General features: G+C 70.1%; 54 protein-coding genes and 1 pseudogene (1 of these 55 only partly in view). 36 read left to right on the top strand and 19 right to left on the bottom strand.

Features of this window, described 5'->3' with window-relative positions; translation table 11 throughout:
• Positions 1-1,976 carry the 3' portion of an excinuclease ABC subunit UvrB gene (uvrB, locus tag FG385_RS26910; RefSeq protein ID WP_200834666.1) on the top strand. It extends 184 nt beyond the left edge of the window, so only the last 1,976 of its 2,160 coding nucleotides appear in the window; its start codon lies off the left edge, out of view; its stop codon occupies positions 1,974-1,976.
• A gap of 137 nt (positions 1,977-2,113) precedes the next feature.
• Here uvrB and FG385_RS26905 read toward each other — a convergent pair whose 3' ends face one another.
• Both FG385_RS26905 and FG385_RS26900 read right to left on the bottom strand, forming a co-directional pair.
• Positions 2,114-2,374 carry a hypothetical protein gene (locus FG385_RS26905; RefSeq protein WP_139099586.1) on the bottom strand — a complete coding sequence of 87 codons (261 nt, stop codon included), beginning with the start codon at positions 2,372-2,374 and terminating at the stop codon, positions 2,114-2,116.
• 223 nt (positions 2,375-2,597) lie between these two features.
• Positions 2,598-3,857 (bottom strand): PucR family transcriptional regulator, encoded by a 1,260-nt coding sequence (locus FG385_RS26900; RefSeq protein ID WP_235022812.1) that lies wholly within the window; start codon positions 3,855-3,857, stop codon positions 2,598-2,600.
• Between the two features lie 60 nt (positions 3,858-3,917).
• On the opposite strand from FG385_RS26900, the gene FG385_RS26895 reads away from it, so the two are divergent.
• A complete protein-coding gene (locus FG385_RS26895; RefSeq protein WP_139099585.1) occupies positions 3,918-4,445 on the top strand; it encodes a DUF402 domain-containing protein in 528 nt (175 codons plus the stop codon).
• Between the two features lie 20 nt (positions 4,446-4,465).
• On the opposite strand, the gene coaE is transcribed toward FG385_RS26895, so the two are convergent.
• Positions 4,466-5,650, bottom strand: coding sequence for a dephospho-CoA kinase (gene coaE / locus FG385_RS26890; protein ID WP_139099584.1), 1,185 nt, complete (start codon positions 5,648-5,650; stop codon positions 4,466-4,468).
• A gap of 124 nt (positions 5,651-5,774) precedes the next feature.
• Here coaE and FG385_RS26885 point away from each other — a divergent pair, with 124 nt between their 5' ends.
• Entirely contained in the window at positions 5,775-5,984 is a 210-nt protein-coding gene (locus FG385_RS26885) for a hypothetical protein (RefSeq protein ID WP_139099583.1), read from the top strand.
• A 40-nt stretch (positions 5,985-6,024) separates the two neighbouring features.
• Here FG385_RS26885 and FG385_RS26880 read toward each other — a convergent pair whose 3' ends face one another.
• From FG385_RS26880 to FG385_RS26865, 4 genes are all read right to left on the bottom strand, one after another.
• Positions 6,025-7,149, bottom strand: a complete 1,125-nt coding sequence (locus tag FG385_RS26880; protein ID WP_139099582.1) for a S1 family peptidase — start codon at positions 7,147-7,149, stop codon at positions 6,025-6,027.
• A gap of 154 nt (positions 7,150-7,303) precedes the next feature.
• Positions 7,304-8,485: an LCP family protein gene (locus FG385_RS26875; RefSeq protein ID WP_407645549.1), complete on the bottom strand. Its 1,182-nt coding sequence runs from the start codon at positions 8,483-8,485 to the stop codon at positions 7,304-7,306.
• Positions 8,486-8,582: 97 nt separating this feature from the next.
• Positions 8,583-9,452, bottom strand: coding sequence for an SMP-30/gluconolactonase/LRE family protein (locus tag FG385_RS26870; RefSeq protein ID WP_200834665.1), 870 nt, complete (start codon positions 9,450-9,452; stop codon positions 8,583-8,585).
• Positions 9,452-10,177: a FadR/GntR family transcriptional regulator gene (locus tag FG385_RS26865; RefSeq protein ID WP_235022811.1), complete on the bottom strand. Its 726-nt coding sequence runs from the start codon at positions 10,175-10,177 to the stop codon at positions 9,452-9,454. The genes FG385_RS26870 and FG385_RS26865 overlap by 1 nt, the downstream gene beginning before the upstream one ends.
• 178 nt (positions 10,178-10,355) lie before the next feature.
• Between FG385_RS26865 and FG385_RS26860 the strand changes: the two genes are divergently transcribed.
• From FG385_RS26860 to FG385_RS26825, 8 genes are all read left to right on the top strand, one after another.
• Complete coding sequence (locus FG385_RS26860; protein ID WP_139099579.1) at positions 10,356-11,453, top strand: sugar ABC transporter substrate-binding protein; 1,098 nt, start codon at positions 10,356-10,358, stop codon at positions 11,451-11,453.
• A gap of 11 nt (positions 11,454-11,464) precedes the next feature.
• Entirely contained in the window at positions 11,465-12,493 is a 1,029-nt protein-coding gene (locus tag FG385_RS26855; protein ID WP_139099578.1) for an ABC transporter permease, read from the top strand.
• On the top strand, positions 12,490-13,260 hold the full coding sequence (locus FG385_RS26850) for an ATP-binding cassette domain-containing protein (protein WP_139099577.1): 771 nt from the start codon (positions 12,490-12,492) through the stop codon (positions 13,258-13,260). The genes FG385_RS26855 and FG385_RS26850 overlap by 4 nt, the downstream gene beginning before the upstream one ends.
• 114 nt (positions 13,261-13,374) lie before the next feature.
• Entirely contained in the window at positions 13,375-14,538 is a 1,164-nt protein-coding gene (locus FG385_RS26845; protein WP_139099576.1) for an aldose epimerase family protein, read from the top strand.
• Between the two features lie 55 nt (positions 14,539-14,593).
• The gene (locus tag FG385_RS26840) at positions 14,594-15,136 is read left to right on the top strand and encodes a GNAT family N-acetyltransferase (protein ID WP_200834664.1); all 543 of its coding nucleotides are present in this window, start codon (positions 14,594-14,596) and stop codon (positions 15,134-15,136) included.
• A gap of 337 nt (positions 15,137-15,473) precedes the next feature.
• Complete coding sequence (locus tag FG385_RS26835) at positions 15,474-16,691, top strand: HNH endonuclease signature motif containing protein (protein ID WP_139099575.1); 1,218 nt, start codon at positions 15,474-15,476, stop codon at positions 16,689-16,691.
• Positions 16,688-17,047, top strand: coding sequence for a hypothetical protein (locus FG385_RS26830; protein ID WP_139099574.1), 360 nt, complete (start codon positions 16,688-16,690; stop codon positions 17,045-17,047). Before FG385_RS26835 ends, FG385_RS26830 begins: the two co-directional genes overlap by 4 nt.
• A complete protein-coding gene (locus FG385_RS26825) occupies positions 17,002-17,622 on the top strand; it encodes a pyridoxamine 5'-phosphate oxidase family protein (RefSeq protein WP_139099573.1) in 621 nt (206 codons plus the stop codon). The genes FG385_RS26830 and FG385_RS26825 overlap by 46 nt, the downstream gene beginning before the upstream one ends.
• A gap of 56 nt (positions 17,623-17,678) precedes the next feature.
• On the opposite strand, the gene ctaD is transcribed toward FG385_RS26825, so the two are convergent.
• Positions 17,679-19,442: an aa3-type cytochrome oxidase subunit I gene (ctaD, locus tag FG385_RS26820; RefSeq protein WP_139099572.1), complete on the bottom strand. Its 1,764-nt coding sequence runs from the start codon at positions 19,440-19,442 to the stop codon at positions 17,679-17,681.
• 178 nt (positions 19,443-19,620) lie between these two features.
• On the opposite strand from ctaD, the gene FG385_RS26815 reads away from it, so the two are divergent.
• Positions 19,621-20,016, top strand: a complete 396-nt coding sequence (locus tag FG385_RS26815; RefSeq protein ID WP_139099571.1) for an ATP-binding protein — start codon at positions 19,621-19,623, stop codon at positions 20,014-20,016.
• Between the two features lie 119 nt (positions 20,017-20,135).
• Positions 20,136-20,537 (top strand): anti-sigma factor antagonist, encoded by a 402-nt coding sequence (locus FG385_RS26810; protein WP_235022810.1) that lies wholly within the window; start codon positions 20,136-20,138, stop codon positions 20,535-20,537.
• Positions 20,538-20,737: 200 nt separating this feature from the next.
• Here FG385_RS26810 and FG385_RS26805 read toward each other — a convergent pair.
• Positions 20,738-21,014, bottom strand: a pseudogene (locus FG385_RS26805) (glycosyltransferase family 1 protein); the annotation flags it as partial.
• A gap of 120 nt (positions 21,015-21,134) precedes the next feature.
• Here FG385_RS26805 and FG385_RS26800 point away from each other — a divergent pair.
• Entirely contained in the window at positions 21,135-21,866 is a 732-nt protein-coding gene (locus tag FG385_RS26800) for a SigB/SigF/SigG family RNA polymerase sigma factor (RefSeq protein ID WP_235022809.1), read from the top strand.
• Between the two features lie 35 nt (positions 21,867-21,901).
• Here FG385_RS26800 and FG385_RS26795 read toward each other — a convergent pair whose 3' ends face one another.
• The 3 genes from FG385_RS26795 to FG385_RS26785 all read right to left on the bottom strand — a co-directional run bounded on the left by FG385_RS26795 (position 21,902) and on the right by FG385_RS26785 (position 23,406).
• On the bottom strand, positions 21,902-22,390 hold the full coding sequence (locus FG385_RS26795) for a PaaI family thioesterase (RefSeq protein WP_139099569.1): 489 nt from the start codon (positions 22,388-22,390) through the stop codon (positions 21,902-21,904).
• A gap of 50 nt (positions 22,391-22,440) precedes the next feature.
• Positions 22,441-22,905 carry a MarR family winged helix-turn-helix transcriptional regulator gene (locus FG385_RS26790; protein ID WP_139099568.1) on the bottom strand — a complete coding sequence of 155 codons (465 nt, stop codon included), beginning with the start codon at positions 22,903-22,905 and terminating at the stop codon, positions 22,441-22,443.
• Positions 22,906-22,992: 87 nt separating this feature from the next.
• Positions 22,993-23,406: an MFS transporter gene (locus tag FG385_RS26785; RefSeq protein WP_139099567.1), complete on the bottom strand. Its 414-nt coding sequence runs from the start codon at positions 23,404-23,406 to the stop codon at positions 22,993-22,995.
• Between the two features lie 83 nt (positions 23,407-23,489).
• Between FG385_RS26785 and FG385_RS26780 the strand changes: the two genes are divergently transcribed.
• Positions 23,490-23,687 (top strand): hypothetical protein, encoded by a 198-nt coding sequence (locus tag FG385_RS26780; protein WP_139099566.1) that lies wholly within the window; start codon positions 23,490-23,492, stop codon positions 23,685-23,687.
• Here FG385_RS26780 and FG385_RS26775 read toward each other — a convergent pair.
• Positions 23,684-24,715 carry an LLM class flavin-dependent oxidoreductase gene (locus FG385_RS26775; RefSeq protein WP_139099565.1) on the bottom strand — a complete coding sequence of 344 codons (1,032 nt, stop codon included), beginning with the start codon at positions 24,713-24,715 and terminating at the stop codon, positions 23,684-23,686. The genes FG385_RS26780 and FG385_RS26775 overlap by 4 nt on opposite strands.
• Positions 24,716-25,126: 411 nt before the next feature.
• On the opposite strand from FG385_RS26775, the gene FG385_RS26770 reads away from it, so the two are divergent.
• A complete protein-coding gene (locus FG385_RS26770) occupies positions 25,127-25,330 on the top strand; it encodes a hypothetical protein (protein ID WP_139099564.1) in 204 nt (67 codons plus the stop codon).
• A 9-nt stretch (positions 25,331-25,339) separates the two neighbouring features.
• Here the strand turns inward: FG385_RS26770 and FG385_RS26765 are convergent, their stop codons facing one another.
• From FG385_RS26765 to FG385_RS26755, 3 genes are read right to left on the bottom strand one after another with little or no spacing between them, the layout of a single operon-like run.
• Positions 25,340-26,704, bottom strand: a complete 1,365-nt coding sequence (locus FG385_RS26765) for an MFS transporter (protein WP_139099563.1) — start codon at positions 26,702-26,704, stop codon at positions 25,340-25,342.
• 32 nt (positions 26,705-26,736) lie between these two features.
• The gene (tcuA, locus tag FG385_RS26760; protein ID WP_139099562.1) at positions 26,737-28,185 is read right to left on the bottom strand and encodes an FAD-dependent tricarballylate dehydrogenase TcuA; all 1,449 of its coding nucleotides are present in this window, start codon (positions 28,183-28,185) and stop codon (positions 26,737-26,739) included.
• An 11-nt stretch (positions 28,186-28,196) separates the two neighbouring features.
• Complete coding sequence (locus FG385_RS26755; RefSeq protein ID WP_139099561.1) at positions 28,197-29,225, bottom strand: PrpF domain-containing protein; 1,029 nt, start codon at positions 29,223-29,225, stop codon at positions 28,197-28,199.
• 81 nt (positions 29,226-29,306) lie between these two features.
• On the opposite strand from FG385_RS26755, the gene FG385_RS26750 reads away from it, so the two are divergent.
• The 4 genes from FG385_RS26750 to katG all read left to right on the top strand — a co-directional run bounded on the left by FG385_RS26750 (position 29,307) and on the right by katG (position 33,461).
• Positions 29,307-30,257 (top strand): LysR family transcriptional regulator, encoded by a 951-nt coding sequence (locus FG385_RS26750; protein WP_139099560.1) that lies wholly within the window; start codon positions 29,307-29,309, stop codon positions 30,255-30,257.
• A gap of 185 nt (positions 30,258-30,442) precedes the next feature.
• Positions 30,443-30,715, top strand: a complete 273-nt coding sequence (locus tag FG385_RS26745; protein ID WP_235022808.1) for a DUF6343 family protein — start codon at positions 30,443-30,445, stop codon at positions 30,713-30,715.
• A gap of 66 nt (positions 30,716-30,781) precedes the next feature.
• Positions 30,782-31,237: a Fur family transcriptional regulator gene (locus FG385_RS26740; protein WP_139099559.1), complete on the top strand. Its 456-nt coding sequence runs from the start codon at positions 30,782-30,784 to the stop codon at positions 31,235-31,237.
• Complete coding sequence (gene katG, locus FG385_RS26735) at positions 31,230-33,461, top strand: catalase/peroxidase HPI (protein ID WP_139099558.1); 2,232 nt, start codon at positions 31,230-31,232, stop codon at positions 33,459-33,461. Before FG385_RS26740 ends, katG begins: the two co-directional genes overlap by 8 nt.
• 280 nt (positions 33,462-33,741) lie before the next feature.
• Here the strand turns inward: katG and FG385_RS26730 are convergent, their stop codons facing one another.
• Entirely contained in the window at positions 33,742-34,587 is an 846-nt protein-coding gene (locus tag FG385_RS26730) for an esterase/lipase family protein (protein ID WP_139099557.1), read from the bottom strand.
• Positions 34,588-34,687: 100 nt separating this feature from the next.
• Between FG385_RS26730 and FG385_RS26725 the strand changes: the two genes are divergently transcribed.
• Complete coding sequence (locus FG385_RS26725) at positions 34,688-35,329, top strand: TetR/AcrR family transcriptional regulator (RefSeq protein ID WP_139099556.1); 642 nt, start codon at positions 34,688-34,690, stop codon at positions 35,327-35,329.
• A 198-nt stretch (positions 35,330-35,527) separates the two neighbouring features.
• Here the strand turns inward: FG385_RS26725 and FG385_RS26720 are convergent, their stop codons facing one another.
• Positions 35,528-38,149 carry a LuxR C-terminal-related transcriptional regulator gene (locus tag FG385_RS26720; protein WP_139099555.1) on the bottom strand — a complete coding sequence of 874 codons (2,622 nt, stop codon included), beginning with the start codon at positions 38,147-38,149 and terminating at the stop codon, positions 35,528-35,530.
• A 316-nt stretch (positions 38,150-38,465) separates the two neighbouring features.
• Between FG385_RS26720 and FG385_RS26715 the strand changes: the two genes are divergently transcribed.
• The 15 genes from FG385_RS26715 (at position 38,466) to FG385_RS26645 (ending at position 56,042) form a co-directional block, all read left to right on the top strand.
• The gene (locus FG385_RS26715) at positions 38,466-39,131 is read left to right on the top strand and encodes a NeuD/PglB/VioB family sugar acetyltransferase (protein ID WP_139099554.1); all 666 of its coding nucleotides are present in this window, start codon (positions 38,466-38,468) and stop codon (positions 39,129-39,131) included.
• 205 nt (positions 39,132-39,336) lie between these two features.
• A complete protein-coding gene (locus FG385_RS26710; protein ID WP_139099553.1) occupies positions 39,337-40,842 on the top strand; it encodes a polysaccharide biosynthesis tyrosine autokinase in 1,506 nt (501 codons plus the stop codon).
• Positions 40,835-41,878 (top strand): LCP family protein, encoded by a 1,044-nt coding sequence (locus FG385_RS26705; protein WP_139099552.1) that lies wholly within the window; start codon positions 40,835-40,837, stop codon positions 41,876-41,878. Before FG385_RS26710 ends, FG385_RS26705 begins: the two co-directional genes overlap by 8 nt.
• Complete coding sequence (locus tag FG385_RS26700; protein WP_139099551.1) at positions 41,875-42,471, top strand: arsenate reductase/protein-tyrosine-phosphatase family protein; 597 nt, start codon at positions 41,875-41,877, stop codon at positions 42,469-42,471. Before FG385_RS26705 ends, FG385_RS26700 begins: the two co-directional genes overlap by 4 nt.
• Before the next feature lie 258 nt (positions 42,472-42,729).
• Positions 42,730-44,631: a nucleoside-diphosphate sugar epimerase/dehydratase gene (locus FG385_RS26695; protein ID WP_139099550.1), complete on the top strand. Its 1,902-nt coding sequence runs from the start codon at positions 42,730-42,732 to the stop codon at positions 44,629-44,631.
• Positions 44,628-45,575 carry an NAD-dependent epimerase/dehydratase family protein gene (locus FG385_RS26690; RefSeq protein WP_139099549.1) on the top strand — a complete coding sequence of 316 codons (948 nt, stop codon included), beginning with the start codon at positions 44,628-44,630 and terminating at the stop codon, positions 45,573-45,575. Before FG385_RS26695 ends, FG385_RS26690 begins: the two co-directional genes overlap by 4 nt.
• The gene (locus tag FG385_RS26685; RefSeq protein ID WP_139099548.1) at positions 45,572-46,843 is read left to right on the top strand and encodes a nucleotide sugar dehydrogenase; all 1,272 of its coding nucleotides are present in this window, start codon (positions 45,572-45,574) and stop codon (positions 46,841-46,843) included. The genes FG385_RS26690 and FG385_RS26685 overlap by 4 nt, the downstream gene beginning before the upstream one ends.
• The gene (locus FG385_RS26680; protein ID WP_139099547.1) at positions 46,840-49,224 is read left to right on the top strand and encodes a glycosyltransferase; all 2,385 of its coding nucleotides are present in this window, start codon (positions 46,840-46,842) and stop codon (positions 49,222-49,224) included. Before FG385_RS26685 ends, FG385_RS26680 begins: the two co-directional genes overlap by 4 nt.
• Positions 49,215-50,279, top strand: a complete 1,065-nt coding sequence (locus tag FG385_RS26675; protein ID WP_160148893.1) for a glycosyltransferase — start codon at positions 49,215-49,217, stop codon at positions 50,277-50,279. Before FG385_RS26680 ends, FG385_RS26675 begins: the two co-directional genes overlap by 10 nt.
• Positions 50,264-51,619 (top strand): O-antigen polysaccharide polymerase Wzy, encoded by a 1,356-nt coding sequence (gene wzy / locus FG385_RS26670; RefSeq protein ID WP_160148892.1) that lies wholly within the window; start codon positions 50,264-50,266, stop codon positions 51,617-51,619. Before FG385_RS26675 ends, wzy begins: the two co-directional genes overlap by 16 nt.
• Entirely contained in the window at positions 51,616-52,845 is a 1,230-nt protein-coding gene (locus FG385_RS26665; protein WP_139099544.1) for a lipopolysaccharide biosynthesis protein, read from the top strand. The genes wzy and FG385_RS26665 overlap by 4 nt, the downstream gene beginning before the upstream one ends.
• Positions 52,842-53,411 (top strand): acyltransferase, encoded by a 570-nt coding sequence (locus tag FG385_RS35480; RefSeq protein ID WP_139099543.1) that lies wholly within the window; start codon positions 52,842-52,844, stop codon positions 53,409-53,411. Before FG385_RS26665 ends, FG385_RS35480 begins: the two co-directional genes overlap by 4 nt.
• On the top strand, positions 53,408-54,610 hold the full coding sequence (locus tag FG385_RS26655) for a DegT/DnrJ/EryC1/StrS family aminotransferase (protein ID WP_139099542.1): 1,203 nt from the start codon (positions 53,408-53,410) through the stop codon (positions 54,608-54,610). The genes FG385_RS35480 and FG385_RS26655 overlap by 4 nt, the downstream gene beginning before the upstream one ends.
• Positions 54,607-55,233 (top strand): sugar transferase, encoded by a 627-nt coding sequence (locus tag FG385_RS26650; protein ID WP_139099541.1) that lies wholly within the window; start codon positions 54,607-54,609, stop codon positions 55,231-55,233. The genes FG385_RS26655 and FG385_RS26650 overlap by 4 nt, the downstream gene beginning before the upstream one ends.
• Positions 55,230-56,042, top strand: coding sequence for an FkbM family methyltransferase (locus FG385_RS26645; protein WP_139099540.1), 813 nt, complete (start codon positions 55,230-55,232; stop codon positions 56,040-56,042). The genes FG385_RS26650 and FG385_RS26645 overlap by 4 nt, the downstream gene beginning before the upstream one ends.
• Here FG385_RS26645 and FG385_RS35035 read toward each other — a convergent pair.
• Positions 56,027-56,226: hypothetical protein (locus tag FG385_RS35035; RefSeq protein ID WP_235022807.1), on the bottom strand; the 200-nt coding region annotated here is incomplete at its 5' end. The two genes, FG385_RS26645 and FG385_RS35035, sit on opposite strands and share 16 nt — an antisense overlap.

The following is a 56,226-nucleotide window of genomic DNA, read 5'->3' as shown; positions in this document are numbered from 1 at the left end:
GCGCCACCGGCACCGGCAAGTCGGCCACCACGGCGTGGCTGATCGAGCGGGTCCAGCGGCCCACCCTCGTCATGGCGCCGAACAAGACCCTCGCCGCCCAGCTGGCCAACGAGCTGCGCGAACTGTTCCCGCACAACGCGGTCGAGTACTTCGTCAGCTACTACGACTACTACCAGCCCGAGGCGTACATCGCGCAGACGGACACCTACATCGAGAAGGACTCGTCGATCAACGACGACGTGGAGCGCCTGCGGCACTCCGCGACGATGAACCTGCTCTCGCGCCGGGATGTCATCGTGGTCGCCTCGGTGTCGTGCATCTACGGCCTGGGCACGCCGCAGTCCTACCTCGACCGCTCGAGCGAGCTCGCGGTCGGCGCCGAGGTGGACCGGGACCTGTTCCTGCGCGCGCTGGTGGACGTGCAGTACACGCGCAACGACGTCGCGTTCGCGCGCGGCACGTTCCGGGTCCGCGGTGACACGGTGGAGATCATCCCGGCGTACGAGGAGCTCGCGATCCGCGTGGAGTTCTTCGGCGACGAGATCGACAAGCTGTACTACCTGCACCCGCTCACCGGGGAGGTCGTGCGTGAGGTGGACGAGGTCCGGATCTTCCCTGCCACCCACTACGTCGCCGGCCCGGAGCGGATGGAGAAGGCGATCCAGGGCATCGAGAAGGAGCTGGAGGAGCAGCTGGCGCAGCTCGAGAAGCAAGGCAAGCTGCTGGAGGCGCAGCGGTTGCGCATGCGCACGGCGTACGACGTCGAGATGATGCGCCAGGTCGGGTTCTGCTCCGGCATCGAGAACTACTCGCGGCATATCGACGGCCGCGGGCCGGGGACGCCGCCGGCCACGCTGCTGGACTACTTCCCGGACGACTTCCTGCTGGTGATCGACGAGTCGCACCAGACCGTGCCGCAGATCGGCGGCATGTACGAGGGCGACATGTCCCGCAAGCGGAACCTGGTGGAGTACGGTTTCCGGCTCCCGAGCGCCACCGACAACCGGCCGCTGACCTGGGAGGAGTTCTCCGAGCGGATCGGCCAGACGGTCTACCTGTCGGCCACGCCGGGCCCGTACGAGATGGGGCAGACCGGTGGCGAGTTCGTCGAGCAGGTCATCCGCCCGACGGGCCTGGTAGACCCGAAGGTCGTGGTGAAGCCGACCGAGGGGCAGATCGACGATCTGGTGCACGAGATCCGCGAGCGGGCCGAGAAGGACGAGCGGGTCCTGGTCACCACGCTGACCAAGAAGATGGCCGAAGACCTCACGGACTACCTGCTGGAGCTGGGCATCCGGGTGCGGTACCTGCATTCGGAGGTGGACACGCTGCGCCGGGTCGAGCTCTTACGACAGCTGCGCTCGGGCGATTTCGACGTGCTGGTCGGCATCAACCTGCTGCGTGAAGGTCTGGACCTGCCGGAGGTGTCGCTGGTGGCGATACTCGACGCGGACAAGGAAGGCTTCCTGCGCAGTGGCACGTCGCTGATCCAGACGATCGGGCGCGCGGCGCGGAACGTGTCCGGTGAGGTCCACATGTACGCGGACAAGATCACCGAGTCGATGCAGTACGCGATCGACGAGACCAACCGCCGCCGCGCGAAGCAGGTCGCGTACAACGAAGAGCGCGGGCTCGACCCGCAGCCGCTACGGAAGAAGATCGCCGACATCCTGGACCGGGTGTACACCGAGGCCGAGGATTCCGATCGCGAGGTCGGGGTCGGCGGTTCGGGCCGGAACGTCTCACGCGGCAAGAAGCCCGAGCAGGGCGGTGGCGGGCGCTCGTCCGGTGTGCTCGTCGACCGTGACGTGTCGGGCATGCCGCGGGCGGAGCTGGCGGACCTGATCCAGTCGATGACCGATCAGATGATGCAGGCCGCCCGGGACCTGCAGTTCGAGCTGGCCGCCCGGCTGCGGGACGAGATCGCCGATCTGAAGAAGGAGCTGCGCGGGATGGACGCGGCGGGTATCAGGTAACCGGAATACTGTGCCGTTCGTTGCCAATCCGACGGCAGTCACGGCGGACATGGGTGTCTGTGACCAGGTCGGCTGCGGACCGTGTCCGCCTACTTTCGGTCGGATTGGCAACAGCCGACCTCAGGCCGCCGATCGGCTCACGCGGTCAGCGCGCCGTACTGGCGCCTGGCCTGCCGTGCCAGGCAGGCCTCGCACGGCATCCCGCAGACGCCGTTCAGCACCTCGGCCTGCGCGGGCGCGATGACCTCGCCGCAGACGGCGGTCAGTTCACTGGGGATGGGGCCCTCGGCGGGCAACGGGACGAGGTGACTGACCCGCCTGCGCTCACCCACCACGCCACGGCGCAGGCGGATGACCGCCACCAACTCTGCCGGCTGCGCGTGGATGACGTTCCCCATGAGGACAGCGTAAACCGGAATAATCGCGTTCGCTTCGTGCCAACGGCCCAACGATCACCCATACGACTGGTGTGAAAGACCGAAACTATCGGCCGTATGACTGTTCGCGCAGGTACTGTGCGGTCCGTTGCCGATCCGGCCACGGTCACGGCTGTCCAGCTTGCGTCGCAACGGTTTACACGTAGTTCGGGTCTGCCCGCTTTGGCCGGATCCGTACCGGTCGTCAGCGCGCGATCAGCACGGCGGGGCCCAGCCGCTGGCACACCTTGAGCGCGAGTTCGACATCAAGACGATTATCGGTCACCGCCCGGCCCAGCGTTTCCTCCGCCTTGCGCACCCGGTACTGGACCGAGTTCTTGTGCATCGTCAGCTTCGCGGCCGCGGCCGTGTAGCTCCCGCCGGTCGCGAGGAACACCAGCAGCGTCTCTCGCAGCCGTTCGTGCTGCTCATCGTCGGTGGCGAGGGCGCCGAGGATGTCGGAGACCCAGCTACGGGTCGCGGGCAGGTCCGAGGTCATCAGCGCGATCGCCCCGACGTCGCGGAAGGTCAGGGCCCGCTCGCACTGGTCCCCCGCCGCGGTGGACAGCGCGTGCACCCGGCCGGCCTGCCGGTGGCTGCGCCGGAAACCGTCGATCCCGTCGGCGGGATCCCCCAGCACGAGCCGCACCGTCGGCTCCGCGGTCGCCAGGATGCGCCCGACCTCTTCGTCCTCGGGCAGTACGGCCTTCTCCAGCGGGAACCAGACCCACGCGCACCGCTCGTCGGCCGGCACCAGCAGCGGCTGGCCGGTGGTCGGCAGGCCTTCGCCGAGCGCGGTGGTCACGACCTGCAGCGAGCCGAGCGCGTTGCCCTGCGCGGGTTCCACCGCGTGCCACACGATCATCGCCAGATGCGTGCCGCGCAGCCGGTACCCCAGCGCGCTCTCGATGGTGTCGATCTCGAGCCCGTCACCTTCGAGCAGCTCGCGCACCCGGGCGGCGCGCAACGCGTTGCGGTTGAGCAGCCAGCGGTCGCGCTCCTCCTGGTAGGCGCTCACGACCTGCTGGGTGACCCGGTCGATGAACGCGAACGTGCCGGTGAGCGCCTTGCTCATCATGCCGCCGAGCATGTCGGGATCCCTGATCTGCTTGGCGGCCTCGGTCAGCGCGTAGTTGAGGATCGCGGTCTGGGCGAGGTAGTAGGCGCGGATCAGGTCGACGACCGGGGTGCCGCGCTGGGCGAGACGGCGCGCGTACTGCATCGCCGCGGCCGGCGCCTCGACGCGAGTGGGGTCGATCCCGTGCTGGAAGATGCGGAGCGCGGTGTCGATGTTCTGGAACAGGCTCGCCGAGAGCAGGCTGACCACGCTCTCGTCGTCGTTCACCAGATGCGGGAGTTCACGCGCGTACAGTTGCACCATATCGGCAGTGAGCTCATTGGCCTGCCCGCTGAGATCGGTCGCGATACGCGCGACCCAATCCGTCACCGCCCCTTCGTCCACCACGCGATCACCCTACCGGCGTGACACTCGTTTTCGCGCTGTAAACCCGAGAAGATGGTCCGCATGGCAGAGCACGCGGGGGCCATCCACCCGCCGAAGATCGAGATTTTCGACGTCGCCGCGGGCACGAACATCGATCCGAAAGGGGTCGTGCGCAAGGTCGAAGAGTACCGGGTCGAACCGTTCGGCCTTTATGTCGCGCGGCCCGCGCCCGGCCGGGCGCAGTTCCACTACCTGGAGTCGTGGCTGCTCCCGGCACTCGGGCTGCGGATCACCGACTTCTGGTTCAGTCCTGGCCACGAACGCGATCAGGACTTCTACTTCGACGTGGTCACGGTGGACCGCGACGGCGAGACCTGGCGCTCCGCCGACTGGTACCTCGACATCGTGCTGCGCGAGGGGCGCGGGCTGGAAGTGCTCGACACCGACGAACTGCTGGCCGCCTCCGCCGCCGGCGTGGTCAGCCCCGCCGACGCGCGGGGTGCGCTGGAGGTCACCTACACCACCGTCGCCGGGCTGGCCGCGCACGGGTACAAGGTGCGGGACTGGCTGTCCACGATGAACATCGAGCTGAGGTGGCGGCGGCACTGACCGCACCCGCGATCGCGGACTCAGGTCGTCCAGCCGGTCGCGGCCGCCCAGGATTCGGCTCGGCGGAAGGCCGCGTTGACCCAGCCCTGCTTCTCGTCCGCGTAGGCCTCGACGGTGCCGTCCGCCGCATGTGCTTGGGCGAGCTTGCGCTTGACCTTGGCATAGGCTTCGCGCTCGGCCGAGTTCTGGCGCAGCCACTCGGCGAACAGCAGGGCCAGGCGCCAGGCCGGCGTCTCCGTCGAGCGCACATGCAGGTTGAGCATCCGGCCCGGATCGCCGCCGAAGTGGAAGCGCTTCGGCCACGGCGACGATCCGTTCATCGAATCATCGAACCATTCGCCCTCGGCGCGGGGGAAACCCGCGTCCGACAGCGAGTCCGCGATCGCGTCGGCATCCTCCAAAGTGGACACCGTAACCTGGAGGTCGAGGATGTCCTTGGCGGGCAGGCCAGGCACCGACGTCGAGCCGATATGGTCCGCCCGCAACGCGCCCTCCCCCACCGCGGCACGGATCCGGGCGAGCGCGCGCGCGGCCTGCGCGGGCCACCGCTCGTCGTAGCGCGAGAGCTTCGGCGACATCGGTGCCCGGGGGCGGCGCAACCGGACGTTCGCCTCGTAGGGCACCAGCCGGTCGGCCCACAGCCGGTCGACGTCCGCCAGCACCACGTCCGGGCTTTGACTGTTGTCGAGCCACACGTCCGCCGCCGCGCGCCGCTGCCGCTCGCTCGCCTGGGCCGCGATCCGCGCCCGCGCGTCGGCCTCGGCCATCCCCCGCGCGTGGACCAGGCGCCGCACCCGCACCTCGACGGGCGCGTCGACCACGAGCACCAGGTGGTAGTTCGCCCCCAGACCGCCTTCGACCAGCAGCGGGACGTCGTGCACGACGACCGCGTCCGCCGCCGCGCCCGCCATCAACTCCGCGGTACGCGCCCCGATCAGCGGATGCATGATCCCGTTGAGCCGCTTACGCGAGGCCTCGTCGGTGAACGCCCTGGCGGCGAGCGCCGCCCGGTCGAGGGCGCCTCCGGCGGTGAGGATGTCCGCCCCGAACTCCGCGGCCAGCGCCGCGAGCCCTTCGGTCCCGGGCTCGACCACCTCGCGGGCGAGTTTGTCGGCGTCGATCAGCACGGCCCCGTGCTCGGCGAGCCGGGCGGCGACCGTCGACTTGCCGGCCCCGATTCCACCGGTGAGCCCCACACGCAGCATGCCGGCATTCAATCAGGTGACCCGTGATCGAACCGATACGGGTGACACGCCGACCAGGTATTACGCTTCTGGCTCTCCGTCCGGGTACGGTGCGCGGCGGAAGGGGCACCCACACGGAGGAACGATGCCAGGGAAGCACGCCGGGAGGCACCGGCTCGGTACGCCGGGGATGGTGCATTGCCTGGAGTACCGTTCGGTCGCCCTCGCGCTGGAGGAGTACCGCCGCACCTGGCTCACCGCCCTGCTCGTCCCGGCGAAGCACAGCCTCGCCGGCCTGCGCCGCCGCGCCGCGCTCGCCGCGCGCGAAAGTGCCTGGATCCCGGCCACCACCTGAGACGGGGCACCTCCTGGGAGGCACCCCGCCCCGGTGCCGGTCAGCCGGTGACCAGGGAGAGGCCGTAGGCCGAGAGGATCTCGTTCACGGGCTGGAAGAAGGTCGTGCCACCGCTCGTGCAGTCGCCCGAACCGCCCGAGGTCACGCCCTGGGCCTGGTTGCCGCTGACCCACGAGCCACCCGAGTCGCCGGGCTCGGCGCACGCGTTGGTCTGGGTGAGCCCGGAGACGGTGCCCTCGGAGTAGTTCACCGTCTGGTTGGTCGCCTGGATCGTGCCGCAGTGCCAGCCCGAGGTGGAGCCCGAACGGCAGACCGAGGAGCCGACGGCCGCGGCGGTCGATCCGGCGACGGTCACGTCACCGTTGCCGTAACCGTCCACAGTAGACGTCGGCGTCCAGCTGGAATTGGTCTGCACGAAGGAATAGTCGTTGCCGGGGAACGACGACGACTTGAAGGTACCCATCGCGGAGCCGTCCGGGCCGGTCACCGAGTCGCCCGCGCTGCCGCAGTGACCCGCCGAGACGAATCCGCCGTTGACCGAGAAGCCGACCGAGCAGCGCGCGGAATCGTTGATGTAGTACGCGTCGCCGCCGACCACGTCGCCCGCGTCGAGGTGGGGCGCCGCGGCAACCGAATCGACACGCACCGGGCCGGTGCTCTCGGCGAAGTCGAGGAACCGCTGCACGGCCGGGTTCGCCGCGCCCTGCTTGACCGTGACGACCAGCGTGTTCGCCTTCTCGTCGACGTACCAGCCGGTGACGTCCTTCGGCGCGGTCTGGCCCGCGTAGCCGTCGAGGGAGGACTTCGCGGCGTCGAGCGCCGCCTGGGTGCGGGCGACCGTGACGGCGTCCGCTCCGGCGGCACGGACCGCGCCGGCCACTGCGGGATCGGTGACACCGACGACGAGCTTGCCCGCCGGGGCGTCGTACCAGGCTCCGCCGAACGCCGGACCGGCGGCGGACCGCGCGGCCGGGGCGAGGTTCATCGCCGCCGACTCCTGCGCGAGCCGCGTCTGCACCTGCTGCGCGTTCAACCCGAAATCGCGCTGCATCGCGGTCAGCATGGGCTGGGCGGCGGTCGCGGACGGGGCGAGGCACACCGCCACCGCGGCACCCGCCGCCAGGCCCGCCGCCCCCAGTGACTTTCTCAAGGTCGTTCGCTTCATTCGATCGCTCTTTCGCTCGGCTGCAGGGACTGGGTCGCGCGACCACCGTCCGAGTTTCACCCGATCGTGTCGGTTGCCGAAACCCCGCGAAAGTAGGTTGGTGAATATCCCTCATTTCGGGGCCATGCGGGGTTCACCGGGCGGCAACGGGCGATCAGTGGACGCAGCCGCTCAGATCCGAACTGTTCGAACTCGGCACGACCGAGGTCTCGGTGGTGGGCGGCGCACTGCTCTGGGCCGCCTGCGCGGCCGCACCGGAGGGGTGCGCGGACGGGGAGGCCGGGCCCTTGCCCAGCAGGTTGTCGATGAACGCGCGCACGCCGACCGGGTCGACCTTCACCGCGTCGCCGTCGTACGGCGTTTGCAGGCTCAGCGACTGCACCGGGATCGTCACGAACGTGAGCCCGTCCGCGCTCAGCCCCCGCATCTGCTGGGCGAAGGTCAGGATGTCCCAGCCGGAGTCGATCAGCACCGACTGCTGCACCGCCGCGATGAGCCTGTCGAGCTTGACCGGATTGGCCAGCGTGCCGGCATCGAGCACGACCTTCGCCGCGCTGGACAGGAAGGCCTGCTGGCGGGCGATGCGATCGAGGTCGCCGTTGGCCAACCCGTGCCGCTGCCGCACGAACTCCAGCGCCCGCGCGCCCGAGAGGACCTGGGGACCGGCGGGGAAGTCCGCACCGGAATAGGGGTCGTGCACCGGTTCGGACAGGCACACCGGTACCCCGCCGACCGCGTTGCTCAGGGTGTAGAAGCCGAACAGGTTGATCGCGGCGTAGTGGTTGATCGTCAGGCCGGTGAACTGCTCGACGGTCCGGATCGCGGTGCGCGCCCCCGCCTTGTCCGCCTGCCGTTCCTGCTCGGCGCCGGTGACCCCCTGTGCGGCCAACTGGGTGAGCGCGGCCTGTTTGCCGTAGGTGTACGCGGAGTTGATCTTGTGCTTGCCGTAGCCGTCGGCGATCTCCACGTAGGAGTCGCGCGGGATCGAGATGGCTGTGGCCGCACCCCCGCCCGCGGGGATGTGCAGCACGATCATCGTGTCCGTGGTGTCGCCGCCGTCGCTCGAGTTGCCGGCGTGCAACTGGTCGAGGACGTTCTGCGGGAGCGGGTTGCCCTGGGCGTCGGTGCGCGCGTCGATGCCGACGAGCAGGATGTTCTGCTCGGGCACCGGGACGTTGGGTGGACTGCTGGGCAGTTGCGCCGAGGGCTCGATGACGTCGGCTGTCGCGAGCCCGCTGGTGAGCCGGTTGACCTGGGTCCAGCCGTAGCCGGCGACGCCGAGAGCGAGGACGGAGGCGAGCCCGAGTGCGGTGTACCCGATTGGCTTCCAGCGCACCGCCAGCCCTCCCCTGAGTCACCCGATCCGGTAACGTCCATCATCCAGAGGATTTCTGACAGTTTCCTGTGAATTCCGCGCTGCGGCGCGGTGAACATTACGTCACCCGATTGGCCGAGACCGCGTAGCCGAGTACGGGCAGGCCGCGCACGCCCGGCCGGTACCGGAACAGCGCACCCGCTTCCGGTTGCGCCGCCGGGTCGATCGTCTGCCGGGAGGTCGTGATGTACAGCTCGTCGAGGTCAGGGCCGCCGAAGGCGCAAGCCGTGACCTGGGTGACCGGCAGCGGAACGTGTTCGGCGAGCTTGCCGTCCGGGGTGTAGCACCGCACGGCGCCCCCGCCCCACAGCGCGATCCACAGCCGGCCTTCGGCGTCGACGGTCATACCGTCCGGGGCGCCGGCGTCCGCGGGGATCTCGATGAGCGGGCGGCGGGCGGTCAGCCCGCGCTCGGCGCTGTAGTCGAAAGCGTCGACGCGCTGAGTCGGCGTGTCGATGTAGTAGGCCGTGCCGCCGTCCGGGCTCCAGGCCAGCCCGTTGGAGACGGTGACTCCGGTGAGCACGGTGGTCACCGAACCGTCCGCTTCGAGCCGGTAGAGGCCGCCCGCGCCGGGCGCCGCGGAGTACGCCATCGATCCACAGTAGAACCGGCCGTCGGGGTCGCAGCCGCCGTCGTTCATCCGGATCTCGCGGTCGGTCCACAGCTCCGGCAAGGATTCGACCTTCGCCAGCGACGCGTCCGCGAGCGCGAACCCGCGCTCCAGCGCCAGCACCGCACCACCGTCCGACCGCGGGCGCAGGGCCGCGGCGACCGTGCCCACATGCGTGCGGCGCACCCGGCCACCGGCGAGCTCGAGCACGTCCCCGGCGAGCATGTCGACCCACCGCGGACCCGGCCAGCCCGCGAACCACACCGGCCCTTCCCCATGCGCCGCAACGGGTTCGGTCACCTGCTCCACTGTGGACATCAGTAGTCCACCATCTGCCGGACGGCCTCGGCCGTGGTCTCGAGCAACTTGCGCATCGCCCGCGCGGCGGCGACGGGACGGCGCCCGCGGACGGCGCCGAGCACCACCTGGTGCAGCGGCAGGGTCGCGACGACTCCGCCGGGCGCGTGGGAGCTGGCCTCCAGCCCGTGGTACAAACCGGTCTCCAGCAGCCGGCCGAGCTGCTCGATGAGCTGGTTCCCGCTGGCCTTCAGCAGCGTCAGGTGGAATTCGAGGTCGGCCTCGACGAACGCGTCCTCGCTGTCGGGCAGGTTCGGCGCGTGCGCCTCCATCCGCTCATACGCGTCCGCCAGCTTCGCCATCTGCTCGCCGGTCGCCCGCTCGGCGGCCAGCTGCGCCGCCCCGGGCTCGACCATCAGGCGCAGTTCGAGCAGCGCACCCAGGAAGGACGGGTCCTCGGTGCTGCCGTGCCAGCTGATCACGTCGCGGTCCATCAGGTTCCACTGGTCACGCGGCAGCACGCGGGTGCCCAGCCGCGGCCTGGGCTCCACCAAACCCTTAGCGGCTAAGGCTTTCACCGCTTCGCGGACGCCGCCGCGGCTCACGTCGAGCTGCGCGGCCAGCTCGGCCTCGTTGGGCAGCTGGGCCCCGGCCGGCAACTCCCCGGACACGATCCGGCGGCCGAGCCACTCGACCACGCGGCCATGGATCGTGCGGTGCCTGCCGAGAGGCCCCTCCTTGCTCATCCTCACGGAGTAATCATCGAATCATACATCCATAAAGTCAAATGATGATCCCCTGCCCGGATGATCCCGATCTCTGGTTTCCTCGCGATCAAACCTTGACGGATTCGACGAATCATCCAATGATTCAGGCACGCTTGCAGACCCCGGGTTCCCCGCCGACGTGGATGGGTGGTTGATCATGAGCGATGGGCAGGCCGCGACCTCGCGAAGGGCCGCACTGAAGTTCCTCGGAGCAGGTGGTGGCGCGGTCGCCGCGGGCGCGCTCCTGTCCGCCTGCAACGGCGTGCAGGGCAACTCGGCCTCCGGCGGCGCCGGCTCCTTCCCGAGTACACCGCCGTGGCGGTTCACGTTCATCAATCACGTGACCACCAACTCGTTCTTCGTGCCGACGAAGAACGGTATGAGCGACGCCGCGAAGCTGCTCGGGCTGCCCGATCCCCAATGGACCGGCTCCACCGAGGGCAACGTTTCGGAGATGGCGAACGCCTTTTCCACCGCCATCAACGGCAACGTGGACGGGATCGCGATCGCGCTGACCGACAGCAACGCGTTCATCGAACCGGCCAAGCGCGCGCTGGCCAAGGGCATCCCGGTCATCGCCTACAACGCGACCGCGCCCGGCAACTACCCGCTGACCTACGTGGGCCAGGACCTCTACCAGTCCGGCTTCCTGATGGGACAGCGGATCGCGCGGGACATCACCTCCGGCAGCATCCTCGTCGGGATCTCGCAGCCCGGCGGGAACAATGTGCAGCCACGGCTGGACGGCATCACCGACGCGCTCAAGCAGGCGGCGCCGGGGGTGCAGGTGCTGTCGATCAACACCGGCGCCGAGCAGGCCAACGAGCTCAACGCGATCACCGCGGCGTATGACGGGCACACCGACGCGAAGGGCATCTACGCCGTGGACGCCGGCAGCACCGCGTCCATCGCACAGCTGATCGCGAACCGCGGGCTGCAGGGCAAGGTGCACGCCGGCGGGTACGACACCCTTTCCGACACGCTCAAAGGCGTCCAGTCCGGCGCGATGGACTTCACCATCGACCAGTCCGCGTATCTGCAGGGTTTCCTGCCGGTGCTGTACATGTACCTGTTCCGGCTGTCCGGCACGCTCGTCTCGCCGCCGGTCACCGACACCGGCCTCACGTTCGTCACCAAGGCCAACGTGGGCCCGTACGTCTCCGCGAACAGCAAGTTCGAAGGCGGCACGAAGGCCGATCTGGTGCCGATGCCCGCCTCGATCCCGCTGCCGGCGGCCACCAGTTCGACCCGCTAGGAGTTGTGCCCATGACCGATGCGGTCACCGACAAGCGCTCGGGGCGAACGCGGCCGGGCACGCCGTCGAACGGCGGGTTCTGGCTCGGGCTGATCCGGGTCAAGGAGCTGAGCATCCTGCTGGTGACGATCGCCGCGGTGATCTACTTCAGCCTCTCCAGCGGGCCGGGCTTCTCGACCACGCAGAACTACCACACCATCGCGCAGTACGTGGCGCCGTGGGCGATCGTGGGCGCGGGTGAGGTGATGGTGCTGATCTGCGGGCAGATCGACCTGTCCGCCGGTTTCGTGTTCACGCTGTCGCCGTTCGTGCTGATGCTGTTCTACAACAACGGGTGGCCGCTGCTGCTGGCGGTGCTCGGCTCGATCGTGGTCAGCGCGGCGATCGGGGCCGTCAACGGGCTGGTGCACACGATCTTCGGGCTGTCTTCGTTCATCACCACGCTGGGCATGGCTTTCCTGCTGTGGGGCATTTCGCTGATCATCTCCGGTGGTTCGCCGGTGAGCGCGCCCACCGGCAGCTGGGTGGTCTCGGTGTTCGGCGGCTGGGGGTGGTCGGAGTTCCTCTGGGCGGTGGTCGTCGTGCTGGTGATGCAGGTGGTGCTGTCCACCACGCGCTTCGGCATCTCGACCCAGGCCACCGGCGGCAACCCGATCGGCGCGGCCGAGGCCGGCATCCGGACCGACCGGGTGAAGGTCGTCTGCTTCACGATCGTCGGCGGCCTGGCCGGGCTGGCCGGGATCCTGCAGGGCACCCGCGTCGGTTCGTACGACCCGACCAACGGCGGGTTCAACACGATGTTCTTCGGCGTGGCGGCCGCGGTCATCGGCGGTACCGCGCTGCTCGGCGGATCAGGCACGGTCATCGGCGCGTTCCTCGGCGCACTGCTGCTCGGGCTGGTCTACGACGGGTTCAACCTGACCGGGATCAGCGCGAACGGGTTCTACGTGGTGCTGGGTGCCGCGATCCTGATCGCCGCGCTGCTGAATGTCTACTTGACGATCGTCCGGAAGCGGCTCGGGGCACGGAGGCACTCATGAGCGACAATGGCGGAGCCTTGCTCATGCGGGCCGAGCACGTCAGCAAGCGGTTCGGGCCCGTGCGGGCGCTGACCGACATCAACCTGTCCGTGCGCACGGGCGAGGTGCTCGGGCTCATCGGCGACAACGGTGCCGGGAAGTCCACGCTGATCAAGATCCTGACCGGCTATCACCAGCCGGACCACGGCCGGCTCCTGTTCGAAGGGCAGCCGGTGCAGCTGAAGTCGGTGACGTATGCGCGGAACCTGGGCATCGAGACGGTGTTCCAGGATCTCGCGATGGTCAACGAGCTGCCGGTGTACCTGAACCTGCACCTGAACAAGGAGCTCGTGCACAAACCGCTGCCGTTCCTGCGCCGCCGCGAGATGAAGCGGCGGGCCAGGGAGGCGCTCGACGCGATCGGCATCAACATCCCGTCGGTCACCGCCGAGGTCGGGCAGCTCTCGGGCGGGCAGCGGCAGGCGATCGCCGTCGCACGCTCGGTGTATTCGAACAACGCGAAGCTGCTCCTGCTCGACGAGCCGCTCGCCGCGATGGGCGCGAAGGAAGGCGGGCTGATCCTCCGGCTGCTGGACCAGCTCAAACAGCGCGGCGACATCGCGATCATCCTCATCGCGCACAACTACAGCCAGGTGGTCGACGTCTGCGACCGGGTGAACCTGTTGCAGCATGGCGAAATCACCTTCGACAAGGCTTCCAAGGAGACCTCGGTGGCCGAGCTGCTCGAGCTCGTGCACGCCGAATACCGGATCAATACCGCAACGTAGCGTGCCGATCGTCACCAGTCCGACGGCAGCCACGGCGGAAACGGGTTTCTCCGAGCAGGTCGGCGGCGGACCGTGTCCGCCTACTTTCGGTCAGACTAGTAACTGGGAGGGTCGATGGGGACCAGATTCTCGCGGCGCACCGCGCTCGCGACCGGTGCCGCGGGCTTGGCGACGGTGGGGTTCGGCGGCGTGAGTGCCGCTGCCACGGGCAAACCGCCCTCGGTGTCCAAAGAGTACTTCGGCCAGGCCGACGGCGAGGCCGTGTATCGCTACACCCTGGAATCCGGGCGGGGTATGAGGGTCCGGATCCTCAGCTACGGCGGGATCATCCAGACCCTCGAGGCGCCCGATCGCCATGGCCACACCGCGAACGTCGTACTGGGCTTCCCGACGCTCGCCGACTATGTCGCGAAGAACAGCCCGCAGGCCGGCGGCGGCGTGTACTTCGGGGCGCTGATCGGCCGGTACGCCAACCGGATCGCCAAGGGAACGTTCACTTTGGACGGTAAAGTCTACCACGTTCCGGTCAACAACAACGGGAACAGCCTGCACGGCGGGCTGGTGGGGTTCAACCAGAAGGTGTGGGACGTCACGGAGATCCGCGGCGGTCTCCGGCTGAGCCTGACCAGCCCGGACGGCGACCAGGGCTACCCCGGCACCCTGCACGCCACCGTCACGTACACTTTGGACCAGCACAACCGGCTGACCATCGGCTATACCGCCACGACGGACAAGCCGACCGTGGTGAACCTGACCAACCACACGTACTGGAACCTCGCCGGTGAGGGCTCCGGCGACGTCTACGACCAGAAGCTGCAGATCGGTGCCGCCCGCTACACCCCGACCGACGGCACGCAGATCCCGACCGGGCAGCTCGCGCCCGTGCACGGCACGCCGTTCGACTTCCGTGCGCCGACGGCGATCGGCGCACGGATCCGGGACCACGACCCGCAACTGCTGATCGGCCAGGGCTACGACCTCAACTGGGTGCTCGACCACCCCGGTTCGCTCCTGCCCGCGGCGAGCGCTTTCGATCCGGCCGGCGGGCGGGCGCTGACGGTCCTGACGGACCAGCCCGGGCTGCAGTTCTACTCGGGCAACTTCCTCGACGGCACGCTCGTCGGGACGAGCGGCAAGGTCTATCGGCAAAGCGACGGGTTCGCACTGGAGACCCAGCATTTCCCGGACTCGCCGAACCACCCGTCGTTCCCGAGTACCGTGCTGCGGCCGGGGCAGACCTACCGGACGACGACGGCGTTCGCGCTCGGCGTCTTGTAGTCCCGCCGCGGGCAATTCGTTCGCGGCCCGGCGACCGGTCGGCTACGTTCGGCGCGTGGAGATCCGCCGGGAGACCAGCGCTGATCACGAGCCGGTCGGTCGCCTGCACGAGCGCGCATTCGCCGACCCTCGCATCCCGCTGCCCGTCTCGGCGCTGCGGACCGCCGCCGCTCCGCTCCCGCCGGTCTCGCTGGTCGCCGAGATGGAGGGCCAGGTCGCCGGGCACGTGATGCTCTCCGCCGGCCGCCTCGACGCACCGCGGCGGCTGGTGGACGTCTATGTGCTCTCGCCGCTCGGCGTCCTGCCGGAGTTCCAGCGGCGCGGCATCGGCACCCGCCTCGTCGCGGCGGCGCTGGCGGCCGCACACGGGGTTCCCCTGGTGTTCCTCGAGGGTTTCGCCCGCGTCCTACGGAAAGCGGGGCTTCACCAGCGCGGTAGCGCTCGGCTTCCGCGCGCCGTCGCCGCGGATCCCGGAGCAGGCTTTCCAGGTCGCGGTCCTGCCCGGCTACGAGCCGTGGATGACGGGAACGCTCGTGTACTCGGCCCCGTTCTGGGACCTGGACTGCGTGGGGCTGCGCTAGCGCACACGACCGGATGACGTGCTTCGGCTCCGGGCTCGCTGCCGAGTGCGGACGCGCGGGGGCCGCGTGTTCGTGCTCGCGGTCGAACGTCGCGCGGTGGAGCGCGGCAATCACCCACCCGAACCTGCTTCCGCTGGCAAATCCTGAAACGACCGTTACCGGCAAGGATCCATAAGCGCTACCCAGGCGTTTGACCACCGTCAACTCCTGCCCGACCTCATCGACTGCCCGATCGACAACTTCCCGGCAGGCAATTGGCGTACCCCAACGCTCACCCTCCATCGAGTCCACTCGATCCAGTGAATTGCAAGGTAACTTATCGATCATTTGTTTGATTATCGATACAATAATTACATGACTGGTTCTAATGAGCTTACTGTCGTCACACTGCCCGATCCGCGTGAAATCGCGTCGTTTTCCGATCAGCGGGCGCTGGAGTGTTTGCTCGCAACACAGCAGGCCTTGTGCCGGATACAGGCCGTGCAGGTCCGGGCGATCGCCCGACTTAGCGAGATCCGGAACCGAGACGGCTCGGTGCCCGACGAGATCGGCCTCGAACTGGCGATTTCACGACATATCGCGGCACAGCGCGTCGATCTGGCCGACGTGCTGCTGTCCCGCTTACCTCGGACTCTCGCTGCGATGGACGCCGGGCACCTCGACATGTACAAGGCGTCAAAGGTGTACGAGGTAACGTCGCCCTTGTCGGACGAGCAGTGTCGCGAACTCGATGCCCGGCTCGCGCCCCGGCTTGCCGGTAAGGACTCCAACCAGATCCGGCGCGCCGCCCGCGACCTCGTCCATCGTATCGACGGTGCCGGCGCCAACGAACGGGCCGTGAAACGCCGGGAGGACCGGAGTGTCCGGCTGCTTCACGAAGAAGACGCAATGGCCACTCTCATCGCCTATTTGCCCGCCGAAACGGCGTCGGCGATCTACGCCCGCGTGGATACCATCGTTAAACGCCGCAAGCGAGGCCACGATGAACGCACCCACGACCAACTCCGCGCCGACGTGCTGTCCGAGCTCCTTCTTGGCGTCGATCAAAGCGACGTCCTCGGTACGGTCTTCCTGCACGTGCCGATCGGCACGGCGCTGGGCATCACCGAACACGGCGCGGTCCTGGAAGGTCACGGTGAAATCCCCGGCGAAATCGCTCGGGAAATCCTCAACCGCCCGCAGCGCGTCTGGAAGAAGGTCATCACCGATCCTGTGTCCGGTGCCGTCCTCGACGTCGGACGCACCACTCGCAGGCCTCCAGCTGCGATCAGGGACCTGGTACGGGCCAGGGATCGCGAATGCGGGATGCCGCACTGCCACAGGCCCGCCCACCACGCACAACTCGATCACGCGCAACGCTGGCGCCACAACGGATCCACCAGCGCCCGCAACATCCGTGCCCTCTGCCAGCACCACAACCTGCTCCGCGAAAAGACCGGATGGGATGTCCACCATGACTCGGCCACCGGGACGACGATGATCGTCACTCCGGCCGGGCACGCCTTCCAGCACCAACCCGAGCCCCTGGCCGAAGCCACCACCGTCAAACAGAACGACGGCTTCATCGGGTGAGCGGTGACGAGCAGCCCGAGCGCCGCGTTGCCCTCGGCCGGGTAGTCCTCGATGCAGTCGGCCGCCAGTATCAGGCGCCCGCCGATCCAGCCGCCCAGCAGATGCTTCCGCTCCTCGGGGACGACATCGAGCCCGGCGAGGAACTGGCTCTGCGCATCCGCGGCACCGACCGGCAGGCCGGACGTCACCCGCGCGTAGTCCTCGCACGCCTCCAGCAGCGCCTGCAGCCCCGGCCCGTCATCGGGTACCAGCTCGTCGATCTGCTCGACCCCGGCCACCGTGAACATCGTTCCAGACTACTGTCGTCCCCATGGGGATCGAAGCGATTAACAGCGAGGAAGAACTCCGCGCGCTGATCGGCGTTCCGAACGAAGCCGCACTCCGGAAAGAGCGCGCGAAACTGCACGAACTCGACCGGCAGTGGCTCGCGGCGTCACCGTTCTGCCTGATCGCCACGGCCGATACGCGCGGCGCCTGCGACGTCTCGCCCAAAGGTGACCCGCCCGGGTTCACGCTCGTCCTCGACGACGCGACGATCGCGATCCCCGAGCGGCCCGGCAACAAGCGCGCCGACGGGTTCCGGAACATCCTCGCGAACCCGCACGTCGGCCTGCTCTACTTCATCCCCGGCCGCGGGGACACGCTGCGTATCAACGGCCGCGCGCGGCTCGTCCGTGACGCGCCGTTCTTCGACGACATGATCGTCAAGGGCCACCGGCCGATCCTGGCGATCCTGGTCGAGATCGAGGAGGTCTTCCACCACTGCGCCAAGGCCTTCATGCGCTCGAAGCTGTGGAAGCCCGAGACGTGGCACCCGGATTCGGTACCACCGCGGCCGGTCATCGCCAAGGCGCTGGAGCGCCCCGGCGACTCCCTCGACGAACTCGAGCACTACTACGGGCCCGCGTACGCGGAAAAACTCTACCGCTGACCGGCTCCCGCCCCGAGGCGGCTTGGCGTGCCGGAACTACCCGGAGATGATGGGCGCTACTCGGGCGGCGTGCTCGCGTCGGCGGCCTTGTCCGACGCCGTCGTGGCGGTCTGGGCAACCGGGATCGGCTTACCGCTGAGCGTGATGTGCCCCTCGGCGTGCAGCCGCTCGATCAGTTGCGGGTAGTGCAGTTCGAAAGCGGGCCGCTCGCTCCGGATCCTGGGCAGCTCGGTGAAGTTGTGGCGCGGCGGCGGGCAGGTGGTGGCCCATTCCAGCGAGTTGCCGAAGCCCCACGGATCGTCCACCTCCACCCGCTCGCCGAAGCGGTAGCTGCGTAACACGTTGTAGGCGAACGGCAGCATCGAGGCGCCCAGGATGAACGCGCCGATCGTCGAAATGGTGTTCAGCGTGGTGAACCCGTCGCCGGGCAGGTAGTCGGCGTACCGGCGGGGCATGCCCATGTCACCGAGCCAGTGCTGCACCAGGAACGTCGTGTGGAAACCGATGAACGTGGTCCAGAAGTGCAGCTTCCCGAGCGACTCGTCAAGCATCCGCCCCGTCATCTTCGGGAACCAGAAATACACCCCGGCGAAGGTGGCGAACACGATCGTGCCGAACAGCACGTAGTGGAAGTGCGCCACCACGAAGTAGGTGTCGGTGATGTGGAAGTCCAGCGGCGGGGACGCCAGGATCACCCCGGTGAGCCCGCCGAGCAGGAAGGTGACCATGAACCCGACGGACCACAGCATGGGCGTTTCGAACGTGATGTGGCCCTTCCACATGGTGCCGATCCAGTTGAAGAACTTGATCCCGGTCGGCACCGCGATCAGGAAGGTCAGGAACGAGAAGAACGGCAGGAGCACGGCACCCGTCGCGAACATGTGGTGCGCCCACACCGCGAACGACAGCGCGGTGATCCCGAGCGTCGCGAACACCATCAGCCGGTAGCCGAACAGGGGTTTCCGGCTGAACACCGGAACGATCTCGGTGACGATGCCGAAATAGGGCAGCGCGATGATGTACACCTCGGGATGACCGAAGAACCAGAACAGGTGCTGCCACAGGATCCCCCCGCCGTTCTCCGGATCGAGCAGGTGCGCGCCGATCACCCGGTCGGCCAGCAGCGCGAACAGCGCGGCGGTGAGGATCGGGAAGACCGCGAGGATCAGGACCGAAGTGAACAGGATGTTCCAGGTGAAGATCGGCATCCGCCACATGGTCATCCCGGGACAGCGCAGGCAGACGATCGTGGTCACCATGTTGACCGCGCCGAGAATGGTCCCGAGCCCGGCCACGATCAGCCCCGCTGTCCACAGGTTTCCCCCGATGCCCGGCGAATGCGTGTAGTTCGACAGCGGGGTGTACGCCGTCCAGCCGAAGTCGGCCGCGCCGCCCGGGGTAGCGAACGAGGACAGCACGATCAGCCCGCCGAACAGGAAGAGCCAGTAGGACAGGGCGTTCAGCCGCGGGAACGCGACGTCGGGCGAGCCGATCTGCAGGGGCAGCACCAGGTTGGCGAAGGCGAACAGGTTCGGCGTCGCGTACAGCAGGAGCATGATCGTGCCGTGCATGGTGAACAGCTGGTTGTACTGCTCGTTGGACAGGAACTGCAGCCCTGGCCTGGCGAGCTCACCACGCATGAGCAGGGCCATCGCCCCGCCGATCATGAAGAACCCGAGTGAGGTGAACAGGTACAGGAACCCGATCACCTTGTGGTCGGTGGTCCTGGTCAGCCGCAGGATCATGGTGCCGCGGCGGTGCCGTGCCGGAAGGTCGTACCGGTTGCCCAGGACGATGGGCCGGGCCCGCAACTCCGTCATCGCATCCTCGCCTTCGTCGCGCATAGTGCCGACCTGGCCTACCCACTGTCCTCTTCCGCCAAAACCCAGGCAAGCCCTCAATCCGCGAGCGGCACCCGGCACGTCCACTTGAGACGGTTTCAGGCCGCCCGCGGGGGGTACTACCGTCCCGACCGTGCAGGTTGGGGAGAAACGCTCGATGCGAAGTAGTGCGGAAATCGTCCTCGCAAGGAGCCCGGAAGCACCGCGCGCGGCGCGGCGGTTCGTCAGCCGGGTATGTGTCGACTGGCGGATCGCCGGGCTGACCGCCGAGGCCGAGACGGTCACGAGCGAGCTGGTGGAGAACACGCTCGAGCACACGGAATCGATCCCGAAGCTGCGTCTCGAGCTGTACCGGGGCCTGCTGGTCATTTCCGTGTCGGACGACAGCCCGCATCCCGCCTATATCCGTGCGGGTGGTACCACGGGCGGGTTCGGCATGGTGCTGGTCGAGCGGACCGCTCGTGACTGGGGGTGCACACCGTCACCGGATGGGGGCAAAACCGTGTGGGCGCGGCTTGCGAGCCGTTCACCTCGTCCGTACGGTCGGAGTTGAGCGGCTGGATGGTCAGCCGTGCCGGGCAAGCGAGTGCGCACGCGACCGGCGGTTTCAGGTTCCATCAGCGTCGGGTCGTGCGTCCCGTTTCCGTGAACCCTCAACAGATCGGAGACGCCGTGCACACACCGAGCGACGTCCAGATCGAAACCGAACAGCATCAGGACGGCATCCTCCTGGCCCGCGCGACGGGCGAGATCGACGCGCTGGGCGCACCCTGCCTGCGCGCGTTCGTCGGCGACCAGCTGACCGCGGAGCGCACCTTCGTCCTGGACCTCGACCGGGTGACCTTCCTCGGCTCGGCCGGACTGCAGGTCCTGCTCGACACCAACGCGGGCGCCGCGCGCCGGCACCTGCGGTGGGCACTGGTCGGCAGGTCACGGGCCGTGGCCAGGCCTCTCGAGGTGACCGGTCTCGCCCGCCGGCTGCCGGTGCAGCCCACCGTGCCCGCCGCGCTCAAGGTCGTGTCCGCCGGCTGGGACGCAGGGGACCGGCCGCAGCCGGTACCCGGGCCGGGGTGATCCGGCTCGGCCAGCACGGCCTTCTCCATTCCCGCGATGTTCTGCGGCCCGCCCCGTGCACGGCGGCCGCGTCACCGCCGATTTCGCCGATGGCCATCGGCCGTACGAGCTTCGGATCAGCCAGGTATGGCTCGCCGACGATGAGCGTGGTCCGGGTCGAACAGCGCGGCCTCACGGCGAGGGCGGTCGCGAAACCCTTAGGTGGCCGCGACCCTGGTCGCGTTCTTGCCGATCAGCCGCTCGATCGCGACCCGCTCGGACGGGCTGGTGTCGGCCGCGCCCGGATGGCGCCGCTTGACCACACCGAGCCCGTGAAAGGTCTGAACCACGGGAAAGATCGAGGTCGTGGGCCGCGAGCAGCGAGGCCAGCCCGGACATCCAGAAGTGCGCCGTGCGGACCGGACAGTGGCCGCGCGTGACTTCATGACCCTGCCGGCACAGCGCGGCCGACAGCTCGGCCACATGCAGGTTCTGGCCGGGGATGGAGAAGTTAAACGCGGGCCAACCACGGTTGGGCAGCCGGATGCGCGGGTAGCCCGGACCATGAGACCGGCGGGACCTTCACGCGGCGAGTTGAGCGACGACGAGAAGACCGCAATGTTCGAGCAACTGGCGCAGGCCGGTCGCGGGGGTCCGCGGTACGAGGAGCTGCGGAGCAGGCTGGTCACCGAGTATCTGTCCGTGGCCGAGCACATCGCGCGGCGGTTCGGCGGGCGCGGCGAGACCCATGATGATCTGGTACAGGTCGCGCGCGTCGGCCTGATCAACGCGGTGGACCGGTTCGACCCCGGCCGTGGCAGCGATTTCCTGTCCTTCGCCGTGCCGACGATCATGGGCGAGGTCCGCCGGCACTTCCGCGACGCCAGCTGGTCGGTGCGCGTACCGCGGCGGCTCAAGGAACTGCACCTGCAGATCGGCCACGCCAGCGGTGAGCTCGGGCAGCGACTCGGCCGCGCCCCGACGCCCACCGAGATCGCCCGCGCGCTGAACCTCAGCGTGGACGAGGTCAGCGAGGGCCTCCAGGCGGGCAACGCCTACTACGCGATCTCCGTCGACAAACCAGCGGGCGACGAGAACGAGTCCGCCTCACTCGCCGACACGCTCGGCGAAGAGGACAGCGGGCTCGAGTCGGTCGAAAACCATGAAGCCCTGCAACCACTTCTGCAGGAACTGCCCGAACGCGAACGCACGATCCTGATGCTGCGCTTCTTCGGGAACATGACGCAGACGCAGATCGCCCAGCGCGTCGGCATCTCGCAGATGCACGTGTCCCGGCTGCTCGCGCAGACGCTCGAGCAGTTGCGGGACAAGCTCACCGACGAGGAATGAACCGTTTCGGTGACCGGCTGGCCGGCATCAGGGAGTCACGGCCGCATGATCAGGCAGCTGCTGGACGCGGTCGCGAGCAGCGTGCCGGACGCGTCGTGCAGCTCTCCCTCGCCGAACGAGACCCGCGAACCGGCCTTGACCACTCGGCCGACCGCCCGCAGCTCGCCCGCGGACGGATGGATCGCCTTGAGGTAGCTGACCTTCAGCTCGATCGAGGAGTAGCCGACCCCGGCCGGGAGCTTCGTGTGCACGGCACAGCCGATCGCGGAGTCGAGCAGTGTCGCGGCGACGCCGCCGTGGATCATGCCGATCGGGTTGTACAGGGATTCGTCGGCCGTCGCGGCGAAAACGACCTCGCCGTCGGAGACCTTGACCACCCGCATGCCCAGATGGGCACCGATCGGCGCGCCCGGGAGCCGCCCTTCGGCGATGGCCGTCAGGTACTCCAGCCCGCTCATCGTCCGGCCTTCCGCGGCCGAGGCCAGCGGGTCCTGCCAGGTGATCGTCTTCTGCCGTTCGGTCATGCGCACTCCCAAGACAACGGTCCTCGTCCCCCGATATTATGACAGTTGTCTTAACGGGTCGCCCCCGCGGCCAGCGCGCCACGCATCCCTTCGTTCATCAGGTTCAGGCGGGCGGTGAGCCTCTCGATCTCCTCGTCGGTCCACCCTTCGAGCGCACGCTCGACGAAACCGAGATGCCGTTCGCGCCACTGGCCGAGCAGCGCCTCGCCGGCCTCCGAGAGCCGGATCAGGCTCGCCCGCCCGTCCTCCGGAGCGGGCCTGCGCTCGATGAGCCCGGCGGCGGCCAGTTGCGTGACCTGCCGCGAGATCACCGAGATATCGACCATCTTGCGCTTCGCGAGCTCCGAAGGCCGGCTCTCGCCGTGCTGTCGCAGGTCCGACAGGAGCAGGATCGCGGCGGGATGCAGCGCGGTCGTGCCCTGCTGCCAGGACTGCATGGTCCACGCGTGCTGAAGCTGCCCGGCGGTGCGCAGTTCGCGCATCAGCGCGACGGCCCGGTCGGCGCTGCCCTCCATGGCTCACCTCCGAACTTGGTTGTCACATACAACTATAACCCGCTAGTTGCATATAACAACTATCTGGAGCGTGACGTGGATCCCAGGTCAGCGTCCGGACAGCTCGGTCGCGCGCCGGGCGACGGACGGGGCGAGCCGGGCGCGGGCGGGCGCCAGCAGCACCGAAACCGTGATCATCGCACCGCAGGCGCCGATGAACACGAACACCGGGACGTAGCCCGCGCTGAGGTAGATCTGCCCGATCACGAGCGGGCCGACCGCGTTGAGCACGCGCCCGAGCCCGTAGCAGAACCCGGTTCCCGTCGCCCGCACCCCGGTCGGGAACAGCCGTGGCGGGTAGGAGTACATCAGCGCGACCAGCGTCTGGTTCAGCGCGGCGACCACGATGCCGAAGGCGATGATCGCGGCGGGCTCGAAGGTCAGCCCGTACGCGACCCCGCTCGCGGCCAAGACGAGGCTGAACACCGCGATCGGCCCGCGCATCCCGAAGCGGTCGGCCACCGGCCAGGCCGCCGGCGTATCCGCGTGCCGCGATCGGCGCGCTGTGGGCCCGGTAGTGCCGGCTGCTCGGTGAGCAGACCCCGATGCACCGGGTCGTGTTCCGCGAGAGTGAACGCCATCCGGAGCTTCAGTCGCGCGCGATCGAGATCCACGGCTCGATCACCGCGACCGTCGCCGCCTATCTCGCGACGGTCACGGGCCGCGTGGCGCCGGGCGCGGCCGAGGAGACCGCCGCGCGCATGCTGTTCGCGACGTCCTCGGCGAACTCGCTGTCCGGCTAGCCAGGGGCGGCCGCTCGTGCGGCCGGGGCGACGTGCTCCATGAACGCGCGCAGGCTGTACAGGCCCTCGTCGAGGCTCATGTCGCCGAAAAAGATCGACATCTCGAAGTAGTTCGCCCCGGACGTCTCGATCTGGTGGACGACCTGGTCCCGCACCTGTTCCGCGGTCCCCACGCAGGCCGCACCGCTCGCGAGCGACGCTTCGGTGCTGAACGCCGCGTCCACCCGGTGATCGCCGTTGCGGTGCCACAGATGGGTCAGGCGTTCGCAGAACAGGTCGTTCGCGCGGCCGAACAGATCGCGCGCCCGCTGCTCGCTGGAGGCGATCACCACGCTGCCGGCGATCCCGGCGACGGGCCGCGCGACGGGCCCGTTGATGCGCTCACCGGTGCCGGAATGCCAAGCGTCCCAATAGGTTCGCACGATGTCGGTGATCGCGCCGCGATTCCACCTGCCCACGAAGTTGACCGCATTGCGGCCCGCCCACTCCGCCGTCGCCGCGTTGCTCGAGGCGTACCACAGCGGCGGGTACGGGCGCTGCACCGGAAGCACGGACAGTTCGGCGTCGTAGGACCGCAGCAGCCGGCCTTCGTGGCGCATTCGCCCGGTGCGCAGGGCGCTCGTGACCGCTTCCAGCGTCTCCGCGTACCGCGGTTTCGCCTGCGCGATCTCGATCCCGAAGATCTCGAGCTCGTACGGGCTCACCCCCGAGCCGACCCCGAAGTCGAGCCGGCCGCCGGTGAGCTGGTCGAGCGTGGCGATCTCCTCGGCCAGCCGGAACGGGTCGTAGCTGGGCAGGACGTTGACCAGCGCGCCGATCCGCATCCGCTCGGTCCGCTGGCTCAGCGCCGCGATGAACAGGTTCGGCGACGGGCACACCGAAAGGGGCGTCCCATGGTGCTCCGTGACGTGGTAATGCCCGACCCCCAGCCGCTCGGCCTCGGCGGCGAACCGCAGCCGCGCCTCCAGCAACTCCCCGGCCGCGCCACCGCGGCTCTGGTCGAATGATTCGAAGATGCCGAACTCCATGGTCGCGCGTCCTTTCGCCGGGGCCCGTGTCCAGGCTGGCAAGGACCCGGCGCGCGCACCACCCGGTGTTTCCGGCACGCGGAAGACCACCGGAAGCGGGTGATGGCGCCCTGCGGGCACGAAAAGGCCCGCCCGGGGGCGGAATTCCCCGTCTTGCGACGATGGGTCAATCCAGGCTCGGGAAGCCTCGACGATTAGTCCAGCACCTCGGGCGGGTCACCGGGTTTCCCCGGCAATTCCAGGATCCCTCGCCCGCGGCCGCGGTGCCAGGAGCCGAAAGTCCCCTCCGCGAAGATCCATGGTCCATGGTGACCGGCGTCACTTTCCCCGGGACGAAGGTGGCCACTTCCCCTGCCTTCGCCCGCGTTCGCCCTGGTCAACTGAGGCAGCACGCGGACAACGGAGGCAACCATGAGCAATACGCTGATCGAGCTGCAGTCCCTGGCATCCCACCGGCCCTCGGCGACGGCGTCCGCCGCCGACGTCGCCGCCTGGTTCCGGGCGAAAAGCCGGTTGCACGAACGTCTCGCCGCCGAAGCGCGCGACCTGACGAGCGCGGCGGCCTACCGGGATCTGGCCCGCCGCGCCCGCGAGCGCGCCGCCGCGCTGGTGTAGCGGTCCGGCCTACTCCGTTACGGGGACAGTGCGCGCGCGTGCGACCGGGTCCGGTTCCCCGGCGATGCCTTCCAGGTTGCGCATACCCGTACGCGGGCCGAACAGGCCGATCGTGACCGCGACGACGAGCCAGCACGCTCCGATGTAGACGAACACCGGCTGGTACCCGAACGCTCCGAAGATCGCCGCGACGATCAGCGGGCCGGCGATGTTGCTCAGCCTGCCGAGGCCGTAGACCAGTCCGTTGCCGGAATTGCGCAGCTCCGTCGGGTACAGCTCGGGCGTGTAGGCGTAGATCAGCGCGGCGAAGGTCTGGATCAGCGCGTTGACGCAGAACCCGAACGCCACGATCGCGACCGCGTTGAACGTCATGCCGTACGCGAGCCCGCACACCGCGACCGCCGTCGCGACGAGCGCGATCGGCAGCTTGCGCCCGAACCGGTCGGAGATCACCCACGCCAGCAGCGCGCCCGGCACGGCGCCCAGGGTGGTCAGTGCGGAGAACGTGAGGCTGTGCACGAGGCTGAACCCGTGTTCCGCGAGCAAGGTCGGCACCCAGGCCACGAAACCGTAGAAACCGAGCGTCTGGAAGATCCACGCGACGGCGAGCATCAGGGTGCGCCTGCCGAGCCGGCCTCGCAGCAGCTCGCGGTAGCGGACCTTGGTCTCGACGACCTCGTCGGCCGGCTCGGGTTCGGGCAGCGGGCCCCCGGTCTCGGCCTCGATGCCGGCCACCGCGCGCTCGGCGTCGCCGCCGTGGCGCAGCAGCCACCGCGGGCTCTCGGGCAGGCGAGCGATGAACGGCAGCGCGATGAGCCCGAGGCCGCCGAAGACGAACACCAGCCGCCACGCCTCGGCGCCCAGCGGGATGACGCCGCGCGCGGTGAACGACATGATCGGGATGCCGAGCAGCCCGATCGCCATCACGCCGGCCTGCATGCGCCCGCGGTGCGCGGCCGGCATCGTCTCGGAGATGTACGTCGTCGCCGCGACGGTCATCGCCGAGAGCCCGACGCCGGTGAGCAGGCGGGCGAGCGCGAGCGTCGGCACGTTCCAGGCGCCCGCGTTGAGCAGCGAGAACACCGAGAACACGGTCACCGAGACCAGCAGGGCGCGGCGGCGGCCGACCCGGTCGGCGAACCGGCCGCCGAGCACCGCGCCGGCGAACATGCCCAGGAACGACGCGGAGGTGGCGAAAGCCACGTCGTTCACGGTCAGGTGCACGTACTTCTTCAGTGCCGGCGCCGCGTAGGCGAACGTGTTGAGGTCACCGAACTCGAAGACGAACGCCACCGCGAGCGCGTAGAGCACGCGCCGGTGGAACCGCCCGAGCGGCAGCCGGTCGAGCCGGGCGGCCAGGTGTGCTGAAGTCATGGCTCCGTCCTCCTTGACGGGTCGTGGTCAGGTCAGGCGGCGGCGCGTCCGGCCCGGCGGCCGAACACGGCGCCGGCGGTCAGGCCGGAACCTCCCGGATAGTTGAAGTAGAAGAGCCCGCCGACGAGCTCGCCGGCCGCGAACAAGCCCGGAACGCGGCGCCCCGCGGTGTCGAGCACCGCGCACCGGTCGTCGATCCGCAGGCCACCGAAGGTGAACGTGATCCCGCACGTCACCGGAAACGCGGTGAACGGCGGGGTGTCCAGTGGCTGCGCCCAGTTCGACTTGACCGGCGTGATGCCCTCGGCGCGCTTGCCGTCCTTGACGGTCGGGTTGAACCGCTCCCCCGTCACCGCGCCGTTGAAGTCCTCGACGGTGCGCCTGAACCGCGCCTCGTCGATGCCGAGTTCCTTCGCGAGCCCGTCCAGGGTGTCCGACTCGACCTTCGTGACGCCCGGCGCGGCGTACTCTTCCGGCCGCAACAGCGGCGCGACCTTCGCGTCGAACACCTGCACCGCGCGGCTTCCCGGCTGGGCGAGGATCTCCGCGCCGTATTTGGCGTAGGTGTAGTTGCGGAAGTCCGCGCCCTCGTCGACGAACCGCTCACCATCGGCGTTGACCACGATGCCGAACGGGTAGCCGCCGCGGGTGAGCTGGTTGGTCAGCTCCCGGTCCCCGGTCGTGCGGGCCCCCGCGTCCCAGGCGACGGAATGGCATCCGCTGTAGTGACCGTAGGGCTGCGCGCCCGCGGCGATCGCCATCCTGATGCCGTCGCCGGTGTTGTAGGGCGTGCCGCGCACCAGCGCGAGGTCCCACCCCGGGCCGAGGTAGGCCGCGCGCATCGCCGCGTTGGCCTCGAACCCGCCGCTGGTCAGCACGACGCTCGTGGCCTCGATCCGCTCCCCGCCGGAGAGCACGACGCCGTGCACTTCTCCTTGTGTGGTCAGCAGATCCGTGACGTGCGCGCCGAACCGCACCGTGATGCCCCGGCGCCCGGCCGCGGCGAGGTGGTCCGCGATCATGCCCTTGCCGCCACCGACCGTGCCGACCGCGAGCCCGCCCCAGAACCGGAACCGGCCGCCGACCTCGTAGGCCTGCCGGTGGAACATCAGCTCGAACCGCAGTCCGAGCCCTTTCAGCCAGCTCATCGCGGACCGTGACTGTCCCACCAGGATGTCCGCGAGCGCCGGATCGCACCGGTCGCCGGTCACCCGCCGGAGATCACCCAGGAAGTCCGCGGCACGGTACGGATCGAGATCGGTGCGCCGGGTGTCGAACGGCTCCACCAGGTCCGCCACGTCCTCCAGTCCATTATGGACCGTTCGCATCGCGCCCGCGGTGAAGTAGCTGTTGCCGCCGGCCCATTCGCGGGGCGCCTTCTCCAGCAGCAGCACCCGCGCGCCCTGCTCCCGCGCGGACTGCGCGGCGCAGAACCCGGCGTTCCCGCCACCCACGACGACGACGTCCCAGGACTCGCTCATGTCTTCCCTTCTCACGAGGCCAGTGCCACGTCTTCGGTCAGCGGTACGGAGATCTCCGCGACGGCGATCCGCCGGGCGGCACGGTCCAACCGGACAGCCCGCAGCCGCCCGCCCGAATCCCATTCGGCCCGGACGGTGACGACCCCGGCGGGAGTGCCGAGCCGCAGCACCCCGGGCACCCGACCGCCGAGGGCCCGGTGCACGACGCTGCCTTCGACGCCCGCCGCCGCGGTGATCGCGACGGCCGAGGTGAGGCCGACCGCGGGGTGCGGGGCGAGCATCGACACCATCCGCACATGCAGGTCGTGCCCGGGGTCCCGCGGCCGGCCGACGAGCCCGGTCTTGGGGATCGCGTCGTCCGCTCCGGACAGTCCCATCACCACGGCGGCCTTGCGCCGCAACGCGATCAGCTCGTCCACGGTCAGGTCCCCGGCGGCGTCCGCGTCGATGAGCGCCGCCGGCGCCCCGGCGTCCACGAGCGTCGCCGGCACCGGAAGGCGGTCGAGCGGACGCCCGGTCGGCGAAAGCACACCCGTGGTGCTGCCCGAGGGATCGAGAAACGCCAGCTCGACGGGCACACCGCCATCGCCGGCACCGGGCACGACCGCCGTCCCGGTTTCCGGCACGACACCGCCGGGCGTCGCGATACCGGCGGCGAGCAGGGTGCCGGTGTTGGTGTTGCGCATCCGGACCGTCGTGCGGTCCCGCTCAGGCTCGATCAGGCCGGTGAGCAGGGCGTACAGGCCGATCGCGGTCGCGCAGTTGCCGCAGTTGCTACCCCACTCCACCCGGCGGGCACCGATGCCGACCTGCGCGAAGCGGTAGTCGACGTCGATACCGGGCGCGCCGGAACGCCGCACGAGCGCGGCCTTCGACGTCGTCGAGGTCGCCCCGCCCACCCCGTCGATCTGGCGCGGGTCACCGGCGCCGAACGCCGCGGCGAGCACCTCGCCGGGGTCGCCCCCCGCGAGATCCTCGGCGTCGAACAGCCAGCACTTGCTGGTGCCGCCGCGCATCCAGGTCCCTCTCAGGTATCGCATGGCTTCGACCTTGCGTCCGGCAAGCTTTGAGTACAACCTCGAAAGAGTTGAGACCCCTTAAGCAGAAGTTAAGGCTCGTGTATGACGTTCGACGTTCGGCGGATGCTGCTGCTCGCGGAGGTCGCCCGCCACGGCTCCATCACCGGCGCCGCGACCGCACTGAACTACACGCCCTCCGCCGTGTCGCAGCAGATCGGCAGGCTGGAGACGGAGGCGGGCCAGCCGCTGCTGGAACGGCACGCGCGCGGGATCACGCTCACCGAGGCCGGGCGCGGCCTGCTGGCACACGCCGAGCGGATCGAGCGGGAGCTGCGCGCGGCCCGCGGCGATCTGGACGAGCTCGCGGGCCTGCGGGCGGGATCGCTGCGGCTGGGCACGTTCCCGACCGTCGCGGCGTCGTTCCTGCCGCTCGTCGTGCGCGAGTTCCGGCGCCGCCATCCGGCCGTCGACCTCAACGTGTACAGCGCGCGCAACGCGGGCCTGCTCGACATGCTGGCCGGCCGTGAGGTCGAGCTCAGCCTGCTGTGGGACTACGAATGGCGGCGGCTTCCGGAGGACAGCCTCGAAATCACGCATCTGCTCGACGATCCGACGGCGCTGATCGTCTCGGCCTCGCACCGGCTCGCCGGGCGCCGGTCCACGAGCTTCGCCGAACTGGCCGGCGAGCAGTGGATCGTGCGCGCCGACCACCCGGTGGCCGAGGTGCTGACCCGCAGCTGCCACGCGGCCGGGTTCGAACCCGCGATCGCCTACCGCGCGCACGACTACCAGGAGGCGCAGGCGATGGCGGCGGTCGGCCTCGGCATCGCGCTCGCGCCACGGCTCGCGCTCACCAGCCTGCGCGACGACGTCACCACGGTCGCGCTGGGCACCCGCGGCCCCGCACGGCGCGTCCTGCTCGCCAGCTCCCGCGACCAGCGGCCCACCCCGGCGGCGCGGGCCCTGCGCGCGCTGTTCACCTCGGCCGCCTCGGCACTCTTGTCCATGCGGACACCGCTCGACCAGGCCGTCCGCCAGTTCCCGGGCTGCTGACGGGTGCGGCCACCGGACTGGCGGGGGCGCCGCGGTTCCAGCGCGCCGGACAGGGATATCCGGCAGGTATGCGTTTCTTCCATGAACGGCCGCGCAGCCGGGAAGATTACGACTGTGCCGTTCGTTGCCGATCCGACGGCAGTCACGGCGGAAATGGGTGTCTCCGTGCAGACCGGCTGCGGACCGTGTCCGCCTACTTTCGGCCGGATTGGCAACGGGGCTTGCCGGACTACCACCATCCGACCGCCGGCTACGGCGATGCCGCGCCCGCCTACAGCGCGCTGACCTTGCGAATCTGGCTCGCCGCGATCGGGTTCGTCCTCGCCGTCGGAGCCGCGATCCTGTTCGCCTACAACGGGTTCTGGTGGGCCACGGTGCTGCTCGGCCTGCTCGCCGCGGGCACGTTGGCCGACCTCGCCTGGGTCGTGCACCGGAAGCGGCGCGGCGAGCCCGGGTAAGTCGCCGCCACCACGACCGGGCGACTTAATCTTGATTGATTCCAGTTTCTGGTGCACACTGCTCGTGTGCCAACGGCTTCGGACTACGAGCGCATGCTGCGCGGGGCGTCACTTCGCGTGACCCGCCCCCGGGTGGCTGTGCTGTCCGCGGTGCACGGCCACCCCCACGCCGACACCGCCTCGATCATCGGCGCCGTGCGTGAGGACCTGGGTGAGGTGTCCCACCAGGCCGTTTACGACGTACTCAGCGCGCTCACGGCCGCCGGGCTGCTGCGGCGAATCGAGCCGACCGGCTCCGTGGCGCGGTACGAGGCGCGGGTCGGGGACAACCATCACCATGTCGTGTGCCGGTCGTGCGGAGTCATCGCCGACGTCGACTGCGCCGTCGGCGACGCACCGTGTCTGACCGCGTCCGACGACCACGGCTTCACCGTCGACGAGGCCGAGGTCATCTACTGGGGCCTGTGCCCCGACTGCTCTATCGCATCCAACACCGATTCCCGGAAGGATTCCCGTGTCTGACAGCCCTGACGCCGTTGTTGGCGAGATGAACGACGAGAGCGCGGGCGGTTGCCCGGTCGCCCACGGGCGCATGCAGCACCCGGCCGAGGGCGGCAGTAACCGCGACTGGTGGCCGAACCAGATCAACCTGAAGATCCTCCGGAAGCACCCCGCCGTGGCCAACCCCATGGGCGCCGGCTTCGACTACGCCGCGGAGTTCAAGACCGTCGACCTCGACGAGCTCGCGCGCGACGTCGACGAGGTGCTGACGACTTCGCAGGAGTGGTGGCCCGCGGACTTCGGCCACTACGGCGGCCTGATGATCCGGATGGCCTGGCACGGCGCCGGCACGTACCGGATCGATGACGGCCGTGGTGGGGCGGGCGCCGGTATGCAGCGCTTCGCCCCGCTGAACAGCTGGCCGGACAACGTGAGCCTGGACAAGGCACGCCGCCTGCTCTGGCCGGTCAAGAAGAAGTACGGCCGCAAGATCTCGTGGGCCGACCTGATGATCTTCACGGGCAACCGCGCCCTGGAGACCATGGGCTTCAAGACCTTCGGCTTCGGTGGTGGCCGCGCCGACGTGTGGGAGCCGGACGAGGACGTCTACTGGGGCCCGGAGCAGACCTGGCTCGGCGACGAGCGCTACTCCGGTGACCGCCAGCTCGAGGAACCCCTCGCCGCGGTCCAGATGGGCCTCATCTACGTCAACCCGGAAGGCCCGAACGGCAACCCCGACCCCATCGCCGCGGGCCGGGACGTCCGCGAGACCTTCCGCCGGATGGCGATGAACGACGAGGAGACCGTCGCGCTGATCGCGGGCGGGCACACGTTCGGCAAGACCCACGGTGCCGCTCCCGACACGCACGTCGGCCCCGAGCCCGAGGGCGCCCCGCTCGAGGAGCAGGGCCTCGGCTGGAAGAACAGCTTCGGGTCGGGCAAGGGCCGCGACGCGATCACCAGCGGTCTCGAGGTCACCTGGACCCCGACCCCGACCAGGTGGAGCAACTGGTTCTTCGAGAACCTGTTCAACTACGACTGGGAGCTGACCAAGAGCCCGGCCGGCGCCAACCAGTGGAAGCCGAAGAACGGCGCCGGGGCGAACACGATCCCGGACCCGGAGACTGGCGAGCTCAACCGCGCCCCGTCGATGCTGACCACCGACCTCGCGCTGCGGTTCGACCCGATCTACGAGCCGATTTCGCGGCGGTTCTACGAGAACCCGGACCTGTTCGCGGACGCGTTCGCGCGGGCGTGGTTCAAGCTGACCCACCGTGACATGGGCCCGATCCAGCGCTACCTCGGACCGCAGGTCCCGCAGGAGGAGCTGATCTGGCAGGACCGCGTCCCGGCGGTGGACCACGAACTGGTCTCCGAGGCCGACGTCGCCGACCTCAAGGCCAAGATCCTCGACTCGGGCCTGACGGTTTCCCAGCTCGTGTCGGTGGCGTGGGCGTCGGCCTCGACGTTCCGCGGCAGCGACAAGCGCGGTGGCGCGAACGGCGCCCGCATCCGGCTGGAGCCGCAGCGGGACTGGGAGGTCAACGAACCCGCGACGCTGACCCAGGTGCTGCGCACCCTCGAGGGCATCCAGGGGTCCTTCAACGGCGCCCAGACCGGCGGCAAGAAGGTCTCGCTGGCCGACCTCATCGTGCTCGGTGGCGTCGCCGCCGTCGAGCAGGCCGCCAAGGCCGCCGGGGTCGACGTCCAGGTCCCGTTCACGCCGGGGCGCACGGACGCCTCGCAGGAGCAGACCGACGCGGAGTCCTTCGCCCCGCTCGAGCCGAAGGCGGACGGGTTCCGCAACTACCGTGGCAAGAGCAGCCGCCTGCCCTCGGAGTACCTGCTGATCGACCGCGCGAACCTGCTCAACCTGAGCGCGCCCGAGATGACCGTCCTCGTCGGCGGGCTGCGGGCACTGGGCGCGAACTACCAGCAGTCCCCGCTGGGCGTGCTGACCTCCTCGACCGGTGCGCTGACCAACGACTTCTTCGCGAACCTGCTCGACATGGGCACGGAGTGGAAGCCGGTGGCCGACGACGCGGAGACCTTCGAGGGCCACGACCGCGCGACCGGTGCGCTCAAGTGGACGGCCAGCCGTGTCGACCTCGTGTTCGGCTCGAACTCCGAACTGCGTGCGCTCGCGGAAGTCTACGCGAGCGATGACGCGAAGGAGAAGTTCGTGCGGGACTTCGTGGCCGCGTGGGACAAGGTGATGATGGCCGACCGGTTCGACCTGGTCTGAGCCACGGATGTCCGGGCCGGCCGCGTGCCGGCCCGGACTTCCCCTTGCGGCGCAAAACCGATCCGACCGGAGTAGTCAGCCCGAGCGGCAGGTGTCGGGTGATCCTGTCCGGTTTACGTTGCCGTGTTTGCCCGCAGCGTCGGTGAGTTTGCCCGCTGCGGTGCCGAGTTGGCTGGTCCGGTTGCTGAGTTTGCTCTCGGCGAGAGCGGTCGGCCAACTCGGTGACGCCAGGGGCCAACTCAGTGCCCTGGCAAGCAAACACACGTACGCGGCTGCGTGCCTAGCCCGGCGATCCTGCCGTGCATGCGAACTTCGCGGCGTGCGCCGGGTCGAGGGCGTTGGTCGCCAGATGCCAGACGTTGAGGTCGTACGCCTCACCGATATGCCCGACCGGGTCGAACGGGCAGGTGTCCTGGACGTATTCGTTCACCACCCCGGGCTCGCGCACGAACGCCGTGTCGGTGGGGGTCACGAGTTCGTCGTAGCGGGACGTGATGATCGTGTAGTGCACGCCCGGCTGGGCGATCGGGCCGTCGTTCAGCGTCGCGACCGCGCGGCCGCCGGTGATCAGGTCGTCACACGCCGGGCAGCCCAGTGTGGACAGTGCCTGCCCGACGAGATCCCGTTGGCCCAGCAGGTAGGCGAGGTTCGTCAGGCCCGCGAAGGTGGTGCCGTGGGCCGGCGGCGCGATCGCGACGACCGTGCCGATCTGGTCGGCGATACCCTGGGTCTTGGTCACGTACAGGGATTGGAAGCCGCCCTCCGAGTGGCCGACGATGTCCACTTTGGACGAACCGGTCTCCGCCAGTACCCGGGTGATGAACTGCCTGATCTCCGCGGCCGAGTCGGCGATCGGGCGCAGCCCGCCGACGAACGGGAAGTCCGGGTACGCGCCGTAGGTCAGGCTGAAGGTGCAGTAACCCTTGGCCGCGACCGAATCCTGCAGGAAGTTCAGATCCTCGTAGTAGGTAGCGCCGAGCCCGTGCAGGAACACGACCGGGCGGGGATGGGCGGCATCGGGTCGGCAGGAGGAGTCGTTGACTCCGCCGGCCGCCTGAGCGGGCGCGGCGAACAGCGCCGTCACGAGCGCCGCCAGGACCGGGATGATCAGCAGTCGTTTCCTCATCGAAACGCCCCTTGACTTTGGATACCCACAGGTATTGGATACCTGAAGGTATTGAACTGGCGACGCGAAAGTCAAGCCCCCGATGAGGGAGGTCCGGACCATGGCCGCGCGGCAGCCCGGCCGGACGCGCCCGACCCGGGCCGAGACCCGCCGCCGCATCCTCGACGCGGCGTTCACCGTGTTCGGCGAGCGCGGGATCGCCGCGGCGAAGCTGACCGAGGTCGCGGCGGCTGCCGGGCTCACCAAGGGTGCGGTCTACTCCAGTTTCGCCTCGAAGGACGAACTCGTCCTGGCGCTCATGGAGGAACATGCCGCGCATCGGCTCGAGGCGAGCCTCGAGCGCTTCGCCGAGGCCGGCGACGGCAAGGAGGCGCTCGCGAACGTGGCCGCGGTGCTGATGCACGAGATGCGCGCGGACGCGGTCTGGCACCGGCTGCTCGCCGAATTCTTCGCGATGGCGCACCACGATCCGAAACGCCGCGAGGCGCTGCGGCGGCGGCGCCGGGAGGTACGGGAGACGATCGCGCGCGCGATCGACCGGCTCGCCGAAGGCCTCGACCTTCAGCTTCCGTTGCCGCCCAAGGAACTCGCCGTGATCCTGCTGGCACTGAGCAACGGCCTCGCCGTCGAGTCCGCCATCGACGAGGAGGCCGTGCCCGACGGACTCCTGGGCACGGTCCTGACCCTCATCGCCGGCGACGCCGTCGCGAAGATCCGCTCGGCCGCCGAACGCGCCGACTGACCCCCATTGCTCCGGGGTTCCTGATCAAAGAGTGGTGGGCCGGAAAAGGGCCGGTGGCCGAACTGGCCACCGGCCCAACCGTGTGACGTGGCGAGTATGCCGCGATCCGAGCGGTGCCACCTCGTTCATCCGGGGTGAATCCAGGCCACGCGGAAATCGTGGTCCGCTCCCCATCGCCTCCGCTGCTGAAGGCCCCGGCTACAGCAGCCCGCGTTCGCGGGCGACGATCACGGCTTCGCGACGAGACGTGGCGCCCAGCTTCCGGTAGACGTTGCGCAGGTGGGTCTTCACCGTGTTCACCGACACGTAAAGGGTCGCGGCGATCTCCTCGATCGTCGCGAGCGATGGCAGTTCCCGCAGTAGCTGCACCTCGCGCGGGGTGAGTTCGGTGCTGAGCCCGGGTCCGGCCGCGGGAATCGCGTCCAGTACTTCCCGCGCGAACGGATCGAGCCGCCCCATTTCCCCGAGCAGCCGCCGAACGTCCTGGCCCGCGTCGTGAAACGGGCGGAGCGCCCGGCGCGGAGCCGCGAGCTCGAGCGCCGCCCGCAACTCGGCGGTGGCGGCCTGCCGCTCTCCGGCCCGGTCGGCGAGTACGGCCGCCAGCACGTGCGCCTCGATCCTGGTCAGGATGACCTGCGACCGGACCTGCTCGCCGGTGACCTTCTGCAGCAGCGCCCGCGCCGCCACGACCCGGCCGTGGTACACGTGCGTTCGGGCCCGCAGCAGCTGGACGTCCCCCGAATCCCCCAGCGTCGTGGCGGCACGGCGTTCGACCTCCGCGGCCCAGTCGATCCGCCCAAGATGCAGGGCCATCCGGTGTTCGGCCGGCGCGACATAGGCGACCAGGTCCGGCTGCACCGGCTCCCCGCGCTCGACCGTCGCCCAATGCCGCCGCATCCGGACCAGCGTCGCGTGGGGATCCGAGCCCTGGTCGAACCCGATCACGTCCGCGACCAGCCGGGCCGACAACTCGACCGTCCGGTCCTCGCCCGGCCCGACGAGCGTCAGCGCCAGCGCGGCCAGCTCGGCCGCGTGCTCGGTGTCCAGGAACTGGTACGCCGACCACGCCGCGACCGTGTAGGCCTGGCAGCAGGCGCCCTGCAACTCGGGGCCGCGTTGCGCGGCGAACCGCAGTGCCTGCCGCGCGATGCGCCGCATTTCCGGGAAGTCGCCGTTGGCGGACGCGATACCACCGAGATGGCTCAGGCAATGCAGGACCACCTGGTCGTACCCGCGAGCGGCGGCCATCCGCATCGCCTTCTCCAGATCGCGGCCGCCGAGCTCCCGGCGTCCCTGCCAGAACACGGCGGTGCCGTGGTTGACCAACGCGAAAATCAGCAGATCCGGATCGGAGATGCGAGTCATGCGCGCCCCGAGCTCGTCGAGTTCGGGCCCGATGTCGCTGGTGAGCCGGGCCACGTGGGTGCGGACGATCAGCTCGAGATCGCGGACGCGCTCGTCGCCGTTTCGCCGGAGCGCGTCGGTCAGCCCCGCCAGGCGAAGCTCGGCGCCGGCCCGTTCCCCCGCGATCAGCTCCGCGGCGGTGAGCACGAGCCCGACGGCCGCCTGCGAAGTGATCAGCAGCGGCAAGGTCCCGCCGAGTGTGCTCAGCAGCGCTGCCTCGCCGCGCAGCAGCAAGCCCACCCCGTGTTCGGCCACCAGGTAGGCCGCGAGGTCGACGTTGTCGGCGCGGGACGCGAGCACGGCCGCGGCGGGGACATCGCCGTGAACCGCGAACCACCGCGCGGCGATCGAGTGCAGACCTGCCAGCACCGTCGGCGAGTGCCGTCTCAAGCGGGCACGAAGGTGCGCGCGCAGGAAGGGGTGCAGCCGGTACGTGTCGTCCGGCCCCGACGGCTGGACGAGCCCGTCGAGGCTCAGCAGCGACCGCAGCACCTCGGGCGTCCCGGCGCGGCCAGTCAACGCCGTCGCCAGGTTGCTGTCGAAGGTGTCGCACACACAGGTGGTGAGCAGCAACTCCTGCTGGTCGGCGGACAGCTCGGACAGCACCTCGCGGTTGAGGTAGTCGATCACGGCGCGATCGGCCATGACCAGGAACTCCACCGTGCCCGCCTGCCGCCCCCGCCGTGGCAGCGCCAATGCGGCCAGCCGCACCGCGACCGGCCAGCCCTCGGTCAGCGCCATGAGCCCGCCGAGGTCGTCACCTCGCAGACGCCCGCCGTTCGCCAGTACCACGGTTTCGGTCTCCTCGCGGGTGAAAGCGAGGTCGGCGGCACGTATCTCCCGGAGCCTGCTCGCCACCGACAACCGGGCCAGCCCCAGCTCTGGCATCCACCGGCCGCACACGACGATGCGCAGGTTCCGCGAAGGCCAGTGCAGCAGCGACTCCAGCACCCGCAGCGCCGGCCGGTCCGTGACGCGGTGCACGTCATCGAGAACCAGCCACACCCGGGAGGGCTGGGTATCGACCATCTCCGCCAGCGACACCAGCAACGCGGCCACCTCGACGGGGTACCGGGACGATCCGGACCTGCCGGCCGTCCCGGTCGCGCGGCCCACCGCGTGCAGGATCCCGGCGCACAGCATGGCGGCCTCGTTGTCGGACTCGTCGAGCGTCAGCCACGCGACCGGCTCCCCGCCGGCTGCCGAACGCTCGCGCGCCCAGGCCGCGACCATCGTCGTCTTGCCGAAGCCCGCGGGTGCCCTGACCACCGTGAGCCGCGACCCGTTCCGCTCGCCGTCAGGAGAAACCAGCCCGCGAGGCGCACGGCGATCGACGACATCTCGTGGCGCGGGCGGAATCGAGACCTTGGGTTCGGGTACGGCCGGGCGGATTGCGGTTCTCCCCTCGATCGACACAGACGCAGGCTATGAGACCTCGCCGGACTTATTGTCCGAGTAGAGCACCGGCCAATATTTTCACCCCGAAAGAGTGATTACGAGCGGGTATTTTTGCCGTCGCCAAGCGTTTCGAAATGTCTCGGGCATCCGAGTTCACCCGCTATGGATGACGTATTCGCCGCACGCACACGGCATGATGAACGCCGGCACCCAGTCGGAATGAACACGGTGCCCTCACCCGCGGATCGCGCCCCTGGTCCGCGAAGCCGCCCGCGGCGACCCGTCGCCAGGACCGGGTGGTCGCCGGCCCGTCAGCTTGCGAGGAAACGCTGCCATGACCCGCGACTCCGGCCGTAGTGTGCCCATCCATATCGTCGGTGCCGGGGGACTCGGCCGCGAGACACTCGACGCGCTGTTCGCCCGCGGTTGCGAGCGCGACAGCCTGGTGCTTGTGGACGACCACGTCGTCGCCACCGAACTGCACGGCGTGCCGGTACGGCGGCCGGATGACGTGCGCGACGGCTTGTTCGTCGTAGCGATCGCCGATCCGGGAACACGCCGCCGTCTCGCCACCCGCATGCTCGAACGCGGACTGGTCCTCACGTCGGTCGTCCATCCACGCGCGACGCTCGCGCACGACGTGCGGATCCCGGCCGGCTGCCTGGTGCTCGCCAACGCGTTCATCTCCACCGGAACCCGGCTGGCCGCGCACACCCAGGTTCAGTACAACGCCACGATCGGCCACGACAGCGTGCTGCACGAGTTCGTCACGGTGTTGCCGGGCGCGAACGTGGCCGGCAACGTGGTGCTGGAAACCGCCGTCACCGTGGGCAGCAATGCCTCCGTCCTCCAAGGACTCGTCGTGGGCGCGCGCACCTTCATCGGCGCCGGCGCCGTCGTGACGAAGAACCATCTCGGCGATCGCGTCCTCGTCGGTGTGCCGGCCCGGGACAGGGGTGCGCCGGCCGGCATGGCAGGCGCGGTAACGGAACGCCCGTAGGCGGCGGCGCGGGGGTTGTTCACTCCGGCGATTCCATTACCTACCCGATTCGATCATCCGCCTCATTACGAACAGTGACTTTCCGGCGGCCAGGCTCTCCTTCCGGTGATGATCGGCGCGGGTCCGCTCGGCTTGTGTAAAGATGAGCACCCATCCGGCCAGGCCCCAGCCGACAGCTGGCGAACCGAAAGGCCGGAGGTGAAGTGTGACCCTGCGCGACTATCTGCGGGTAGCACGGAAAAGGTGGCGAATCGTACTGGCCGGCCTGCTGGCCGGACTGGCTGCCGCCGCAGCGATCACCTGGTCGAGCCCGCGCGAATATTCGGCGCAGGTCACCATCTACATTTCCGCACAGACCGACGCCGACGGCGCCGCCGCGGCCTACCAGGGCAGCCTCCTGTCCGAGCAGAAGGTGAAGTCCTACACCCAGCTGCTCAGCAGCAACCGCATCGCGCAGGACGTCGTCGACCAGCTACGGCTGAACCTCCCGGCCGCGCAGGTCGCCGGCATGATCAAGGCCGCCGCGCAGCCGGACACCGTCCTGCTGACCGCGTCGGTCACCGACACTTCTCCCCAGCGCGCCAAGGAGATCGCCGATGCGACCGGCGGCGCGTTCACGCGGCTCGTCACCCAGCTCGAGCAGCCGACGGACGACCGGCCGGCGACGGTCACGGCACGGGTGGTGGAACCGGCCACGCTGCCGGTAACCCCGGTCAGCCCGCGGCCGGCGGTCGATCTGTCGCTCGGCGCGCTGCTGGGCCTGCTCGCCGGGTACGGCGCGGCGCTGCTCCGGAACATGCTGGACACCACGGTGAAATCGGCCGAAGAACTGCGGCGGCTCAGCGGGGCACCGAACCTGGGCACGATCGCGCACGACCCCGACGTGCCGAAGCATCCGCTGACCGTGCAGGAGAAGCCGCGCTCACCGCGGGCCGAGGCCTTCCGCAAGATCCGGACCAACCTTCAGTTCATCGACGTCGACCGGCCGCGCAAGACCATCGTGGTCACCAGCGCGCTTCCGGAGGAGGGGAAGACCACGACACTGTGCAACCTGGCGATCGTGCTGGCCAGGGCCGGCCATCGCACGGTCGTCGTGGAAGCGGACCTGCGGCGCCCGCGCGCGATGGACTACCTCGGGCTCGAGGGCGCGGTCGGCGTCACCAGCGTGCTCGCCGGCCGGGTCCCGCTGAACAAAGCGTTGCAGCCGTGGGGAAAGGCGATGTTCGACGTGCTCGGGAGCGGGCCGATCCCGCCGAATCCGAGCGAGTTGCTCGCGTCGCAGCATATGGCCGACCTGCTCGCCGAACTGCGTGAACGCTACGACACGGTGCTGCTCGACGCCCCGCCGTTGCTCCCGGTCACCGACGCCGCCGTCCTCGGTGCCGCATGCGACGGCGCCCTTCTCGTGGTGCGGTACGGGAAGACCACCGGGCACCAGATCACGACCGCGATGGGTGCGCTGGACGCGGTTTCCGCCCGGTTGCTGGGCACCGTGTTCACGATGGCGCCGGCCTCCGGTTCCAGTCCGTACTACGAGTACTACTCCCCGCCCGAGACCGGCCTCGGGGTCACCACCCCGCTCGCGGCCGTTTCGGTCCCTCCGGTGTGCCGGGAGGGCCGCCACGTCGAAAACGGGCACCACGCCGGACGGGTGGCCGGCCGGCTGCCGGCGAACACGCTCGTCCCCAGAGGCACGAACCGCCATGGCTGAACCGGACGAGGAGACCGCCGGCCGGCACCCGAACCGGGTCCGGCTCGCGATCAAGCTGACGATCGTCGTGCTCGCCGTCCTGCTGGCGACCGCCGTGACGGCCATCTACCTGGCCAGTGAACGGCTGGGCGACCAGATCCGCCGCTACCCCGGAGTGTTCTCCGGACTGGACGACTCGGCCCGGCCGGCGCCGACCGCCGCGATGAACCTCCTGCTCGTGGGCAGCGACTCGCTGGCCACGCAACCCACCACCGGTACCGAGGCCACCAGGCCTGGGTTCGTTCCCGGGGCGCAGCGCAGCGATGTGATCATGCTGGTGCACATCGATGCCGGCTACCACAAGGCGACGGTCGTCTCCCTTCCTCGCGACAGCTGGGTGAACGTGCCGGGACACGGGATGGCGAAGATCAACGCGAGCTACTCCATCGGCGGACCGACCCTGCTCGTGCGCACCGTCGAAGGGCTCACCGGCTTGCGCGTCGACCATTTCGCCGTGATCGACTTCGCGGGTTTCGAAGCGCTGACCGACGCCGTCGGCGGTATCGACGTCACGATCGACAGGACGACGACGTTCGGCACGCTGGTCCTGCACGCCGGGCCGAACCATCTCGACGGCACGCAGGCACTGGGGTATGTCCGGCAGCGCGAGGGTTTGCCGGGCGGCGACCTCGACCGGGTGGAGCGGCATCAGAACGCGTTGCGAGCTCTGCTGCGGAAGGCCGTGGCGAACGGTTCGTTCTCGGATCCCGTTCGGGCGTACCGGTTCCTCGACGTGCTGACCCGCTGGATCACCGTCGACGAGACCATGACCAACGGCGAGTTGCGGTCTCTGGGCTGGCAGCTGCGCGGGCTGCGGCCGGGCGCGGTCACCTTCCTCACCGCGCCGGTGTCCGGGCTCGGCCGCGAGGGCACGCAGTCCGTGGTGTACCTGGACCCGGGCCGCGACGCCCAGCTCTGGCGGTACGCCGGTGCGGACGACGTCGAAGGCTACCTGCGGGCTCATCCCGGCAGCGCTCTCGGCAACTCGACACCATGAGCGCCGCGCGCCGCGACGGATTCGGGATCCTTTTCGTGTGCACCGGAAATGTCTGCCGGTCCGCGATCGCCGAAATTCTCACCCGGCGGTTGCTGCGGGACAGGCTCGGCGCGGTGGCCGCGGATTTCTCGGTGGCCAGTGCCGGCACCGAGTCGATCGCCGGTGCGAAAATGGATTCCCGTAGTGCCGCAATTCTCGCGCGATATGGGCTCGGCGGTGCGGCCGCCGGGTTCCGCGCACGGCGGCTGGACACGGCGATGGTCTGCGCCGCCGATCTCGTGCTCACCGCCGAACGCGAGCACCGGCGGGCCGTGGTCACGCTCGAGCCGAGCGCGCTGAGGAAGGCTTTTTGCTTGCGTGAATGGGGTCGTCTCCTCGGCGGCATCGCGGAGAGGGACCTGCCCGGCGACTGCGTCGCACGGGCCCGCGTGTCCGTCGAACTCGCCGTGCAGCAACGCGGTTCGGTCCCCTACACACCGGCCGAAGCCGATGCGATTCCCGACCCGGTGCGGTATCCGCCGCACCGGCACCGCGCTTCGATCGACCTGATCGCGGCGGAGGTTCGCAATTTCGCCGAATTCCTTCAGAGATGACTCGATACGGTGAATGAATTTCAGCACGGCACCACCGGATGGTAATGTACGAATAACGCAAGGTTGAGCATCTTCCCCGATGTCTCCCGGACCCCGAAACAACTCGGACGGTTGAGCCGACAGGACGATATTCGCGAGCGACCGCGCCCGCCTCCCGCGTCTGCCCAGTCCCCGAATACGCGGCGGTTCCCTCCTGCCCTCAGGAACTGGTGCGGTCGCGCGCGGAAATGCGCGTGACGAGCTAGGAGCACACCCCTGATGGCAGCGATTTCGACACACCACGAGCCGCGCTCGCCCGGCAGACGGTGGCTCTTGCGCGGTGCCGCGGCCGTGTTCGACGCCGGCGCCATCGCAACCGCGCTGACCCTCGCGGCCTGGCTCCGCTTCGACTTCGACCTCACCCACGTCGACCTCGACGGTCTGTTGTGGACAGTCACGGCGGCGATCTCGGTGTTGTGGAGCGCGGGCATCGCCACCTGCCTGTACTTCGGCAGGCACCCGGTCGGCAGCCTCGACGACGCGCTGGCCGTCGCTCGGGTGAACGGCGTCGCCGGGCTCGCGCTGTTCGTCCTCGTCTGCCTGTCGGCGACGCCGCCCGTACCGCGTTCCGTGCCGCTCACCGCGACCCCGTTCGCCGTCGCCATCGCCTTGGTGCCACGGCTGGCCATCCGCAGCCGTCGCGCCCGGCAAGGGCGCCCGGACCGCGTCAGCGCCCGCCGCGCGATCGTGTACGGCGCGGGCCCGCGCGGGCAGGAACTCGTCCGCGCGATGCTGTCCGGCTCGGCCGGTGACGTCCTCCCGATCGCGGTGCTCGACGACGACCCCGCGCGCCGGAACAGCCGGATCGCCGGCGTCGCCGTCCGCGGCACCGGCCGCGATCTCGCGGCGGTCGCGGAAGCCACCGGCGCGCAGGTGCTCGTCGTCGCGCTGACGGATCCCGGTCCGGACCAGATGAGCGTGGTGCTGACCGCGGCCAGGACGGCCGGCATCGAGGTCAAGACCCCGCCCCTGCCGCACGAACTGCTGCGCCCGTGGGCCTGCCCGCGCGACCTGCGTGACCTCGACGTCGCCGAACTGCTGGGCCGCCGGCAGGTCGACACCGACGTCGAGGCCATCGCCGGTTACCTGGCGGGAAAGCGCGTGCTGGTCACCGGCGCCGGCGGTTCCATCGGTTCGGAGCTGTGCCGGCAGCTGCATCGCTTCGACCCGGCCCAGGTGCTCATGCTCGACCGCGACGAGTCCGCGCTGCATGCCGTGCAGCTCTCGATGCACGCGCGCGCCCGGCTGGACGCCCCCGAGGTGATTTTGGCCGATATCAGGGATGCCGGCACCGTCCGCGCGGTGCTGCTCGACCGGCGGCCGGACGTGGTGTTCCACGCGGCGGCCCTCAAACACCTTCCGGTGCTCGAACGCCATCCGGCCGAAGCGTGGAAGACCAACGTGCTCGGCACGCTCACCCTGCTCGGGGCCGCCCGGCTGGCCGGTGTGGAGGTGTTCGTGAACATCTCCACCGACAAGGCCGCCAACCCGGTGAGCGTGCTCGGCCGGTCGAAACGCATCGGCGAACGCCTGGTGGCCGATGCCGCGCGCCGGGCCGCGGGGACATACCTGTCGGTGCGGTTCGGAAATGTGCTCGGTAGCCGCGGGTCCGTGCTGACCACGTTCGCCGGGCAGCTCGCCACCGGGCGGCCGGTCACGGTGACCCACCCGGAGGCGACCCGGTTCTTCATGACCGTGCCGGAGGCCGTGCAGCTGGTGATCCAGGCGGCGGCCATCGGTTCCTCGGGCGAGGCACTCGTGCTCGACATGGGCGAGCCGGCCCGCATCACCGATCTCGCGCAGCTGCTGATGACGATCTGCGGCAAGCGGTCGCCGATCATCTTCACCGGCCTGAGCAAGGGCGAGAAGGTGCACGAAGAACTCTTCGGCGACGGTGAGGTGGACCACCGCCCCGTCCACCCGGCCATCTCGCATATCGCGGTACCCCCGCTCGCGCCGGAGACCCTGCGCGCCCGCGCCGCCGTGCTGGGACACGCGCGGGCGATGGCGGTGCTGGTCGCCGAGCGCGCCGTCACTGCGCCCGGCGAGAACGGCGCCGTCCGCACGGACGTGCCGGCCCCGCTGGGCGCGGGCGCGGCGCTGGAAGGCGGCCGCGGGTGAAGATCCTCGTCACCGGCGGCGCGGGTTTCATCGGCGCCAACCTCTGCCGGGCACTCGCCGAACGGCACGACGTGATCGTGCTCGACGACCTGAGCACCGGGCGGCCGGCCAACCTCGGCCCGGTCGACGTCGATCTCCAGGTCGGTTCGGTCCTCGACCCAAGCGTGCTGCGGCGGGCCTGTCGCGGGGTCGCGGCGATCGTCCACCTCGCCGCGGTGCCGTCCGTGCCGCGCTCGCTGGAGGACCCGCGGCGCAGTCACGACACGAACGTGACCGGCACCGTGGCGGTGCTCGACGCGGCCAGGGACGTGGGCGCCCATGTGGTGCTGGCTTCGTCGAGTTCGGTCTACGGGCGCAATCCGGTGCTGCCGAAGGCCGAAGGGCTCGTATGCCGGCCGTCGAGCCCTTACGCGGTGAGCAAACTCGCCGCCGAGTCCTACGCGGCCGCCTACCGGACGTCGTTCGGGCTGGAGACGATCGCGTTCCGCTTCTTCAACGTGTTCGGACCGTTGCAGGCGCCGGATCACGCCTACGCCGCGGTGATCCCCGCGTTCGCGTCCGCCGCACTGCGCGGGCTCCCGCTCACCGTCCACGGTGACGGCACGCAGACCCGCGACTTCACCTATGTGGACACCGTGGTGCGGGTGCTGGCACAGGCGGTGACGGGGCGGACGACGAGCGAAACACCCGTCAACCTGGCGTTCGGGACCCGCACCTCGCTCAACGACCTCGTCCGGTTGCTGGAGGAAGAGCTGGGACACCGGCTGAAGGTGCGGTACCGGCCGCCCCGCCGGGGCGACGTCCAGCACTCGCAAGCCTGCCCGGACACCCTGCGCTCCCTGTTCCCCGCCATCAGCCCGGTGCCGTTGCGGCCCGGACTGCGGCGAACCCTTTCCTGGCTGCGAAACACCGTCGCCATGCCTGATCAGGAGGTTCTCGCATGACCACCCCGCCTCCCACCCGGCTTGTCGTGGTCGGACAGGGCTACGTCGGGCTGCCGCTCGCGATGCGAGCCGTGGAAGCCGGTTTCTTCGTCGTCGGACTCGACCTCGACACCGTCCGGGTCTGGTCGCTCAAGGACGGAAGTTCCTATGTGGACGATGTGCCCGCGGACCAGCTGCGGCGGGCGCTGGCGAGCGGGCGCTACCTGCCGACCGGTTGCTACGACGACGCGCAGGCGTTCGACGCCGCCATCGTCACGGTGCCGACGCCGCTCAGGGATTCCATCCCGGACCTGCACCACGTCGAGTCCGCGATGGCGGGGCTAGCGCCGCACCTGCGGCCGGGCGCGACCGTGGTCCTGGAGTCCACCACCTATCCCGGTACCACCGAGGAAGTGGTCGTCCCGCTGCTGGAACAGGGCAGCGGCCTCGTCGCCGGGCGCGATTTCTCCGTCGGCTACAGCCCGGAGCGCATCGACCCGGGCAACCGGCGGTGGAACCTGGTCAACACGCCCAAGATCGTCTCCGGCGTCGACGCGGCTTCCCTGGTCGCCGTCAAGAGCCTCTACGCCCGTCTGGTCCAAACCACGGTCCCGGTCAGCACCACCAAGGAGGCCGAGCTCACGAAGCTGCTGGAAAACACCTTCCGGCACGTCAACATCGCGCTGGTGAACGAGATCGCGGTGTTCGCGCACGAACTCGGCGTCGACGTGTGGGAAGCGATCGACGCGGCGACCACCAAACCGTTCGGGTACTGCCGGTTCACCCCGGGGCCGGGTGTCGGCGGGCACTGCCTGCCGGTCGACACCGGGTACCTGTCGTGGCATGTGCGGCGCAGCCTCAACCGCGACTTCCGCTTCGTGGCGCTCGCCAACGACATCAACGACCAGATGCCCGACTATGTCGTGCAACGGCTCGTCCGGACGCTCGACTGGCAGCGCAAGAGCCTGCGGGATAGCGTCATCCTGGTGCTGGGCATGGCGTACAAGCCCAACACCGGAGACATTCGCGAATCCCCCGTACTGCGGGTGATCGACCTGCTCGCCACGCGGGGCGCGGTGGTCCACGTGGTCGACTCGCACGTGGAACCGCACCGCTGCCCGGCGTCGATGAAGCTCGTGGAGCTGACCGAGGCCGAGATCCACCAGGCGGATGCGGTGGTACTGCTGACCGATCACGACGACATCGACTACGAATTCGTCGGCGCCGAAGCGAAGCTGGTGCTCGACACCCGGCACCGGCTGTCCGGACCGCAGGTGGAATACCTGTGACCGCCGAGGCCCCGCCGCGTTCCGTCACGGCGGCCGATCATTCGCTACGGGTACTGCTCGTGCTGAAGACCGCCCAGGGCGGGCTGTGGGTGCTACCGCATCTCGACGAGTTACGGCGGCGCGGGCACGAGGTGCTGGTCGTGCTGCCCGCGGGACCGGGCCGCCTGCGCACGGCACTGCGGGAGCGCGGAGTGCCGGTCGTCGACAGCCCGTTCGGCTTCCGGTTCCGGCCGACCCCGAGTGTCCTTTTCGGACTGTCACGGCTCCGGCGGCTGATCCGCGGCCTGTCCCCCGACGTGCTGCACTACCACCTCTACGCGTCCGCGCTCGCGGCGCGTTTCGCCGGGCTCGGGCTTGGCATGCCGCGGGTGCACATGGTGGCCGGCCCGCTTCATCTGGAGTCCGCGCCCATCCGGGCCGCGGAACGCCTGCTGGCCCGGCTGGACACGGTGACCATCTGCGGCAGCGACCACACCGCTCGCCGCTACCGCGCGCTGGGCCGCCCCGCGGGCCGGACACCGGCGATTCCCTACGGTTTCGACACCCAGCGCTTCCAGCCGCTGGGCGGGAAGGCGCGAACGGAGGCACGCGCACGGCTGGGCGTCGGCGCGGGAACGTTCGTCGCGGTGATGGTCGCCTACGTCTACGGCCCGAAACGAAGCGTGTGCGCCGGCCGCGGCATCAAGGGCCACGAGGTCCTGCTCGCGGCCTGGGCCAAGTTCCACGCCGCGCATCCGGACAGCCATCTCGTCCTGGTGGGCAGCGGGTTCGACGAAGCGGGCGAAAAGTACCGCCAGCAGCTGATCCGCCGGTTCCGGCTCGACCAGGACGGGCTCGGTCCGGGGATCACCTGGCTCGGCACCGTCGAAGACGTGCGCCCGTGGTACGCCGCCGCCGACCTGTCGGTCTCACCGTCCCTTTCGGACAATCACGGGGCCGCGGTCGAGGCGGGTGCGATGGGGCTGCCCAGCATCGTCAGCGACGCCGGCGGGCTGCCGGAAACCGTGGCCCCGGGGTCGGGCTGGGTCGTGCCCCGCGGCGACGGCGAGGCACTCTCGGAGGCCCTGCGAGCCGCCCATGCCGAGCATGTCCGGGGTGCGCTTTCCGACCGCGGCCGGTACGCACGGCGGTTCGTGGTGGCCACGTTCTCCGGCTCGCTGGCGGCGGGGGCCGTCGCCGACACGATCGAAAAGGCCACGGGTTCCCGCACCGGGCGGACCATCAGCCTGTTCACCGACGCCCGGTTCGTCGTCCGGGGGCAGGGCTGGGCGCCGCTGGATCCCGCGAACGGCCCATCGGCCCGCGAGGGGTACCTGTGTGACGGCAACCGGATCCGGGTGGTGGCGCGCGGGGAAGCCCTGCCCGGCCGGTCGAACGCGACGTTCGACGACGGCGCCGAACTGCTGGCGCTTCCCTGCTACCGGGGTGCCTTCGGCTTGGCGCGGAAGCTGGTTCCGCTCACCTTGGCCGTCGCGCGCGCCGTCGCCGGCGCCGAAGTGGTGGTGCTGCGGCTGCCCGGCGCGGTCGGCGCGCTGGCCGCGCTGATCTGCCGCGTCCTGCGCAGGCGCTATGCCGTCGAGGTCGTCGGCGACCCGGCGGACGTACTCGCCTCGGGCGCGCTGGGGCCGGCAGGCCGGTTCCTGGCCAAGCCGGCCGCGGCGTACCTCCGGTCGGTGGTGCGCGGCGCGGACGCCTCCCGTTTCGTCACGCGCGGCGCCCTGCAGCGCCGCTACCCGCCCCGGCCCGGCACGCCGGCGCTGGCGATCCCGAACGTCCGGCTCGGCGGCACGGTGGCCGGCAGCGCCCGTGCCTGGGCTCCGGGTCCGTTCCGCATCGTGGCGATCGGCAGTCACGAAACCCGCTACAAGGGCCATGACGTGCTGCTGAAGGCGCTCCGGCGACTCCTCGACAGCGGCCTTCCGGTGTGTGCCGCGATCGTGGGCAACGGCCGGATCCACGACGAGCTGCTGGCGCTGCGCCGCTCGGAAAGGCTGACCGGGCACGTCGTCTTCCTGGGCACGCTGTCGAACCGGGCGATGGTGACGGATCTGCTGGACTCGGCGTCGCTGTTCGCGATGCCTTCACGCACCGAAGGGCTGCCGCGCGCGCTCGTGGAGGCGATGGCGAGGGCGCTGCCCGCGGTCGGTTCCGCGGTCGGCGGTATCCCCGAACTGCTGGACGAGTCCTGTCTCGTACCCGTGGACGACCCGGTCGCGCTGGCGGACGCGATTCGCCGGCTGCTGACCGATCCTCAGGCGTGGGAGGCACAGTCCGCGCGCAATCTCACCGTCGCGCGCGGCTACGAGCAGGCGGCCCTCGACCGTCGCCTCGCCGGATGGCTGCGCGGGGTCCCGTCCGCCCGGAGGCGGTCATGGCCGTGACGGTCGTCCACGTCATCGGCGGCCTCGGCCGGGGCGGCGCCGAAAGTGTCGCGCTCGAGCTGTGCCGCCGCATCCCGGCGGACGAGGTACGCCAACGGTTCCTCACCCTCGGCGACGGTGAGGGCGTGCTCGCGCCCCGGTTCCGGGATGCCGGGGCCGAAGTCGGGCGGTGCCCGGTGCGGCCGGTGCTCACGTTCGCCCCGCGGCTGTGGTGGCGGCTGCGCGCGACGCGCCCGGACGTCGTGATGTCCCATGTGAGCCTGGTCAGCGGGCTGGTGCTGGCGGTGGCGGCCGCGGCCGGGGTGCCGGTGCGGATCGCGCGCCTGCACAGCGAAGGCGACGGCCGCCCGGCGACCGTGCGCCGGACCGTACAGCGCGCGCTGCTGCGGTTCGCGCTGCGGCTTTGCGCCACCGCCGTACTGGGCGTCACGACGGCCGCGCTTGCCTTTTCCGCCCCGCCGAGGGGAGATCGTCGTTACCGTGTGCTCGCGAACGGCGTGGACACCGACCGCTTCCGGGTTTCGCCGCACCTGCCCGACCATCCCGTCTTCGTCCACATCGGACGATGCGCACCGGAGAAGAACCGGTCGTTCCTGCTGCCCGTGCACGCTGAAGCCCGCCGGATGCGGCCGGGTACCCGGCTGGTGGTGGCCGGGCCCGGCGGGTGGGCGGACCTGGCGCCCGTGCCGCCGCGCGACCCCCTCATCCAGCTGACCGGCGAGACCGACCGCGTCGAGGAGGTGCTCGCCGGAGCCTCGGTGCTCCTACTGCCCTCGCATCGCGAAGGCCTGCCCGGCGTCGTGCTGGAAGCCCTCGCGGCCGGGGTGCCCGTGCTGGCCTCGGATCTGCCGGGGCTACGAGACCTGGCCCGGCAGGTCGAGGGGCTCGACCTCCTCCCGCTCGCCGCCGGGCCCAGGGCCTGGGCCGCCGCGGCGCTGAGGCTCGCGGCGGCACCGGCCGGGCACCGGCGGCGGATCGCGGCCGCGGTCCGCCGCTCCCCCTTCGCACTGGACCGCAACGCCGAGGACTGGAGGCGATTGTGGACCAGCCGCTGACCGCGCCCCGGCCGGGCCGCCGCGAACTGCTGGTGTTCGCGCTGGTCTGCCTGACATCCGTGGTGTTCGTGCGAACGCCGGCCACCGACGACATCACCGCGCTCGCGGTGACGTTCGGGCTCGCCTGGGCGCTGTGCCTCGCGCTCGTCGGGCGAACCGGTTTCTACCGGCCCGCCACCGCGTACCTCGTGCTGTTCGGGGTGTTTCACGGCGGTCTGCTGTTCAGCATCGCGGTACGCGGGCCCGACACGTTCTCCGCCTACGACAGTTCGTGGCTCTACAGCGGTTACACCGCAGGCGCGGTGCGGCTCGCCATCGCCGGGATGGTCGCGTGCACACTCGCGGCGACGTTCTCCGCCGGCCCGGATCGCGGAGCGGCGCCCGCCGGGGTTTCCCCGCAGACCGCCGGTATCGCGGCGATCGCGGGACTTGGTGTGGAACTGGCCGGGCTGGGTGTGTTCGCGGGTTCGGTGGCGCAGGCCGGCGGGCTCGACCTGGTCTCCGGCGGCGGGTACACGGCCTTCCTGCAGGCCAACGAATCCGAGGGCCTGCTCGGGTACGGCACGTTGCTCATCGGGATCGGCGCGATCCTCGCGATCATCGCGGGCGGTCCGGCCCGGGCGGCCGCCTGGACGGGATTCTCGGCCTACGCGGTGGTGGCGTTCCTGATCGGCACGCGCGGCGCGGTGCTGTTCCCGCTGCTGACCCTGCTGGTGGTGGAGCACCGGCGCGGTCACCGGATCAGGCCACTGTGGACGGTGATCGGGGTGCCCTTCCTGCTCACGCTAATCGGGCTGGTGCGTACCACGCGGCTGGCCGGCCCGCACGCGCGGGCGTCCACACTGTGGTCGGCGCCGTTCGACGCGATCGCCGAGATGGGGTATTCGCTGCACCCCAGCGTGGTCGTGCTGGGCTGGCACTCCGCGGGCGAGCCGTTCCTCCACGGGGCCACGCTGATCGCCGTACCGGTGCGCTTCATCGAGGCGCTGACGGGCTGGCACGGCGGCGCGCCGGCCCACGATCCCCGGCTGTTCAACGTCGAGATCGCGGACCGAGCCGGGCCCATCGGGGGTTCGCCCGTCGCCGAGGGATACCACAACGGGGGCCTGCTCGGGGTCGTACTCCTGCTGACCGCGATCGGGCTGGTGCTGGGCCTGCTGGAACGGCGGCCGCGCACGCCGCTCGGCGACGCCTTCGCCGGGATCATGCTGCTCCCGCTGCTCATCCAGACACGCAACAGTTTCGCCCCGGTCCCCGTCCAGGTCGGGATCGGCCTGCTCGCGCTGGGCCTCGTGCACGCGCTCACCCGCTGGGTCCCGGTGCGCCGGAGAAAGTCGTGAAGGGCGTGGCGATGCTGTCGGGGGCAAGCGCCCTGCAGGCCGCCGCGAACGCCGTCACCGGCCTCCTGGCCACCCGCGCGCTCGGCTCAGATGAGCGCGGGCTCATGGTGCTGGGGGTCACCATCGGCAGCATCTGCGGCCTCGCGGGCGGTCTCGGCTCCGGCGCGGCGTTCCGCGCCCGGCTCCCCGCGGCACGCACCCCGGGCGCCCGCCGACGCCTGGTAACGACCTTCACCTGGTGCTCGCTCGGCGGTCTGGTGCTGGCGGCCGCCGCCGCGGCGGCGGCCTCGACGGCCTCGGCCCGGTGGATCGACCCCGCACTCGGCTCGCCCGGTTTCCTGATTGCCACAACAGGTTTCGCCGTGGGACAGGTGCTGCTGACCCAGGTGCCGGACGCCTGGTTCGCCGACGGCCGGTTCCGCCGTGGGGGGCTCGCCGCAGCCGCGGTGAGCGCGGGCGGGCTGGCGGGCGTGCTCGTGGCGCTGGCGACGTCGCGCTCCGCGGCGCTCGTCCTCGGCGCGCAGGCGGCGGGTATGGCGCTCACCGGACTGGCGGAGGTGGCGGCGTTGCGGCGGGCCGGTCTCGCCGCGCTCGCGCGCCCGGAACCGGCGCGGATCCGCGCCTTGCTGCGCCAGGGCACACCGGCACTCGGGCTGACCGCCGGCCTGGTCGTGGCACTGCGCGCGGACCGGTACTTCCTCGGCATCGCCGCCGGGACCGCCGCGGTGGGGATCTACTCGCTGGCGGCCACCCTGTCCGAGACCGCGCGCCTGCTGCCCGCCGCCGCCGGCCAGGTCTACCTCAGAGACGCCTCGACCGGCCTCGGTGCCCGCAGGCTCCGATCGGCGACAGGTTTCGCGCTGGCCGCGGCGCTCGCCGCGGGACTGGCCGTCGTGGCCGCGGCATGGCTGCTGATCGTGCCCGTGTTCGGCGCCGAGTTCGCCCCGGCGCGTCCGCTGGTGGTGGTCCTGGTCTTCGCCGAAATATGCCTGGCGCCCTACTCGGTGGCGAGCCGGGGCCTGCTCGGTGGCGGCTGGACCACCGCAGCCGGCGTCCTCGGCGTCGCGGGCAGCGGCGCCGCGCTCGCCGTCTACCCGGTTTCCGCGAACTGGGCCGGCGCGCTGGGCGTCGCCGCCGGTTCGGTACTGGTCTACGCCGGCCTTTCCGCCGCATCCGGCACCGCGTTGCGCCGCCGGATGCGGACGGCCGTGGAGGTGAGGGGATGAGAAAGCTCATACGCCACCTGCGAAGAGCGGCCTTCCTGGCCGCTTCGGCGGCGAGGGTGCGCTACTGCCGGCTCGCCTTCCCGAACGTCACGATCACCGGCTCCACGATCGGTCCCGGCTGCGAGATCCACGCCGGGGAAGGCGCCCGCATCGTGCTCGACGGAGTCGTCATCGGCCGGGGCTGCCAGCTCATCGCCGGGCCCGGGGCGTGCCTGCACATCGCCGCCGAATCGGTCGGCCCGCATTCGGTGGTCGTCGCGCGCGAACGGATCGAAATCGGCGACGGCGCCCTGCTGGCCGAAATGGTCGTGGTGCGGGACGCCGACCACGACCGGACCGGCGGGCTGCCGCTGCGCGCGGGCAGGCACCGCACCGCGTCCGTCCACATCGGACCAGACGTCTGGCTGGGCGCCCGCGCCACCGTGCTCAGCGGCGTCCGGATCGGTGCCGGGGCGACGGTCGGCGCGGGCGCCGTCGTCACCCGTGACGTCGCGGCGGGGACCACCGTCGCCGGTGTCCCCGCTTCGCCTGTCCGCACGACATCACTTACCGGAGGGAGCTCATGACCGCACTCGCTGCTGAGGGAGGCGCGCCCGCGCGGACCACCCCCCTGCCGTGCTGGCCGGTCTTCGATGACGCGGAGATCGCGGCGGCCGGCGAGGTGCTGGCCTCCGGGCAGGTCAACTACTGGACCGGCGGCCACGGCAGGGCGTTCGAGCGGGAGTTCGCCGGCGCGGTGGGCACGCTGTACGCGGTCGCCGTGGCCAACGGAACCGTGGCACTGGAACTCGCGCTGGGCAGCCTCGGGCTCGGCCCCGGCGACGAGGTGATCGTGCCGGCGGCCACGTTCATCGCGACCGCCTCCGCCGTCGTCCGGTGCGGCGCCAAGCCGGTGATCGCCGATGTGGACCTGCACACCCAATGCCTCACCAGGGAAACCGTGGAGCCCCGCCTGTCCCCGCGCACCCGGGCGATCGTCGTCGTGCACCTGGCCGGGCATCCCGCGGAGCTCGCCCCGTTGCTGCGGCTCGCCGCGGCCCGCGACATCCGGGTGGTCGAGGATTGCGCGCAAGCCCACGGCGCCCGCTACTTCGGCCAGCCGGTCGGCAGCTTCGGCGATATCGCCGCCTGGTCGTTCTGCCAGGACAAGATCCTGACCACGGCAGGGGAAGGCGGCGCGATCACCACCTCCGGCCTGAAGTTGTGGCGGCACTGCTGGGAGTTCAAGGACCACGGCAAGAACGTCGCGGAGCTGCAACGGCACGAGCGAAAACCGGGCTTCCGGTGGTTGCACGACAGCTTCGGCACCAACGCGCGGATGACGGAGGTCCAGGCCGCGATCGGGCGGCTGCAACTGGCCAAACTGGACGAGCGGGTCAAACACCGGCGGCAGAACGCCGGGATCCTGCTCGACGCCTTCCGCGGCCATCCGGCGATCCGCGCCGAAGACCCGCCGGCCCATGTGGAGCATTCCTACTACCGCTTCTATGCACACCTGCGCCCGGAGCGGCTGAGGCGCGGCTGGGACCGCGACCGGGTGGCGGCCGCGATCACCGCCGAGGGCATCCCGTGCGGGTACGGCGGCTGCGCGGAGATCTACCGTGAGCGGGCCTTCGCCGGCATCGACGGGGCGCCCGCCCGGCTGCCGGTCGCCGCCGAACTCGGCCGGACCTCGCTCACCTTGCCGGTCCATCCGAACCTGGACGCGGACGACATGCTGGACGTGGCGCGAGCCGTCCTCAAGGTGCTGCGGGTGGCGGCATGATCGCGGCGGGCCGGCCCGTCCGGGACGGATCGTCGAGACGGGCGTTCGACCTGCTGGCCGCGGGTGCGGCACTCGTGCTGCTCAGCCCTGTTCTGCTCATCATGTCCCTGCTGATCCACTGGCGGCTCGGCGCCCCCGTGCTGTTCCGGCAGCCGCGGTCCGGGCGGCACGGCCGGCAGTTCATGATCCTGAAGTTCCGCTCCATGCACCCGCTGCGCTATCGCGGGCAGCCCGATCACGAGCGCACGACCCGGCTCGGCGCCGCATTGCGGCGCACGAGCCTGGACGAACTGCCACAACTGGTGAACGTGCTGCGCGGCGAGATGAGCCTGATCGGGCCCCGGCCGACCCTGCCGGAACAGGTCGACCGGTACGACCGGCGCCAGTTCGGCCGGCTTTCCGTGCGCCCCGGCCTCACCGGCCTGGCACAGGTGCGTGGCCGCAACCTGCTGAGCTGGCCGGAACGGATCGAACTCGACCTGTGGTACCTCGCGCACCGCAGCTGGCGCCTGGACGCGCGGATCCTGCTGCTGACCCTCGCCCGGCTCGCCCGCCCGCGCGGGATCACCGGCCACGCCGGGACCAACCCCGGCTTTCCCGGCACCCCACCGGAGCACTCATGAAACTCACCAGGAGCGCCCTCACCGGACTGCGGGCCCGCCTCCATCCCCGGCTGCTGGCACCACTGGGTTCGATCGCCCTCACCGTCAAGCGGCGGGAACGCTGCACGGTCCGGTTCCGCGACGGGAACTGGATCCACCGGTACCCCACGGGCGCCATCGTCCGCCCGGTGCTCGGCGGCGCCTCGGCACGGATGGTCGACGACACCACCTCCGAGACCTTCCTCCGCCACTACCGCCCGCGACCGGGAGACACGGTCGTCGACCTCGGCGCGGGCGTCGGGACCGAAGCCCGGTTGCTGTCCCGGCTGGCCGGCCCCACCGGCATGGTCGTCTGCGTGGAACCTCATCCCCGCACGTTTTCCTGCCTGCAACGGACGATCGCGCTCAACGGACTGGACAACGTCATCGCCGTCCGATGCGCGATCGCCGGGACGAGCGGCACGGTGTTCGTGGAGGACACCAGCGACTACAACGCGAACGGCATCACCGGCGAGCCCGGCGGCGTCCGGGTGCGGGCGGAGACGCTCGACGATCTCGTCCGGCGGTTCGGGCTCGACCGCATCGACCTGCTGAAGATGAACATCGAGGGGGCGGAACTCGCGGTGCTCGACGCCGCCCGCGATGTGCTGCCCCGGGTGCGCAATCTCGTGGTGTCGTGTCACGACTTCAAGGCCGACCGGGGTGGCCCGCACTGGCAACGCACGTTCGGCGGCGTCCGGGCCCTGCTCACCGACGCCGGGTACACCCTGCACGCCCGGCCACCGGACGCGCGACCGTGGATTCCCTACTACGTCTACGCGTCCCGGTGAAACCGCGCGCGTCGTCTCACCCGTTGCAGGTGAACATGGACGACAAACGCTTTCCCGTCCGCCGGGAAGCGATAGAAACCTGTTTCGCGCCTGAAGATGAGGATCACTGAGGTGATCTCACCAACGATTGGTGTCTGGGTTCGGACGACACGGGCAAAGCAATCCATATAGGACAGTGCCCCTG

This window comes from Amycolatopsis alkalitolerans (assembly GCF_006152065.1).
Taxonomy (GTDB): Bacteria; Actinomycetota; Actinomycetes; order Mycobacteriales; family Pseudonocardiaceae; genus Amycolatopsis_E; species Amycolatopsis_E alkalitolerans.
Note: the sequence above shows the minus strand (reverse complement) of the source record. Positions and strands in the feature narration are given on the sequence as shown.

Bases quoted from the DNA above. Each gene is read 5' to 3' on its own strand.
- FG385_RS26645 (WP_139099540.1), top strand. From the start codon at position 55,230: ATGAAACTCACCAGGAGCGCCCTCACCGGACTGCGGGCCCGCCTCCAT.
- FG385_RS26750 (WP_139099560.1), top strand. From the start codon at position 29,307: ATGACGTTCGACGTTCGGCGGATGCTGCTGCTCGCGGAGGTCGCCCGC.
- FG385_RS26775 (WP_139099565.1), bottom strand. From the start codon at position 24,715: ATGGAGTTCGGCATCTTCGAATCATTCGACCAGAGCCGCGGTGGCGCG.
- FG385_RS26865 (WP_235022811.1), bottom strand. From the start codon at position 10,177: ATGAGCAAGGAGGGGCCTCTCGGCAGGCACCGCACGATCCATGGCCGC.
- FG385_RS26770 (WP_139099564.1), top strand. From the start codon at position 25,127: ATGAGCAATACGCTGATCGAGCTGCAGTCCCTGGCATCCCACCGGCCC.
- FG385_RS26655 (WP_139099542.1), top strand. From the start codon at position 53,408: ATGACCGCACTCGCTGCTGAGGGAGGCGCGCCCGCGCGGACCACCCCC.
- FG385_RS26825 (WP_139099573.1), top strand. From the start codon at position 17,002: ATGGGGATCGAAGCGATTAACAGCGAGGAAGAACTCCGCGCGCTGATC.
- FG385_RS26700 (WP_139099551.1), top strand. From the start codon at position 41,875: ATGAGCGCCGCGCGCCGCGACGGATTCGGGATCCTTTTCGTGTGCACC.
- FG385_RS35480 (WP_139099543.1), top strand. From the start codon at position 52,842: ATGAGAAAGCTCATACGCCACCTGCGAAGAGCGGCCTTCCTGGCCGCT.
- FG385_RS26730 (WP_139099557.1), bottom strand. From the start codon at position 34,587: ATGAGGAAACGACTGCTGATCATCCCGGTCCTGGCGGCGCTCGTGACG.
- FG385_RS26835 (WP_139099575.1), top strand. From the start codon at position 15,474: ATGACTGGTTCTAATGAGCTTACTGTCGTCACACTGCCCGATCCGCGT.
- FG385_RS26695 (WP_139099550.1), top strand. From the start codon at position 42,730: ATGGCAGCGATTTCGACACACCACGAGCCGCGCTCGCCCGGCAGACGG.
- FG385_RS26880 (WP_139099582.1), bottom strand. From the start codon at position 7,149: ATGAAGCGAACGACCTTGAGAAAGTCACTGGGGGCGGCGGGCCTGGCG.
- FG385_RS26725 (WP_139099556.1), top strand. From the start codon at position 34,688: ATGGCCGCGCGGCAGCCCGGCCGGACGCGCCCGACCCGGGCCGAGACC.
- FG385_RS26870 (WP_200834665.1), bottom strand. From the start codon at position 9,452: ATGTCCACAGTGGAGCAGGTGACCGAACCCGTTGCGGCGCATGGGGAA.
- FG385_RS26800 (WP_235022809.1), top strand. From the start codon at position 21,135: ATGTTCGAGCAACTGGCGCAGGCCGGTCGCGGGGGTCCGCGGTACGAG.
- tcuA (WP_139099562.1), bottom strand. From the start codon at position 28,185: ATGAGCGAGTCCTGGGACGTCGTCGTCGTGGGTGGCGGGAACGCCGGG.
- FG385_RS26845 (WP_139099576.1), top strand. From the start codon at position 13,375: ATGGGGACCAGATTCTCGCGGCGCACCGCGCTCGCGACCGGTGCCGCG.
- FG385_RS26675 (WP_160148893.1), top strand. From the start codon at position 49,215: ATGGCCGTGACGGTCGTCCACGTCATCGGCGGCCTCGGCCGGGGCGGC.
- FG385_RS26815 (WP_139099571.1), top strand. From the start codon at position 19,621: ATGCGAAGTAGTGCGGAAATCGTCCTCGCAAGGAGCCCGGAAGCACCG.
- FG385_RS26895 (WP_139099585.1), top strand. From the start codon at position 3,918: ATGGCAGAGCACGCGGGGGCCATCCACCCGCCGAAGATCGAGATTTTC.
- FG385_RS26765 (WP_139099563.1), bottom strand. From the start codon at position 26,704: ATGACTTCAGCACACCTGGCCGCCCGGCTCGACCGGCTGCCGCTCGGG.
- FG385_RS26705 (WP_139099552.1), top strand. From the start codon at position 40,835: ATGGCTGAACCGGACGAGGAGACCGCCGGCCGGCACCCGAACCGGGTC.
- FG385_RS26885 (WP_139099583.1), top strand. From the start codon at position 5,775: ATGCCAGGGAAGCACGCCGGGAGGCACCGGCTCGGTACGCCGGGGATG.
- FG385_RS26650 (WP_139099541.1), top strand. From the start codon at position 54,607: ATGATCGCGGCGGGCCGGCCCGTCCGGGACGGATCGTCGAGACGGGCG.
- FG385_RS26795 (WP_139099569.1), bottom strand. From the start codon at position 22,390: ATGACCGAACGGCAGAAGACGATCACCTGGCAGGACCCGCTGGCCTCG.
- FG385_RS26715 (WP_139099554.1), top strand. From the start codon at position 38,466: ATGACCCGCGACTCCGGCCGTAGTGTGCCCATCCATATCGTCGGTGCC.
- FG385_RS26850 (WP_139099577.1), top strand. From the start codon at position 12,490: ATGAGCGACAATGGCGGAGCCTTGCTCATGCGGGCCGAGCACGTCAGC.
- FG385_RS26755 (WP_139099561.1), bottom strand. From the start codon at position 29,225: ATGCGATACCTGAGAGGGACCTGGATGCGCGGCGGCACCAGCAAGTGC.
- FG385_RS26905 (WP_139099586.1), bottom strand. From the start codon at position 2,374: ATGGGGAACGTCATCCACGCGCAGCCGGCAGAGTTGGTGGCGGTCATC.
- FG385_RS26790 (WP_139099568.1), bottom strand. From the start codon at position 22,905: ATGGAGGGCAGCGCCGACCGGGCCGTCGCGCTGATGCGCGAACTGCGC.
- FG385_RS26780 (WP_139099566.1), top strand. From the start codon at position 23,490: ATGCACCGGGTCGTGTTCCGCGAGAGTGAACGCCATCCGGAGCTTCAG.
- FG385_RS26685 (WP_139099548.1), top strand. From the start codon at position 45,572: ATGACCACCCCGCCTCCCACCCGGCTTGTCGTGGTCGGACAGGGCTAC.
- coaE (WP_139099584.1), bottom strand. From the start codon at position 5,650: ATGCTGCGTGTGGGGCTCACCGGTGGAATCGGGGCCGGCAAGTCGACG.
- FG385_RS26860 (WP_139099579.1), top strand. From the start codon at position 10,356: ATGAGCGATGGGCAGGCCGCGACCTCGCGAAGGGCCGCACTGAAGTTC.
- FG385_RS26855 (WP_139099578.1), top strand. From the start codon at position 11,465: ATGACCGATGCGGTCACCGACAAGCGCTCGGGGCGAACGCGGCCGGGC.
- ctaD (WP_139099572.1), bottom strand. From the start codon at position 19,442: ATGACGGAGTTGCGGGCCCGGCCCATCGTCCTGGGCAACCGGTACGAC.